The following is a 53486-nucleotide window of genomic DNA, read 5'->3' on the forward strand; positions in this document are numbered from 1 at the left end:
TCAGATATCAGGGGGTCCAAAAGCAGGCGCGTTGCCTGTGAAGGATTATAACGCATGCACCATAGAAAACAACACCCGGCCGCCATAAGAACAGGCCGCCGTGAATGACAATCAGATTTCTGTTCACTGGTCAGATCTACCGAAAGATGAGCTAGCCCGTTTCTGGCAGAATGTCGATGCCGGCACTCAGGGTAATTTCCTCATTGCACCGGTCAAAAAACTGACCCGCCGCAAACGCGGTGAGCATTCCACAAAAGCCAAATGTGAGAACCCGGCCTGGTATCGCCCGGAGCATTATAAAAAGCTCTCCGGACAGCTCGGACATGCCTACAATCGCCTGGTGAAAAAAGACAAAGAAACCGGGCAGGTCAGCCTGCGCATGCATGTTTCTCGTCACCCTCTCTATGTCGCCGGCCGCCGTAAGGCGGGACGTAAATATGGCTTCCGTCCGGAACGTCAGCGCCTGCTCGATGCGCTCTGGCCAGTGCTCATCAGCTTCTGTGATGCCGGCAAGCATACCGTCGGCATGTGTATCTCCCGTCTTGCAAAAGAACTCAGTGCAAAGGACGCAAAAGGCAATGTCATTCCTGAAACGGAGGTGACAGTGTCACGCCTTTCACGGCTTATTGAGGAACAGGTACGGTTTGGCGTTCTGGGTCTCGCGGAGGAACGCGCCTGGGATCGTGAATCCCGCACCTGGCTGCCAACGTATGTCTATATCACCCCTGTGGGATTCCAGATGCTGGGCGTCGATATGGACAAGCTGTTTAAAGAACAGGAGAAGAAGCTCCGTCAGAGCGCCGAGCGTGAGCAGCTGATCCGGGAAGGGGTGATGAGCGAACATGATGATGTTCAGGCCCACTCTGCGCGGAAATGCTGGTCTGGCCGTAAGCGTCAGGAGGCACTCGTTTACCGCCGCAAAAAAGGCGCGGAGCGTAAACGTGCCAACAACCTGATTAAGCTGCCGGCAGATGAACGACTTCATGCAATGTCTGAATGGATTTATCGCACCATGCCGCCTGATGAAGCGTACTGGTGCACATCTGAGCGCCTGAAGGCGCTGGCCATCCAGCATCTTTACCAGCTGGATCTGGCGCTTTCTCCACCGGACTAGTCACAGACGACACAACAGTCTTCTTGTTTACAGGCCCCTCACCGGGGCTTTTCGTGCTTGTTTTTTTCGGCCATTCTGCTCATTTTTCATCCTTCACTCCTTTCTTCTTCCGGTCACCATGACGCTCTGCCGGTCGTTATGGCCCGCAATGGCCACAGTCTCTTTTTTTTACACAGAAATCCGCAAACGAATAAGTGAAGTAACCCGGAAATGAATAAAAGACATTCCGCAAAACAGTCTTACTTCACCTTTTTTATCTCTCTGTTCATTACATTCCAGAGTAGATCTTTGTCTTCGGCCACTCTGTGGATAACGTAAAATGCCTTCGCATGCAGCGGCCTCACGGCCGCGCGCTCAGAAGGAAATCAAAAGTACCTCCCGTCGCAAGCGCCGGGCCCCGTTCTCGCCAGAACCAGGCGCCGCATACATACCTGACCCCTGCTAAACCGACGCCGCCCCGGCCCGAAGGGCCGGAACACCCTCGCTTTAAGAGGGATGTTGTAACTAGTATCAAGAGTAGCTGTAGTTAAGTCGCGGTAATCCCTTCATACACGCTCGTAAGCGCCTAACGGCGCTAACGCGGAGATACAGCCCGTCAGCGGCCAGAGGCCTTGACGGACTCACTCCGACCGCGCACATTAGCAATCGGAAAGCTTTTAGCGGGTATAGCTTTGCAGGGAAAGGGATGGGATTGGCAGAACCTATCAATCCGTAACGGCTGATGCCGGTTACGACGCCCCTCACCAGAATCACCCAGTTCAGCTCTGGCTGGCGTCTCCATGCCGCTTCGCGGCATACATTTACCCTTTAAAGCAGGGTTGCCTAAATCCGGGAGCGCGATAAGCTTTAACGGGTGATTTTCAATCAGGATGAGAAAAATGGATATAATTCTTCCGGGAAACAAAAGCCAGGCACGAGTCTGGGCAGAAACCATGATTAATCTGGAGGCCCGCAAACTCGTCAATACCGCTAATATTGTTGGCGCCCGACATCTGGGGGATGGATTGACGCGTCTCAAATTCATCGATGAAATTAAATCTGTCATTAATGGCGAATTTGAGCGTGCCCGGCGGGCAAAGTCTGACGAAGAGTGCATGACCTGCCTGCGTAACCTGCAGGCCGAAAACACCAGTCTGCTTGAGCAGAGCCGTCAGCTCCAGACCGGTTATGCGAAGCTATATGCCCAGATCAAATACGTCAGGGATGAAGACCGGATGGTCGGTTATGTCATCTCAGGAATTAAAGTGGTGCTGGCAGGTATGCAGGGCGTATTTGGCTTCGTGCTGACTTCCTCAATGACCCCCGTTGGCGTTCTTGCCGGGGCTATTCTGATTGTCGACTCGGCCAACACGATAACCCGTGAAGTTGGTCGTCAGTTCCTGAATGAACCTGACACGCAGGGTATGTTTGGTGATGGTGCCATGAACATCGCTAAATTCATGGGATTTGAACCGTCAAAAGGGTTGGGGATATACAACGGGATCGCGCTTGCAGGCAATATCTACAGTGTCTATGGATTAATGGCCAGACCTGGAACATGGCGTCTGTTTAACTATATCAGCACCGATTTTTACCGGAAAATCGACACCATGTCCCGGGGCAAACTGACAATGAAAATTGTGGGATGGGGGGTAAAGGCTAAGGTTGTTTTCGATCTGATCACTTCTGATGACGCTGGGAAATGAGATTCCGGCGGTAATGCCATGATTTATAGGCAAGCTTCAAAGGCATGGTAATCGTAAACAGAGTGCCAAGAACAAGAATAGCCACGCCAAAGGAAATGGCATGCATCCTCGAGCCAGCCAAAAGTGTGGCCACAAAAATCAGTAACATGACTGACAGCACCCATATCAGGGCCTTAAAACGGTTTGCCAGATCGCTCAGCAGGGTATCCATCTCCGTACCCGTTTTAGCTGAACTGGCCCGCAGCCGGACAATGTCCTCTTCACTGAAGCCGTGGTTCGTCAGATCACTTTCATGGTTCATGCTTCTCTCCTTTTCCCTGCGGGAAGTTTAACATGCCCTGCGCTAATAACCAGTTAAGCCCGACCGATAACCTCTCAGGTGGTTACGGGCTATCAGCTCTTTCTCACTGATAGCCATCACGTCATCCTAAGTCAGCCAAAAGCAGACTGTACCAGACCAATAATCCCCAGGTGGCCGGCGTAACCATAATAAAAGAAATTACGCGGCATGAAACGCTTGCGGCCCTCCGGACAGATTTTCCTGCAGAAGGAAACCACTGCCAGGGGGAATGCCAGAGTAGGCAGCGTGGCCAGTAATAATGTTTCTGCGGGCATATCCAGGAGATGCGATAACCCGTTTAAACAAATCATTGACAGCACGGCAGTGATGGCCGCCAGACGCTGCACTTCGGGTTTTTCGTTGCCAGAAACGGTTGCCATACTGATGGCCAGCGTTATTCCTGCCAGCCCGTAGCTTGCCGGCTGCAGTGGCCAAATCATGAGGGCCAGGAGCAGATATCCCACAAACATTCCTTTCAGGCCGTGCTGGTACTGCAGGGCAATCAGCTGCGTGACGCCGGCAAACACGAACAGAATGTTCAGGGCCCACCAGGGCTGGTGATGCCAGAAGGCCAGGCTGAACACCGGCTGCGTGATGACTGCCCAGATCCACAGACGATTGGCTCTCTTCTGAAGTCGTTCCGGGGTGCGCTGTACGTTCATCGCCCATATAAGCGTGAACAGGGGGAAGGCCATCCGGCCAAGCGCATACATCACCGGCAAGGCTGGCGACAGAAACACCGTATTGATGTGGTCGATAATCATGGCCAGAAGTGCGAGAAGTTTGACCATATCGAGAGCTGCGGGACTGAGCTGGCTGGCGTCCCGGATACTGGGAAGAACGTCGGGTACTGAATGATTCATGCTGTAGATTCCCCTTGCGACACGCGGTTAACAGCCAGCCCTGAACATAATGCCAGAATGCCCTGCCGGTTTGCGTTGTGACCCTGATCTTTAGTTTCTCCAGAATTTTGCGCACTGCAAATTCTGATTTATCACGCAGCACGCGCATTGCGCCTGCCACATCCTTATTCTGAATACAAATACTTAAATTATGAAAATCGTTCACACCGCCCCCTTTCTTACTCTCTTATTATCGGCCGAGTGAATATTATATTTAGTGCAGTAGGATAATTCCTAATAAAAATTTTATATTACCACCCCCCAACTTTAGTCATATTATTGACCATACTTAATGGTTGACAATGGTTTATTAATTATTTGCATTGCTTGCTGATGCCTTTGCCCTGACCAGAGCGAAATCTTCACGAATAGATTTCGCGGCAGGCTTCCACCCTTTAGCCCATTCATCGTTCATACGGCCTTCACTGACAATTTTCAGGGTGATGGCATAAGGGGTGCGCTGCAGTTTCTGCGACAGCCAGAGTATATGATCATCGATTCTGTCATACGGAATATCAGCAATAATCGAATGAATAAGGTCCAGGTCCTCCGGTGCCCACGGTTTTCCTGAACGCGGAAACACTTCATCCGGAAGGCGTGGTTTTTTTTCCTTTTCTTCTTTTACCTGTTTCTTAGCTTCTTTTTCCGCAGTGATGAGGCGTTGCCGTTCCGTTAAGCCTCCCAGGGTTGCAACCGTCCTGACCATATTTTCGCGCTGCTCACGCGTAATATTTACTTCACTGCATATAATGGCATTTAACGTATCGATAAGAATTTCCAGTTTGCTTTCGGTTAATTTGAAAGTCATACAATAATCACCTTAATTTTTATTCGTTTTTTGCTCATCCTGATGCAGACTACGCCAGCGCCACGGCTCTGTCTGACCCGGTTCTGACCAGAGTCCGACTGACTGACGGCGGGCTTCGGCCTCCAGAACAGCGTAGTCTGGCCGGACGGGATTTCCGTGGTACCGGTATGCCCAGGCCAGGCCTTTGCGTACCTGTTCGGCATTTACATCCGTCATACCAAGCCATATGGTACCCAGCAGGCGTCCATAGCGATCCGCTTCACTTCCCGTGACGGTTACGGGCCGCTGAGCCACCATCGATGAGAGTTCCTGACGTGAACGCTGGCCAAAGGGCTGGCTCTTTTCCGGCGCATCGATGCCAGCCAGGCGAACGCGCGTCAGTCGGTTTCCTGGATCAAGTATCTCAACGGTATCCCCGTCCAGCACGCGCACAATCCGGCCGCTGATATCTGCACTGGCCGAAAACGCCACAACGAACAGGACCAGTGAGCAGAACTTCCGTTTCATTATTTATTATCCCCGGTTGCATACCCTGCGGGTATTAAGCTCGTAAATTTCAACTCGGCTTATCCTCCTACGAGGCTTTTTAAAGGAATGCCAAACATTGAATGTAATTTCCTGATCATGGGCAGCGTAAGATTACGTTTGCGGTTAAGCACTTCATAGACCCGGTTAGATTTTCCAATTGCCGGCTCAAGATCTTTTACTGTCAGCCCCTGCTGTTCCATCCTGAATTTAATAGCTTCAATCGGGTCTGGGGCTTCGACAGGAAAGTGTTTGTTTTCGTATTCATTAATCAGCACACACATGATTTCGAAAAAGTCTCCCTCCGGGGTATCGGCAGGAGGTTCGTTATCAAACATAGGTTCTACAGCGCGCAACGCGGCTTCATAGTCCTGTTCAGTTTTAATTGGTTTAATCTGCATAGGGTTTACTCCAGGCTGACAGTTTCAGGATCTATCTTGTCATCTTCTTTATGCGTACCAATAATTTTCGAGACGGTTTACGAAGCTTCTGAAGGAGCAAACTTTCCTTGTCATTCAGCTCCTCTCCATTCTTCAGCTTTTTAAATATTATCTTGTATCTCTTCTCTCTTCTCCATGTATGAATACTGATCAGCACTGCGGTTGATGCAATTATCATGGCAATAATTGATACATAAATAGATATATTTTCTGGCAATTTTTTATTCCTCATGCAGGTGAGGGAATGAAGACGTACCGGCCACTGCTCCGGCGTCGTTCCACACAATCACCCTGACCAGATGTTCCACCACCTCCGGCCCCGTGTAGGCGGCCAGGATCGACAGCACCCGGGCGCCCGCGTCACGGGACAGCGGACTCCGGAACCCGAATCCGTCCGTCATCAGGAGCCACTGCAGACGTTCCGTCCAGCGTTCGCCGGGTTTGCGGACCGGTGAAAACACAATCTCCGTCAGCTGCTCACGGTTGCAGTACAGCTGGCGCTGCTCCAGTTCGTCCAGCAGGCTGTTCAGTTCGCGCCGGTCAGCGTCTTCCTGGTTCATCAGCGGCCAGCGGATAAGCCGGATGAGCCGGGAAGCCTGGTCCGGCGTAAACCCGAATCTGTCCAGCACCGCAGTCAGCTGCGGGCCGGTCTCCTCTTCATGGCGATCCGAGCGCAGGGCGCCAGGCGTCCCCTCCACGGCTTCAGCCAGCGCAAGGAAACGTTCCTGTAACGGTTGTTCCTTATTATGCGTGCCGGGTTTCACAGTTTTAAGCTGTTTCGGGTTTGTGGCGGAGAGTCCTGCCACATCGTACTGTTGCAGTGTCCGGAGTAACTGCTGGTACCAGGATACCGCTGTGGATGAGGCCTGTCCGCCGGGAAACTCTGCGTGCTTCAGGTCAGGTGTACCCTGTTCAGGCGCGGTGCTTTCGTTGATCTGCATACGGACATCAATGCCGGCATCGTGACAGGCCTGTAACCACTCCGCCACGTGCAGGGGGTCACCTTCCAGGCGTGTCACCTGCCCGGCCGCGTTCCACAGCTGCAGGCAGGTGGTGCCGTCGAGACGGATAACGTAGTCGCCCCGGCTTGCCATGTGCCAGCGACCGTCCAGCGCCACCGGCCGGTCGTCACCGAACCTGTCAGACTCGTATACCGGCTTCATCCGGACCAGGGGAAGAACCCGGACAGCCGTCGCGCGCTGCTCTGCCTGGACGCGCGCCTGTTCGTCAGCGAGAAGCGGGGCGGCCAGCGCCCGGCCGGCGTCCGTCAGCTCAACAGCCAGCTGCAGGTTCGGCGCACGCAGGGTTCGCAGCCAGCCCGCAGCTTCCATGCGCCGGCAGGAGGCACGCAGGTTTGTCCCGTACACCGGGGCGTCCCCGCCCTGCTCCAGCACCCGCTCGATATCCCGCGTGGCCACCGGCCCCGGACGTTTCGCATCGAGAGCGGCCAGCACAATCAGCACCCGCCGCTGCAGTGGCGACGGACGTCGGGATTTTTCCCGCATCATTGTCCCTCATTCCTCTGAGAAATGAGCGTTTTTAGCCGTTTATAGTCTGCTTCGACCCGTGTTGTGGACAGGCCAGTGTGTCCACGCAGCGCCAGGAGATACCAGAAACGGAGGATGTCATGAGCCTTGTTCACTTCCCAGACATAATGGGTTCCATCCCTGCGAAAATCGCATTGCTTTATTTCCTCTTCTGCCATCTGCGTCATCTGCTCATAGCTGAGTGAAAACGTCATTTTCTGATCCATCCTGCACGCTCCGTCTGATAATGTCCGGCAAGGTTAAAAATCATACTTCATATGATTAATGTATTAAATTGCATACATCATATCAGATATGATTTCGTGATTAATGATAAATATCATATGTAGTATGATTTTATGCTCATGGTTTAATTATCATATCCTTTGACGGATTCCCGCCGTGCAGATCCGAAAATTGTCTGTTCCGGATCTTCTCTCCGGCCCCCGGCGCGCTGCGGGGAAAAAACACAAGATGTGCCACCCAATCAGCTGCGGTCTATTCTATATGTTGTGTTTTCCCCCTGCCCCGTGACCGGGTGCGCAGCAGCAGATATTGCCGCTTTGCTTCTTCCGTGTGCGTGGTACACTTCCGGAAAGTTGTGATACGCCATAAAACCGGATCTGCCGGAAACGGCTCTCCGGTAATTTAACGGCGTGGTTATATGTCTGCTTATTATCAGCCTGAAAATGATGACGGCAGGGAAAAATCATCCGGGTGACAGACTCAGGGTTGTGCGCAGTGGGTTGTGCTGCGCGTCATAATTACTCTGAGTGACTATTTGCCAGCAAACCAGAAAGGAGATCAGGATGGGACGTTCAGTACCGGTGAAGATTGGTCAGAAGGAATATGAATCCAAAACTGCAGCTATCAGCCACTACATGAATCAACGTACAGATGTGAAGGCTGCAGGTATCATTTCAGAAGGTGACTATTTTGAGGAGCTGAAAGAACTGTTCACCCTCTATTGCGACAGTTGTCCGGGATGGGAACTGAACGGCCGCCTGATTAAACATTTCACGGTTCAGAATGAACCTCGTTTTACCAATGGCCGCTGGGTATCGCATCCCTGCTACAAGGTCCAGCTGAGCAACGGTGAGCTGAGACCGTTTTCGATAGAAAAGGCGATAAACGCCATCGTAAAAGCTGCTGCAGCTAATCAAAAGAAATAGAAGGCGGTATTTCTCAGTAAAGGAAGGGTTATGTGTGATTTATGCAGGGCGGACGGGAATTACTTCCATACGCCGGAATGTGTGTACGACCAGCTGGCCAGTGAGTATCCCGTGATGTGGCTGCGGGACTCGACCCGGATTGGCGCCTGCTACACCCTCCGTGAACTGCTGTCGCCGGAAGGGATGGTGCTGGCCATACAGAACGCGCCTCCCGTGACGGGATGGCGGCTGCGTATGCGGTATAACGAGGCCACAGACGAAGAGATAGACCCGCAGCGCGGGGACTGTATTGAGCTGCTCTCCAGGGCTGACGCCCTGCAGGCCTTCAGGTCGTTGCGGGAAGGCACCGCATCAGCTTAACCGAGCGGTCCACACAACAACCCTTTAGCCAGTAAACAGGAAACGAGATGAACAGAACCGATGGCGAACCAGAGACAGAAACAGACGTGATGGCCACCGCTTTCAGCACCATGCGCAAGTACGGCATGAATATCCTCACCGCCACCCAGCATATGGATATTAATGCTTACGTGAAATCCGATCCGCGGATGCCGAGAACGCGGCTGCGCCGCTACCTGGGCCAGTACGGTCTGCGCGGTGAGGCGCTGAACAGGGAGGTCAGGCGTATCGTTGCCGGACCAGAACGTCGCGACAGCAAGCTGCAGGAAGGGATTTACCATACGTGGCCCTATGGCTGGGAGCCAGCGGATTTCACGCCGATGATGCGACGTATCTTTCGCGGAAAGCGTACCCGTCACCTGATGATGTTTGATGAACTGCCTCAGTTGTTTGGCAAATTAGGATAAGCCGGAGTGAACCGGGAAATAATGGCTGCGCAGGCAGCCGGTGAGCTCGTAGAGCAGCTGCATGACAATGGAGGCATAAAATGATGCCAGCACTGCAAGGCCATACCGGGGCTTTTTCCTCTGCTCAGTTGCCGGTGGCCATCGATTACCCGGCAGCGCTGGCACTGCGCCAGATGGCGCTCGTTCAGGACGAACTGCCGAAATATCTGCTGGCGCCGGAAGTGAGTGCCCTGCTCCACTATGTACCCGATCTCCACCGCAAGATGTTGCTGGCCACTCTCTGGAATACCGGCGCGCGCATTAACGAAGCGCTGGCCCTGACACGGAGTGATTTTTCGCTGGCACCGCCCTACCCGTTTGTGCAGCTGGCCACGCTCAAACAGCGGGCGGAGAAAGCGGCCCGAACGGCCGGCCGTGCTCCGGCCGGTAGCCTGCCTCATCGTATCGTTCCGCTTTCCGATCCGCAGTATGCCCGCCAGCTGGAGATGATGGTGGCCACCCTGAAAATTCCGCTGGAGCGCCGTAATAAACGCACCGGCAGAACCGAGAAGGCACGCATCTGGGAAATCACCGACAGGACGGTCCGGACCTGGATAAGTGAAGCCGTTGATGCGGCTGCCGCCGACGGGGTGACGTTTTCGGTGCCGGTCACCCCGCACACGTTCCGGCACAGCTACGGGATGCACATGCTGTATGCCGGCATCCCGCTGAAGGTGCTGCAGAGCCTGATGGGTCACAAGTCGCTGAGTTCGACCGAGGTTTACACGAAGGTCTTCGCGCTGGATGTCGCGGCACGGCACCGGGTTCAGTTTCAGATGCCCGAGGCAGATGCAGTCAGTATGCTGAAGGCTCTGAGCCCGGGACAATAATCGCTTACTGTCATACATAGCATACATGAAGCAAGTACTGAACAGACTCACGGTTACTGTTTCAGGTCAATGAGAATAAATACGATCACCAGAAATATTTTCTGGACACTTTTTCCGATAGTGCCGAAATGTCCAGGATGGATAGCATTTTTTGTACATTACTGGGACGTTCTGCTCCCGATGGGGGCATCAAAAACGCCGCTGTGATGTCCTGGACAGAATCACCTGAATGTCTAACCGCGCGGGATTAATCCGAGTGGGAATGCAGAACCGACCGGGCTACGCTCCGGCCGGAACAGCAGTTCTAGATCTTGCTCTTACAGTAAGCGATAAGTACCGAGACGGATAAGGGTACTGTTCCGTCTTCCATTGGCCTTGAAGGAATGAATTTTGTTTTTCGAGCAGCATTCGCTTTAGCTACGTTTCGTTGCTTACTGACCGGGTTAGTAGTTTTTTGGTGGGCTAATTTTTTGAAACTATCAAGCCAATGTGCATATTCATTACCTACAGCTCCAATCAGTTTTTTTAGATCGGGGTCTGTTGCTCTATTATAAAAATCTTCCATTTTATTCATATGCTGACGAGTTGTTTTCTCTTCATTCAGCGCATCAAGTACTTCCTGATACATATCAATCTCCGCTAATTTAAAAAGGTGATTAGAGCATGTTTTTAATATCTGGGCAAAATCACCTGAATGTCTAGCCTGGCGCAGGGATTACGTATCAGAGAGTATTTGCCAGCAGCTCTGCGACCGCACCGGCGCATCGATGCCGGGTTATGCCAGCAACATTGCCGCTGGCCGCGCAGCTGCTGCGGACGAAATGCTAGCACGGTAAAGGCTGAACACAGTATAATCCCGGCCTGAACATTGTTATTGAGCAGAGCGGATACTCAGCATGAAACTATACCATTATACTGATCTCAATGGACTGAAAGGCATTATCGAAAATGGCTCACTGTGGGCGACTAATCTTTATTTTCTTAATGACAGTCAGGAATTGCTTCACGGCATGGAATGTATCCGAAAGGCAATCCCATTTATCACAGACAGCCTTCCGAGGGATTACGTAAATTACATTGTCGAGTCAATGAATAAGTATGATCTGAGACAGTCAAAGAATGCTTATAACATTTCCTTTTGCCTTGAGCCTGAATTGCTGAGCCAGTGGAGAGGTTATGCCAGTTCGCAGGGAGTGTGCCTCCAGTTTGAGAGCGACGATCTGCTACAGTCTCTTAATTTCGATGATTGCGAGTATGTTTCGAACAAGGTGATATATTGTGAGAAGGGAGAAACCATACAGGCTAAAGAACAAATAATTAACTTCTTTAATAGTCTGAAACAGGTGGAGAATGAAGAACACCGGATGCTTTTGGAACCTCTTCATGCTGCAAAATTTGCCAGTACGGTAACACCCTTCTTTAAAAATGACCGGTTCATGGAAGAAAAAGAGTTCAGGTTTGTTCTGTATCCCATAAAGGGTGTCCATGAAATTAATTTCCGCGTCGGGAAAAATGGCCTGATACCCTATATTGAAATTAAAGCCCATCAGGGAGATAAGTACCGGGGGAGAATGCCGATAGAAAAAGTAATCATCGGTCCTAGTTCTAATTCCGAGTTAATGCAGAACGGAATCAGAATGCTACTGGATCAGTACAGATACAGGAATACTGAAGTGGAATTATCACAGACTCCATATCGTGGGTAGTTGCGCAGAAACACCTGAATGTCCAGGCTGACGCGGGGATTACGTATCAGAGAGTATTTGCCAGCAGTTCTGCGACCGCACCGGCGCATCGATGCCGGGTTATGCCAGCAACATTGCCGCTGGCCGCACAGCTGGAGCACACCATTTGCCAGCACAATATGGGCGTAAAAAAACCGACTGGTGAGGTCGGTTTTTTTACTTCGGCCTGAGCAGGAACCCTGACCGGTTGAGAACATCATCATCTAACGCTTCAATAATATTACCTTTGGGGTAATTTCTCAAGTATGGGGTAGAAGTCAAAGATACACGCTGTATAATCATCGGGTTAGCGCTGTGATATTTTTGCTCCGGAATCGCACATGAACGATTTTAAAGCCCTGATCAGTAGTACAGGTGGTGCTGTTAACTGGTGCTCTGGCCGGAGTGAGAACATCATCATCTAACAATGAGATATGCTTCGCGACAGGCAATGTAAGAGTAAGCGGAGTCTCTCTCGCTCCATTTTATGGAGAAACGGATGATTAACCTGTTAATCATCGTTCTGCGGGCTGTAGTCGCGTGTGCGAATGCGCTGATTGCAGTTCTGGAACTGATCCGCGAACTTATCGACTGATAAGACCGGAAACGTAACTAAGGGCGAAGGGGTAACCACTCTTCGCCCTTTAATATTTATGGACAGAATTACCTGAACGTCCAGTGTGGTGAGAGGATTACGTAACAGACAGGGTTTGCCAGCAGTTCAGCGCATCCGGAGAGGAAGGTACGCCAGCATTTTTGAGCATGGCCGCGCAGCTAAAGCTGACGAAACGCCAGCAATTCTATAGGGATTAAATACGGGAAAGAAGATCATTCAGAAGATGTGGTGGAGGGAGTTGCCCAAAGACAGTATCATGCAGTAATAATTCTTCCTTTGTTGGATTTAATATGTCCATAAATAAACCAGGGCAAACATTCCATTTTTTTTCAATTACACCAATCCGGTAGCATTCAGTAATTTCATAATGACCGGTACTTACTTCGGTATAAAAGTGCATGGCTATTTTCATTAATATTTACTTATTTTGCAGGGTGAAGAGTTATGCAACGTGATGGTTACAGGAGTACCTTTAACGTTCCAGCGAACTCCCCTGTGCCACATGGGTTTCCAGATGTGCCCTGTCACTTTCACATCCGGTGCGCTGGCTACAGCCGCAAATAGTGCGGGGGCGCTATCGACATCATCAGGGATGAAATTGTGCGACAGCGGAAAATGTTTGTTCATCGTCCGGATGATGGCTGTGAGTGCGTCCTTTGTTCGGGCGCGATGCGACCATTTACGAGGGCCGTTCGATTCAGTAATAGTAACGGTTATCATTAATACCTCACGTCATTCCTTACACTGATTTTATCCGTGATGATCAGCTTCTGCCAGCAGAGCTGGACAAAATTACCTGAGTGTCCAGATCGACGCGAAGAACCCACAAGAGGAAGGCAAAGAGACTTAAGTTGCACAATAGAACAAACACTCACAAGGAGTTTTAAATGGTTCTATTACTCGATGCGTTTCTGTCTGCCCCGCTTATGTCTCAATGTGCTGCCACAGTTTTTCTCTTGCTGCTTATATGGCTAAAAAAGATGGAATGAGTGACAAACGTCCAATGTATTTTATCTACGCCCCGCCATCACATACTTCGTGGGCGTGAAGTTTTGCTAGGCAGCAGAACAGGACGCTATCACCTTCCCGCTGAAGTACTGCTGCGGGAAGGTAAACCCCTTAGACGCGGCGGCGCATTAATCATCATTTAATGATATCATGATACAATGATTTCATTTTCTTGGGTAAAAGCGATTCGATACTGTCTACAGATGTTCGAGTTGCATCCCATGATAACCAACCAGTTTCGCCATAATTTGCGTTGTACCATCTTTCCTTTACCATCCGATGCTCCTGATAATCAGGAGTATTCATCCCCCATATTTCCACAGGGATAGGTAAATGGTTATCTGTAGAAACATCAGTGAGGCAAAAGTCCGCGAGATATTCATGAGTGGATGAATCATAACGTAGGGGTTTGTAAAACGATCGCTCCAGCTCGAATAGCTTTTGTTCAAACGCCCCTTCATTCAATGAATCAAGCGGTATGTAGCGATCACTTACCATCATCAGGGCCAGCTGTCTCACCTGGGCTGATTTTGCGCCAGGAACATCCGTAACAGCTATTACAAATACCTTCATACCTTTTATCCAGCCATTCACCGCAATTGGAAATCTGTCTAACGCAGACTTCCATCTGGCATCATCAAGTCCCAGAAAAGGCATGCCGGAAAAGTCACGTACAGGAAGTCGATTTAATCCATCCATGTAACTTTCAGAGAACTTTGCAAGCTCAGCAATAACTACAAGACGTTGTTTATTAACTTTCGCACGTTCGACAGTCATGCTGTTTCTTCTGCTATCGCTGGAGTTCGTGTAGGCCGGAGTGAGCAGAACGTCAGATAACTTTGTTTTGCCTGCTTCTATCTTTTCTGCCTGCTTAAACAAGTGATAACCCAGTTTGGTGGATGAACGCATACCGTCCATTTTAGGTACCCATGTGTTATAGCTGGTTGTCTCCCAGAGAAAATGTAGAAGACCAAGAATAGAAACAGTGTCGCGTTTATTGTTCCGTGAAGCATCACCAGAACGCAGAGAACTATCTATGGGTGTTGACGGACCGGTTACCTGCAACGGGTAATCAAGCTTAATATTGATTGTTCCATCCGGCTTCTCTTTCAATGCGTCCTGTGTATAACACCCCTGCGGCCCTTCAGGACTGAGGCTACTATAGAATCTGCAGTCCTCTCTGTGTTTTATACCCGTGAGTGGGAATCGAGCTAAATGATGTTTCTCCACTCTGAGCCTCACAGAGAGTGGCAATTCTTTACCCGTACATAAGCAAGCGGCATATGAATTACAGTCTCGCGACTTTTTAAGAGCCACCTGGAACGGTGTCGTATTCGATGAATCATCCTGCCTGTCGCCACCAAAATAAGCAGGCGCAGAGTTATCTCCAAAGTAGATTTTCAATGTGTACTGTTTCATAAACTATCCTCGCGCACTTAATCATGAAATCATTACATCATGCTTTCATTGTTTGGTAATGTATTACTATCAGTTAGTTACGTAAATCATGCTATAATTATATCATTAAATCATGATTTCATCTTGTTAAGTTGTTCGATTTTGGGCAATATGAGAAGTGGGATGTATGTGTTTAATGAAATCATGATTTAATGAAGGTGGTATATATGGGAAAGGTTATATCGATCGTTGGTCAGAAAGGCGGAGGTTCAAAAAGTACCAAAGCCAGAACACTTGCTGTTGGGTTTACTGAAGCTGGATGGAAGACTCATCTGGCGGACATAGACACGAAGCAACAAACCTCTCTGAAGTGGACAGAACGACGCGAGAACAATGGTCTAAGCCAAATTGACTGCGCTCTTTACCGCCGGGTAGATACAGCTGTCAAAATGAAAGATAGCTGCCATTTGCTTATCATCGATGGTCGTCCTGCAGCAGAGACAACATCACTGGATGTGGCTGATGAATCTGATCTCGTTATCATAACCACTGGGACCACAATTGATGATCTGGAACCCTCTCTGGAACTTGCCCGCGAATTGATTAAAAAGGGCATTGAGAAAAGCAAAATCGTATTCATTGTCGCAAAGTCACCATCTCAGTCACAGGGCGAAAAAGCTCAGGAGACTATCAAGGCGTGGGGCTTCAAAGTTCTCAATACAATCATTCCATTCAAAACCAGTTACGGTGAGGCTCTGGATGCGGGGCGTGCCCTCCATGAAACTCCTTTCAAATCCTTAAACGAAACAGCAAAACAAATGATCGAAGAAATTCATGATATCATTAATTCATGATAGCATGATTTAAAGATTTCATTATTTTGGATATGAGGAGTTCTATGAAAGCCCCAGGAAAATCAATAAAACTTGCGCCTCCTAAGGAGGATGAGCCAACTCTGGATGTTACCGGAAAGGGAGCTGCGCCGGATTCGTCGGTTAAACCTATCCAAATCAAAGTGCCGGTATCTAAGCATAAAGAGATGAAAGCTTACGCGGCAGAACAGGGAATATCGATGACAGATATGCTCCTTGCAGGATATGAAATGTATCGCAATAAAATGAAATGATGAAATCATGATTTCATTTCCAGGTTAACCACTCAGACCCCCGCCTTCATGAAAGGATGAAATCATTATTTCATCCTTTCATCTAAGTATATGCACTCTAATCGCCTGTCACCTCGCTTACTAAAAAGTACAAAGCAACTTAAAGATTGCATGAAAGCATGAAAGCATGAAAGCATGACTTCATGCTTTTTTTTATGGCTGCTACAGATTTTCTTATCTAGTCATATCTCTTTGCCGCACAGCTGGGACTCAAGATTAATCTTTGCAGACTCCGGCCGCAGATCATTCAGCCATAGAATCGGTGTTCTATGGGAAACAGGTCAACTTTGTAGCCCCCCGGAATATGGGAAACAGGTCAACTACACAGACATCCCGGAATATGGGAAACAGGTCAACTACACAGACACCCCGGAATATGGGAAACAGGTCAACTTCACAGACATCCCGGACTATGGGAAACAGGTCAACTTTGCGGACGGCCCGTAATGTGGGAAACAGGTCAACTTCGCAGACGGCCCGGACTGTGGGAAGCAGGTCAACTTCGCAGACGGCCCGGACTGTGGGAAACACATCAACTTCGCAGGCGGCACGAACTGTGGGAAACAGGTCAACTTCGCAGATGGCCCGTATTGTGGGAAACAGGTCAACTTCGCAGACGGCCCGGACTGTGGGAAACACATCAACTTCGCAAACGGCACGAACCGTGGGAAACAGGTCAACTTTATGGCCAGCAGGGAGTGTGGGAAACACGTCAACTTCGCGGACAGTCATGACTGTGGGAAACAGGTCAACTTAATAACTGGCCGGGACTGTGGGAAAGAAGTCAACTTAGAGGGCAGCCCGAACAGTGGGAAACAGGTCAAGTTCGGCATGTAATGTGGGAAATACAGCAAGTTTAGTATCCCCCCAAAAGTAAGAAACAGTCCAAGGGGGGATATAGGATAAATTTCAGATTATTGTTTTTTATCAAGAAAATTAAACAGTAAGCGACCATCTTCTTCGGTTGTATAACTTACCTTTAAGGGCGTCTTCTCATTAATTTTCTTCAGCGCAGGTTCCAGGAAGGTACGTTTCATTTCCGCAATATTGTTCTTCTGCGAGGTTGGAAGCATAAACCTTTCACATAACCAGTCATGTGTGGTGATCCAGACACCAGTGCTCCGGAACTGACACAGGCTTTCATAAAGCCGGATGACACGAACACTATTGAGCTGGCCGCAGTCATAGAGAGAATAGGTTGTGAACTGGGAGGTTAAGCCAACAAGGAATGGCATGACCTTGTAGTTAAACTCAATCTGCCAGGAACCCCGGCCTCTCTTCATTCCTGCTTCAGCAAGCCAAGGACGTTTAACTTCTTCAAACTCACCTTCTTTTGGATAGAAGGTAACCGTTGATTCGCCCAAAGCATTTACCCCAGCCTTTACATCACGACTGGCGACAGACGTAGCGACATTGAAGTATTTGACGTAATCGGAAACGCTAATTTTGAAGAGAGGTAATACGTCAGAATCATCATCCTGACTGTCGTTGAAATAGGCCTGCATAAGGCATAACCACAGCACACGTTTTGCCTGAAGAGGCAAGTAATATGCGGCTTCGGTCAATTCGTTAGATTGCTTTATACTGGCGCGTTTTTTAAACGTTTTAGTAGCTGGCAAGAGTGCTTGAGTATCCATTCCAAGGCCTATGGGTAAATTATTATTCACCCATAATGACAGTGAAAACAGAAATTGCAAGCTATCACGTTACTTATCCACTGGGAAAATATGCAATTTATCCACAAGTGGATAATTGAGATCTAAACTTGACCTGTTTCCCATAGCTTGTTGATGCATATCCCATAGCTTGTTGCTATGGAACCCACAGATACGTGATTAATTACCCATAATATGTTAACCAGTTGCCCATAATGAACTCCTCTCAGGGCGCGCTGCATGCGGCTTTCAGGCTCCCTAAAAGGAGTAAAATAAAGAAAAAAGAATTAAAAAAGACTTTATAAAAATATACCCGTGGATAAGTGGATAAAGCTGAGTGGGGTATCCATTTAACACCGAGCGTAAGCAGAATTTATCCGTGCAGTTCCCTGGTGCTTCCTCGCTCACTCGCGGGCTTCGCCCTGTCGTTCGGCTGCGGCGAGCACTACTGGCTCTCTCTGAAAAGCGAAATTTAACCGATCCTCGCTATGGGGATATCTTTCCAGCGTGTGGTGTACGCAGGGGAGAGCATATCGCGTTTCATCTGCCATGCAGGCGCAATCCCTCGTCCTGCAAACCAGACCTGTCCCAGCCCGGAATGATTAATGCCATCGAGAACCTTCATCAGCTCAGCGCTGTGAGGACGTGGTGGACGTTCGTCGAACAGCTGCAGCTGCGAAACGCCGGAGCCGGTGAAGTCATTCAGCATCACACCGGCTTTAGCATACCGGTGCCCGTCCTTCCAGATACGCTCCAGAGCCGTTGTGGCGGCCGCAATGATGTCCCGGGTGTCCTGAGTGGGGGTAAGCAGTTTCTCCGTGGCCACGTTGCCGTAGTAAGGCTCTTTAACGGCGAACGGAGACGTTTTGATGAATACGGAAATATGCCGGCAGTACTGGCGCTCTTTACGCAGCTTTTCTGAGGCCCGTTCTGCGTACTGACAGACAGCCTGGCGCAGCGAATCGTATTCAGTGATCTTCTCGCCAAAACTGCGGCTGCAGACAATCTGTTGTTTAGTAGGCGGTGCTTCTTCAAGCGACATGCAGCTTTCCCCGTTCAGTTCGCGCACTGTTCGCTCGAGAACGACGGAGAAATTTTTCCGGATGAAGGCCGGGTTCGTCAGGGCCAGATCGAGCGCGGTCCTGATGCCAAGAACATTGAGCTTGCGTGCAATACGGTTTCCCACGCCCCAGATCTCTTCGACCGGCTGCAGTGAAAGCAGTTTCCGCGTTCGCTGAGGATTCCCCCGGGTCAGGGCGAGCACGCCACGAAACTGTTTCCACTCCTTTGAGGCCCACTGGGCTGATTTTGCCAGGGTTTTCGTCGGCCCGGCACCCACGCCGATGGTCAGACGGGTACAGTCATACACGTGCTGGCGCAGCTGCCGGCCGAAGTCCTCCAGGTCCATGCAGCGCTCAACGCCGGTCAGGTCGAGGAACATCTCGTCAATCGAATACTGTTCCACCCTGGGAGCCAGCTCCTCCAGACAGCTCATCACGCGCGCCGACATCGAAGCGTAAAGCTCATAATTGCTTGAAAAACAGTATATTTTTTCCGGGTAAAGCTCGTTCTTTATCTGGAACCACGGGGTGCCCATTTTTATCCAGGGCTTCGCCTCGGCGCTGCGTGCGATCACATTTCCGTCGTTGTTGCTCAAGACGACGATCGGCTTTCCTTTCAAATCCGGGCGGAAAACGCGTTCACAGCTGGCATAAAAGCTGTTCACATCGGCCAGGGCAAACATCAGTACATCTCCCTCGGGCGGTGGATGATGTGGGTGACGACGCCAAAGATATCCAGATCGTCCGGGTCGGGATAAATCGGCGACCAGGCGGCGTTCATGGGCTGCAGCGTCAGTCGTGGCGTCAGCAGCAGCCGTTTAACCGTAAATTCCCCCTGCACGCTGGCCACAACAATATCGCCGTGCCGGGGCTTCTCTGCACTGTCCACAACCAGCAGATCGCCATTGTAAAGGCTGCCGTCGGACATGCTGTCACCGCTGGCACGGAGATAGTAAGTCGCGCTCGGGTGCCGTATGCAGTAATCATGGAGATCCAGGTCGGACTCGACATAGTCAGCGGCAGGGCTGGGAAAACCGCAGCTGGCCAGGTCTGCAAACAACGGATGGGCCTGTGGCGGGAGTGCTTTCCCGGTGCTGAAAAGCTGCAGTTTCATCTTTCCTCCTGACGTCTAAATATACTGGTTATGCATACAGTATATTTAACAGCGCGAGGATAATCCAGATCACCAGCTTCATGAACAGGGTGAGTAACCTAAGTTACTCAAAATGCTATTTATTCTCATTGTGAGATATTTAAATTACTCACAATGAGAAAATAAGGCTTTTGTTTTGCCATTTTGCTCTTATAATATGTATCAAATTGAGTTTAATTAACGGAGCATAATGATGAATATTTACTGCGATGATGGTTCAACTAATGTTAAGCTGGCATGGTTTGAAGGAAACGAGCTGCAGACCCGGGTTTCAGCTAACTCCTTCCGGCATGGCTGGAAAGTGGCGGAATTCAGTGCCGCAACGTTCAACTATCAGGTGGGCACGCTGAAATACACCTGGGACAGCGTCAGCCGGGATGCCATCCCAACGACAAACGTGGAATACCAGTACGGTGATCTCAACCTGCTGGCCGTGCATCATGCCCTGCTGAACAGCGGACTTGAGCCGCAGCCGGTGAGCCTGACCGTGACGCTGCCCCTGAGCGAGTATTATGACGGGGACTGCCAGCGGAACGAGGAGAACATCCGACGCAAACGGGAAAACCTGATGCGTGAGCTGGTTCTGAATAAGGGCAGGGCATTTACCGTAACGGACGTGAAGGTGATGCCGGAATCACTGCCGGCGGCGTTCTCCCGTCTCGCCGAGCTGAAGCCCGGACCCGCTGAGACCACACTGATTATCGATCTCGGCGGAACCACGCTCGATGCCGGCGTGATTGTCGGACAGTTTGATGATATCAGTGCGGTACACGGCAATCCGTCTGTCGGCGTGTCACAGGTCACCCGCGCAGCTGCAGGCGCGCTGCGGGCTGCAGACAGCGAAACCAGCGCGCTTATTGCTGACACGGTCATCCGCAACCGCAATGATCGTCAGTATCTGCAGCGAGTGATCAACGATGCCGGAAAAATTGACGATGTTCTGAACAAAATTACAGAGGCAATCACTTCCCTGGGCGCGCGTGTCACCAGTGAGCTGACGGCCTTCAGGAACGTTAACCGGGTATTCCTGGTCGGGGGAGGGGCATCCCTCATTGAAGAGACTATCCGTCAGGCCTGGCCTCTGGCTCCTGACCGTATCGAGGTTATAGGCGATCCGCAGCTGGCGCTGGCCAGAGAGATTGCCCTTTACAATAAAGAGGACTAAACGTGCCGGACGGCCAGTATTCTTTCTATCTTCACAGCGACGATCGCACCGACATCGCGGCGATGGCGACCATCAGCACCATCTCACAGCCCCTGCGCGGTGACTTCATCCGGACCGCCGCCACCGCCGGGGCGGTGATGTACCAGACGGATGCCCGTTTACCGGCGCTGATCCCGGTGTTCTTTGACGGGCATCTGAGCGCCATCCGGCTTTGTGCCGTGATGGCCCTGGTCTCCGGCACCTGGTCTTCACTCTCAGGACTTCCTGATGAGCCTGATGGTGGCGTGGCGGCTCTGGCCATGTCACCGGAGACGGAATACCAGCGCCGGCGTTACACCCTGACGCTTCAGGATGACCGGAGCAGTGAACGGGTTGAGCGTGTGCTGACGGGCGTGTCATCCCGCCTGCGCGGAGAGCTGCTGAGAAACCTGATTATCACCGGTCTGGCCCTGCATACGACCGCACCGGAGCTGCCGCGTCTGCTGGCCAGCATGCCGGTACCGCCCGGCACGGTCAGCGAGCTGCAGGTTCTTGTTCAGCAGATGGCCGGTACGGCTGGCGTGAGTAAAGCTGCAGTACCGGAGAAACCAGCAGAGCCTGCCGCACCGGTATCCGGTGAAGCGACCCGGATAAAGAAAAATATGCGCCGGGCATTCGGAGACTAGAACATGTCAGTGATTAAACAAAAAGCAGAGCAGTGCATTCATAACTTTCTGCGCGCCCGGAACGTGCCTGAATCTCAGTGGCCGGAACGGGTCAAAAAGACCGGCAGGGGAATGATACTGGCAGGCGTTGCCGTCGTGGTTCCCGGTGTTCTGGTTGATAATATCTCCCTGCCGGTGACAATTGCGATGCAGGTATGCTACGCCTCGCTGATCGGCCTCGGTGTTCTCCTGGCGTTTGACGATAAAAAGCCGAAGAACCGATCCTGAGCAGGAACATCATTCAGAATGGTAATCAGACAGCCAGGGAGGGACTGATGCAAAAGGTTAAGAGCGCAGGGCTGACGCTGGCGCGGCCAGCGAGCTGTTGAACTGTCAGGACATAAGGGAGATGAACACAATGAGGAAGACAAATGAAGTGTAATACTGCAATTTTGTTTGTGGCGCTCACACTGGCAATGCCTGGTGCGGTGAATGCCGCAGCCACAGTGGCGGTTCTTGACCAGATGGCCACGAAAAAGCAAAAGGAACGTGAAGACCAGCTCGAAGCTGTGGAACGTGATGCTTTGGCACAGCCGGATGCATGGAAAGCGTATCTACAGGTGTCTGACGCAGTGCCTGCTGATGCCCCCATCATGCTGCAAAACCGCTACCGCAGCCTCGCCATTTCACTGGCACTGAAAGCTGCAATGGCCTGTTCCCCAGACGCTCTCAAGCTCCTCGGGCGTAACGACGTGATAGAGTTTCGCGTACTCCGATCATCGTTAGTCTCAGCCTGCAAAACAGCTAAATAAGTTTCGTGCCAGCTGCCCACTTCCAGATTCCAATCTTCGGCTGGCATTCTCTCAATCCTGTAAGGGGCGCTGAAAAAAAGGACACCATCCGGGGAGGGGTGTCCTGAAGCCATGCAATTCGTTACAGGTGAAAACCCTTAAGATGTTTTCAGCGCTGATAATCACACAATCACTTCACACTTTCACCTGCCATATATCCGACTCAAAAAAAAGACGTCTCCGGTCGGGGACGTCCTGAAATCAAAGGCACACATGTAAGATAACGGCGCGAATCCATTATCAGTGTGCATTCTGCCATACCCTGTCTGACTCATCAGCTACCAGAACCGGTAACAAAGGATGTCGGTTCCCTCCGCCTTATTGCCGCCAGCCGGCGGCGTGTTCAACGCCGTGCCTTCACGCTAACCCGGCCGCTGCGGTCACAAGGGTTCACGTTGTCTCCGTCCTCACCCGTTCGCACCTTTCACGGTGCATTCAGCCCGTGAAAGGCTTGCGCTGCGGCTTGCGGCGTCGCCCCTGCGCCCTCCGCTTTCCGCCGGGTTTTTGTGGCGGCACGGCGCAAGAGGGTGCCGCATATCAGAGAGGAGTGTGTCTATGTCCCGTTTTATCCTGGGTGACTGCGTGCAGGTGATGTCCCGTTTTCCGGCGCGTGCCGTCGATTTTATTCTTACCGATCCACCGTATCTGGTTGGCTATAAGGACCGTACCGGTCGTACCCTGGCCGGGGACAACTCAGCAGAATGGCTCCAGCCCGCCTGTCATGAAATGTACCGCGTACTGAAAAATGACAGCCTGATGGTGAGTTTCTATGCCTGGAACCGCGCGGATCTGTTTCTGAATGCGTGGAAAACGGCCGGTTTCCGGGTGGTTGGCCATATCGTCTTTGCCAAGAGCTACGCCTCAAAATCGACGTTCGTGGGTTACACCCATGAGAGCGCCTACCTGCTGGCGAAGGGAAGGCCGCAAACCCCGGACCGTCCCATCCCGGACGTGATCCCCTGGAAATACACGGGCAACCGACATCACCCGACGGAGAAGCCGGTGCAGAGTCTGCGGCCGCTGATTGAATCGCTCACGCGTCCGGGGGCTATTGTCCTTGACCCGTTCGCCGGCAGCGGCTCCACCTGCGTGGCCGCCGCCGAAGCCAGCCGCCGCTATATCGGGATCGAGATGCTTGAGCAGTACCACGCCGCCGGCGTTCGACGTCTGGCACAGGTTGAACGGGCAAGAAGGATGCCGGCGGCCAATGACGGCGCGTTTTACCCCGACTATCCGGAGGCGGCATGAACTACCCGGGCCTTGAAAACCTGCGCGCGGACGTGGCCGCGCTCAGCAATGCCATGTGTGACGTGCGGATGCTGCTGAACCGCCTCGAATCGCAACACCGGCACGACGCGGCAACGCTTACCGAACGTATGGCTGCGCAGACTCTGCGCCGGATCAACACCCTGCTTCTTGAAGCCTACCGCGAAGCCCTGGTGCTGGACGAAACCTTTCAGGACTGACTGACCCTGCCGGGCTGATGCCCGGCCTGTAACCCCTTACAAGAGAGAAAAAACGATGTATGGAACCCGCGAAGAACTTTGTGTACAGCTTGAAAACATGTTCACGTTTGACGAACCCCTGGTCCTGCTGATCTGGACGGAAGAGGGGATTAGCGTGGCCTGCCGTGAAGCCCAGCCAGAACCGGACGGGGCTGAAATCCGGGAGGTGATGAAGGCGCTAGGCGAAATGAAAATGACGCAATACCGCCAGGAGGGGGTAAATAATCTGACTGTCAGCGAGCTTCTGACCCGCCGGCGCGAAGCGGCAAATCGTCAGGTGAGTGTTCCGGCGGTACTCCTGTCCCGCGTCCTGCGTAACTATGAATGCGAGCTGGAAAACCGGATCGGTATGGCCTGGGAAGCCGGGCGGCAGGAGCCGGAATCCGTCAGGAATGAGCTGAATAACGTTCGCGCCCTACAGGAGGCGCTGGCCGCCTGAGAGAACGCCGGGGTAACGCCCCGGCAACCGGTGGCCATCCACTGCGAAAAGGATGTCAGTGCCTTCCGCTTCTATCCGCCGCTGCCCTCCGGGCCACGTCGGGACAATGAAACTCCCCTGAAGCTCCGTGCGGTGACGGCATGCGCCGTGACTTCACTGTAGCCCGGCCGCATCGGCCACAAGGGTTCGCTGACGCCTCCGTCCTCACCCGTTCGCACCCTTCACGGTGCATTCAGCCCGTGAAGGCTTTGCGCTGCGGCTTGCGGCGTCGCCCCTGTGTCCTCCGCTTTTCGCCGGTCTGTCGTGTCGTCACGGCGATGCCGGAACCGAGAATATGTTAACCGTGGAGGATCTATGAACCAGACCGTGACCTGTGATGCTGTTCGTCTTGAGGGTGCGCAGCGCCTGACTTTCCTGCCTGATTTGTTTGGCGGCGATTTTATGACGTCCGAGGCATCCGTGTACGCCTACGCCCAGCGTTACTGCCCTGAGTATCAGGGGGGATTCTGGCAGTTTTACCGGCTGCCGGAAGGCGGCGGATATATGGCGCCTGACGTGGAGAGCCTGACCCTGTGCAATCCGGAAAACTGGTTTGAGCAGACTGTCAGCGGAGAAGTGGCGGGGATCATCCTCACGGCGCTGGTACTGAATCACCGGAGCTGGCACCACAGTAACCATGACCATGAGGAGCTGTGCCGCCACTTCTGCCGCCGTTATGAGCAGCTTATGGCATTTGCTGATACCCATCCTGAAAGCGCCACCATCTGGCGTGCCCTTGACTGACTGACCACGGGCGGCGATGCCGCCCGACTAAAGGAGAAAAAAATGATTGGTACAGCAAAAGAGATAGCCATCGAAATGCTGCGTGATGACGATAATGACGGCGAGAAATTTGTATTCGCCAGCTGGAGCCGGAACGATATTCGCGGTCTCTGCATTGACTGGGATCTCAGTGATGAAGAGATCGACGTGGTGATGGAAAGACTGGAGGCAGAACTGTATCCCTCCGGATGTGTCCCTCTCATCTACAACATTGTTGAGGTGATGGTGGAAGAAAAACGGAAACACCGTAATGTCACCATTCCGGCAGCGGCGCTTGCGGTGGTGATGCAGCTTGCAGGGAAGGAAATGGAGCGTATCGCCGTATGCGCTGAGGATGGCGGCGGATCGGCAGAAGAAACCCTGAAAGAAGAAAACGACGTCATGTTGAACCTGCGCGCAGCGCTCGATGCCTGACAGAGAAACCGGAGGCGTTGCCTCCGGAAACTGAAAAAAGGAGAACACCATGCAACTGTCACCGGAAACCCGCAGCATCCTGCGCCAGTATAAAACGCTCATCAACGAGCGACGTCGCGAATCCGGACTCAACCCCGTAACCACGGCGAAAGTGCTGGATGAGATCTGCGAATCGGCTACCCGCCAGTGTGCCGTTTATCTTTGCGGCCACTTCATTCTCCAGGGCGGTCAGGGGGATGCACAGTAAATAATCCGGGCGGGGCATATGCGCCGCCTGTTCGCGCGCGAAAACCCTGTCATCCCTTCGGGCTGACGGACGGCAAGGCCAGCGCCTGCGGCGCTGCCCCCTCCCGCCCTGATGTAAGCCCGGGGAGATGCACATGAAAGGCATTGTGAGGGCGAATTGTCACTGATACGGTCCTGCGTGGCGTGGCGTGGCGTGGCGTGGCGTGGCGTGGCGTGGCGTGGCGTGGCGTGGCGTGGCGTGGCGTGGCGTGGCGTGGCGTGGCGTGGCGTGGCGTGGCGTGGCGGCTCTGAAACCCGATCAGCAAATTCCCTCAAAACACCCGAATCCCACTTCTGGCCCCCTTCGGCTCCCGGCCAGCGCTGCTGTCCGGTCGTCGAGCCCCACTCCGCCAGGGCGGCTGCTGACGCACCCGCCGGGCTCCGCCGAACCCCTCCGGGGTTCGTGCCATACGGCTAGGGTCTGATGGCTAAGGTCAAGGGCTGCGGCTTCTCCGGCCGTGCCGTCCGGAACGCCTTCACCGCGCCGGCTGACGCCGTCGCTTTAATGGCGCCACGCCGTTCCGACGTGTCGGGTGTGTGCATCCTGTTCCCCCGGTGAGGCCATCCCCCGTGCGTCCTCACGCGGAGGGCTTGTCGTAGCACCGTCGGGTCGTCATCCAAGGGGTGAAATGCACTCCGCCAAAACTTTTTGCGTGCCGCAAAAACTTTAGTCTCCGCCCCTTTCCTTCCGCCCTTCGCCGTTGCTCCTTTGCCCTTTGCCGCGAGAGAACTCACCAGGGAGATGGACAACCATCACCACAGGAGAAAACCAGGATGCACACACGAAACGTCAACGTCAAAACCGCCGCTCAAGAATCTTCCAGGAAGATGGGGGAAGAACAACACCCTGTTTCTGTCGCACGGGAGTGGGTGGCTCAGGCCACCTCGCTGAAAGCGGGGGTCACCGTCACTCTGTCCGATGTGTCCCGATACGGCGACGTTCAGGTGGAGATCCGCACCAACGGAACGCTTAACTGGCACGCCTGGTCGTTTGAACCGGATTTTCTTTTTGAACTGAAACGCAACCTGCAATACGTGCAGCTTTAACCGGAGGCCGGATGTCCGGCCTTAACCCAGAGAAGGAGGAAACATGCAGAACCTTAACACCCGTCCGGCGACCCGTAAGGTCGGGCAGAGCACTGAAATCGTGAAGCTGCTCCGCATTCAGGCCAGCGACACCCACGTGGTTGAGTTTGACAACGTGGACACCCGATTTAATGACTGCAACAACTGGCAGGTGATGGCAGGAGGTAAACGCGTCCTGTTCAGCAACCGCATGTATGAGCGTTTTTCAGATGTGAAATCGGGGATCGTGGCAACGATCAACGTGTGTGAAAACAGCGGCAGCGTAACGGATAAAGCGATGCTGGAAGGGGCAAAAGTCATGATGCAGGTTCTTGATGGCTATCCGTCCTTTGCAGCACTGGCAGCACACCCGAAACGCATTACTGATTAACCGAGTGCCGTGACCGGAGGGCAATCCGGCCACGGCTAACCACAACTATCACTGAGAGGTAAAAATCATGGTCGCCACCAATACTACGGCAAAAAAACCAGCTAAGCCCGCCCGTCAGGCAAAATCTGCGGAAAAAATCGCGCAGTCTACCGAGCAGAAGCTCGTCCAGCTGCTCGCTGATACGCCCGTGCAAATCTTCCCGTACTCCCGCCTGTCACACACGGGCTTAAACACGCGCATCATTCCGCATACCGATCAGGAGGTGGAAGAGATGGCTGACAGCATTCAGGCAATGGGCATCCTGCAAAACCTGATCGGTGCAGAACTGCCGGACGGTACGATCGGCATTGTCGGCGGGGAAGGTCGTCGCAGAGGCACAGGCATTCTGGTGATGCGCGGTGTGCTCGATGCAGACACGCCATTTGTTCCGGTGAAAGTCCTGCCCGTTGAGATGGCTGTGGCGGCCTCGATGATCGAGAACGGTCGACGTAAAAACATGCATCCCGCCGAGCAGATTATCGGTTTTCGTACCCTTCAGCAGGAAGGTAAAACGGCCTCTCAGATCGGCGCACTGATGGGCTACCACCCGCGCCACGTTCAGCGCTGCCTGAAGCTGGCGAATCTTGCCCCCTCCCTGCTGGATGCGCTGGCGCGGGATGAAATCTCCCTTGAACAGTGTGAAGTCCTGACACTTGCTGATACCCATGAGCGTCAGGAGCAGGTCTGGAAAGAGGCTGTTGTACAGTGGCGCGATCCTGCTGTACAGACTCTGCGCAAAATGGTGACCGACGACAAGATGGCCATCAGTCACCCGATGTTTGAGTATGTAGGCGAGGAAGCCTATACCGCCGCTGGCGGTACGCTGACCGCCGACCTGTTCAGCGACAAGGACAGCACCTTTGCCGATGCGGCGCTGGTGAAATCTCTGCTGGCTGGCAAGCTCACCGTGCTCGCCGCCCGCGTTAAGCAGGAGCAGGGCTGGGGCTGGGCTGAGTTCCGTATGACGGAACTGCGTGCCAGCGGTGAGGACGGTGAACAGTACCGTTTTGCGATGCCGAAAGCTGTCCTGACGGAAGAAGAACAGAAGCGCGTCAGTGAGCTGGAAGAACAAATGGAAGCCACTGAAACGTACGATGACGAATACGCGATTCAGGAGCAGATTGATGATATCTACTGCGAGGCGACTTACCGCGAAGCCACGCCGGAATTTCGCGCCGACCACGGTATCTGGGTGTCATGGGACGGTAGCAATTTTCAGGTTCAGCCTGGTATCCGCAAGCTGACCGACGAAGACCGGGCAGAAGAAGAACAGGCGCGTCAGGAACGTGAAAAGAACGTGATCAGATACACCACGCCTGACATTCCCGCTGACGCCTATCCGGCAACGCTGGTTAAGGCCATGTCTGCGGAGCGTACTCTCGCCGTTCAGGCAGAACTGGCGGGTCGCCCTGATGTATCGGTGGCACTCCTGACGTGGACGCTGTGTCTTGCGCTCTTTGACCGCACCCACGGCAAACGCAGTGAACCGCTGAAAGCCTCCGTGTCCTCGAATCAGTATCACCTTGCATCACTGGCTCCATCCGGTGAAGAAGGGAAGGCGCTGACGGCGCTCAATGCACAGAAAAAAGCGCTTCAGGCAACGCTGCCAGAAAACTGGCATCTCGATTTCACCTGGCTGCTGTCATGGTCAGCAGAGCAGGTGAACACCCTGCTGGGATTCTGTGCAGCGCACGGTATCAACGGTATTCAGGAGCGTATGTACAACCATACGCAGAAAAGCGAACTGGACGGGCTGGAAGCGGCGCTGGACTTTGACCTGCGCAAATGGTGGCAGCCGGATGCTGAGAGCTATTTCGGTAAGCTCACGATTTCCCAGATTGGCAAAGCCTATGAAGAAGCCGGACTCAGCGCCCGTGCGGGTGAAGTTGTGAAGCTCAAGCGCCGGGATGCAGCGAAGGCTGCCGAGCAGGATCTGAATGCTCAGGGCTGGCTGCCTGACTGGATGGTGCGCCCAGCGCCAGCCGCTGAGGCTGAAGAAGCCACCGAAACCGACGCTCACACCACTGACCACGCTGCTTAATACCGGAGGCCGCCGCCTTCGGGCGGCGGGAACAGACATGACCATGCAATATGACCTGAACCAAATCAACACACTGACCGCCTCCGACCTGGAGTTTATCCGTCAGCAGGGCGAAGACGCGCGCCGCGCCCTCAGCGATGCCGTGACCGGCCTCCTGTCCACACCCGAAGGATGGCGCGTCTGTGCCGAATACCGCAGCGAGTTCGGCGGCTTCTTCCCCGTCCAGTGCCGCTTCAGCGCGGACGGCAGCGATGACTGGCATCTGTGCGTGTGCAGCCCCGGCGAAGTCTCGCCTTACTGGCTTCTGGTGCTGCTCTCCTCTGGCGGGGAAGTGGTGCGTACCCTTTACCAGAGCGACACGCTCCAGCCTGACCGGATAAACCAGCTGATCGCGCAGCTGGCAGGTATGCGCCGCTTTAACTGCACAGCCAGCACCGTGGTGAACCTGATGAGCGTGGAGGTGACAGCATGATCCCGTCCTCACACGCGCTCGTTTCCCTGAAGCCAGCCCGTCAGGCTGCAATACAGGCTATCAGCCATGTTGAGTCTGCCCGCGAACGCGGCGCACGACTGCCCTCCATGCCGTATGTGCGTACCTTTCTGCGCCTTCTCACGGGCAGCGGGCGTCTCAACGCCACGGTGGCCAATAAAATACCTGGCCTGCACTGGGTGCCAAATAACCGTCATTCGAACCTGAAACAGGTCGAGGAGGCGCTTAACACCATGATAGCCACCAGTGGTGAAGCCTGCCCGCTGCCGCTCACGATTGACGTTCAGGCCGAGCTATTCCCTGAAGTCATGCACACCCGCACGGGTCGACGGCTGCACAGGTCCGGCATTAAGACCACGCGGCAGCTACGCCGCCAGTCCCGCGAGTACGAACAGCGCTGGAAACTGCGCCAGAACCTGCTGGAGCAGGCGAAAATCGATCTGAATTTTCAGTCACCGGAAACCGTCTGCACCTGGTACACCCGGTGGAGCGACGAGTTTGACGCGGCAGAGCTTGCCGGACCGTTCTGGCGCTGGCAGTCGCGGTTCACGTCGCTGAAAGAACTTGACTGGCTTCGCATCAGCGGTGAGCCGCTGTATGCAGTGATGTACGAAATCCCGTTCATCGTGCGGGAGACACCGGAACCTGTCCGTACTGCTGAGCGCTGGCAGGTACCGAACAAGCTGCGGTATCAGCAGGGGGCAGAATGAGAAATAACCCCTGCAAGACGGAGCTGAAAGTCGCGCGCAGCCAGCGTAACAAGCTCCGTACCATGTCGGCAAAGCTGAAAGAGATGTGCTGCGAGTGGGACGGACTCAGTGGCTGGCTGGAAACCGAAAGCGAGCAGCTGGCTGAGAGTATAGACAGGCATCTTGAGGCGCTCGAAGACCAGATCCGCGAGTGGTCAGAAGGTACGGATAACCGGGAGGGCTATTGAGCATTATCAGCCGCAGGTTCGACAAAAAAGAGACAGGAACAGTGTTCCGGCATGCTGAAAGCGGGAAGATCCTGTACCGCCTTGATGCCCGGCTGGAGCGGGATGACTGGGAAATGTTGCAGGCGTTGATCAGCCTTGTCTATAACGCCGGCGTAGCCGCCGGAAGCGAACAGCGAGCCGCTGATATTCGTGAGGCGCTTGGGATTTCAGGAGCTGAATGACGCGGAACAATGATGAGGATTTATACAGTTTTCAGACTGTTATTCCTGGGCAGATGATCGACAACGGGATATAATGGCGATGGCGCTTGAGGCTTTTTGCCTCATGACGTGAAGGTGGTTTGTTGCCGTGTTGTGTGGCAGAAAGCAGAAAGCCCCGTAGTTAATTTTCATTAACCCACGAGGCCCGCTGTATGTCTAGTCAACACCAGTATGGCCTCTTACCGTGCAATTTGCAAGGAGGAGTAAACCATGAAACTGCCGCGAAACGCCCTTATCTGGTGCGTATTAATCGTGTGTATAACGCTTTTGATATTCACGTGTCTGACCCGGAACCGCTTATGCGAACTCCGGCTAAAGGACGGGGACAGGGAGGTCGCGGCAAGCCTGGCTTACGAATCCAACGGTAAGTAGCAACCTGGAGGCGGGGGAAACCCCGCCTTTTCAGGAGCTGAGTTGGCCTGATATGCCTGAAGCGCCTTTATGAAGGGGTTGCCGGTTCGCCGGTAGCCCCTTTTTCCTTCCTGGCGCGACCGCACGCCTGAACTTCCGGGAAGGGCTGTTCCCCTGCGGGGAACGGGGGAAGGGGGACGCGCCTCCGGCGCTGCCCCTCTGCTCCCTCCGCCTTGTCCACACTCCAGCCTTTCCTGCCTGATTTTGCTGAAGTCAGCGCGCCATTAGTTACCTGCCTGTACCTGGCTTCAGCCTGGTTTTCTCTGTGTTCTTCATCCCGGGCGTCATATCCGGCGTCCTGCTGGTTAACTTTCTCAGCTGCAGCTCAGTGGCCATAACCCGAAAACAGGGCAGGGCGATGGCCCCCTTCGGCTCCCGGCCAGCGTTGCTGTCCGGTCGTCGAGCCCCACTCCGCCAGGGCGGCTGCTGACGCACCCGCCGGGCTCCGCCGAACCCCTCCGGGTTTCGGGCTGACGCTAGGGTCTGATGGCTAAGGTCAAAGGCTGCGGCTTCTCCGGCCGTGCCGTCCGGAACGCCTTCACCGCGCCGGCTGATGCCGTCGCTTTAATGGCGCCACGCCGTTCCGACGTGTCGGGTGTGTGCATCCCGTTCCCCCGGTGAAGCCATCCCCCGTGCGTCCTCACGCGGAGGGCTTGTCGTAGCACCGTCGGGTCGTCATCCAAGGGGTGAAATGCACTCCGCCAAAACTTTTTGCGTGCCGCAAAAACTTTAGTCTCCGCCCCTTTCCTTCCGCCCTTCGCCGTTGCTCCTTTGCCCTTTGCCGCGAGAGAACTCACCAGGGAGATGGACAACCATCACCACAGGAGAAAACCAGGATGCACACACGAAACGTCAACGTCAAAACCGCCGCTCAAGAATCTACCGGAAGATGGGGGACAGACCCGAAAACGCGTCTGACCTGTGTTATCGCGGAGCAAAAGTCATATCTGGACGAGCTTTGCGACGTATGCAATCTCCAGCTGAGCCAGCACGATGAGGCTGAGGAAATTCTGCGTCTTCTCAGCCTGATGAGCGACAACGTTCACAAGGAAGGCGTGCTGTGCTGGGAACGTTCATATCCTCTGGTGTCGTTTCATGTCGTGCAGCCGTGGTTGCAGGCTCAGGCTCATGCCATCCGCTTATACGGCTTTATCGGGCAAAAGGCGTGGGACATCGCGCGTAAAGACCTTTGCGACAACTTAAATTTCGCTCAGGCCATGTTGCGCCTGGAAGCGCGTTAATCAGCATCACCCACGGCGGCAGAAGGTGCCGCCATCGTTCACAGAAGGAGAAAACAGGATGCTCACACCAGACGTCAACGTCAAAACCGCCGCTTCCGAATCTTCCAGGAAGATGGGTGAAAACACCGTTAATACCGTTACACAGCCGACTCAGGTACAGAAAAAGCTGAATGACGGCTATCGCCGTCCCTGGGGGGAAATTACCGAAGCCCGTTATATCGACCAGCTGGAGACACTGGCGCTTACGGACTGGTGCAGAGGGTTCGGCGGGGAGTCGTTCAAATCGATGGAGTTTACGGGCGGGGATGTGACCGCAATTTTTGTCCGGTACGGCGCGCGCTTCTTTGAGTGCCATGACCTGCACACCCGCAATCACCGGGAGCTGATTGGCGACGTGATCAACCGTTTCTGTCTCGATGCGCCGCTGAATTCCGCGCATTAAAAAAGCAGGGTTGCCCCTGCTTTCTCAACGCCGGGTAGCCGCAGCAACGGTGAACCGGCAATCACAACCAAAGTAAGGAGATTGATCGTGAAATTTGACCCGCAAACTGTCGCACAGGCGAAGGCATTTGTAAATGCCCTCCGCGCCGGAAAACGCGCACGCGTCCCCGCGCTGCGCTTCTCACAGTGGCAGCAGTTTCTGTCCGTGATAAATGCCGAAACGGGCTACGCCGCCGAGGCTGACTGTGGTCTGGCTGTCAGCGTCTATCCGGCGCTTGGACTGGCTTAACAGGAGGCGGCCGCCTGCGGGCGGCCGGTAAGGTGAAACCATGTCACAACTGAGTTTTGAATCCCTGTTCCTGGCAGACCAGGCTGATCCGAAGCCGCGGGCTTCCGCTCCTGTCCGGGTGCAGTCCCCAGCTGAGGCGCGTAAGCAGTTCGCCAGTGTGTTCCGTCAAACCGCTAAATATATGCGCCGTTCCGAAGTGTTCCGCGACTTTATCACCCTGGCCGCCAGTGGGCTTGATATAGCGAGCATACGCTCGCCAGAAAGCATCGAAAACAGCCGACGAATCTGCGGGCGGTATCAGCCGGACGATTTAGACGCCATGAGACAGCTGTTCTGCCTGTTGGTGGAGGGGCTGGCGGGTGAAATGCATGATTTTCTGGGCGCACTGTATATGGAGCATGAGCTGGGCGCGGACGAAATGGGGCAGTATTTCTCTCCGTCCTCCATCTCCCGCCTGATGGCCGGACTACTCATGCCCGGCGCTCAGGAGACGATAAAGCGTGAGGGTTGGATGACGCTAGATGAGCCTACCTGTGGTAGCGGCGGGATGGTTATTGCCTTTGCATACTGGATGGCTGAGGCGGGATATAACCCCTCAGAACAGCTGTATGCCACCTGCACAGATATCGATCCGATGGTGGCTGATATGGCCTTTATCCAGCTGTCACTGCTGGGTATCCCTGCGAAAGTCGTGACCGGTAATACGCTGACTCTGAAAGCAAATCGCGTGCGTTATACCCCCGTTTATTACTTCAATGACTGGCAGGGACGTCTGGAGTTTCGCAGTCGTTTCGAAGCTATGAAAAACTTTCTGGCCACCGTGGCCGCCTGACTGACAGAGCGGCAGGGCAGACCTGCCGCAGGGAGAGAGAAAATGATGAGCAACACACTGAACGCTGTTCCGGCCACCGTGCTGGAGACGATGGCAGAACGCCTGCAAGGCCAGGCTGAACCGATAAAAATCCGCAGCAACGATGATCACGCCGCGCTGGCTGCAGATGTGCTCTGGAAATTTGCCCGTAAAACCGGGCTGAACAGGGAAAGCGAAAGCGTGCAAACTGTCATCACGGATTTTCTGGCAAATCTGCTGCACCTCTGCGAACAGTGCGAGCCGGACGGGGCTGGCATTGAGGGATTTAATGTCCTGCTGAATATGGCCATGATGCACTATGAGCAGGAAAACGGAGGTGACAGCGAAGAACCGATCTGATCGGAAATCCTGGCCCCGGTGCATATCATCGGGGCAACCGCAAAAAACACTACCCCTCCGGGGTAACGGGGAGGGCGAAAGCGCCTCCGGCGCTCCTGCCGTTCCCCGTTGCTGTGCTTCACTCCTTCCCTGCGATCATAACCGGCGTCCTGCTGGTTAACTTTCTCAGCTGCAGCTCCGTGGCCATAACCCGAAAACAGGGCAGGGCGATGGCCCCCTTCGGCTCCCGGCCAGCGCTGCTGTCCGGTCGTCGAGCCCCACTCCGCCAGGGCGGCTGCTGCGCACCCGCCGGGCTCCGCCGAACCCCTCCGGGTTTCGGGCTGACGCTAGGGTCTGATGGCTAAGGTCAAAGGCTGCGGCTTCTCCGGCCGTGCCGTCCGGAACGCCTTCACCGCGCCGGCTGATGCCGTCGCTTTAATGGCGCCACGCCGTTCCGACGTGTCGGGTGTGTGCATCCTGTTCCCCCGGTGAAGCCATCCCCCGTGCGTCCTCACGCGGAGGGCTTGTCGTAGCACCGTCGGGTCGTCATCCAAGGGGTGAAATGCACTCCGCCAAAACTTTTTGCGTGCCGCAAAAACTTTTGTCTCCGCCCCTTTCCTTCCTCCCTTCGCCGTCGCTCCTTTGCCCTTTGCCGCGAGAGAACTCACCAGGGAGATGGACAACCATCACCACAGGAGAAAACCAGGATGCACACACGAAACGTCAACGTCAAAACCGCCGCTCCCGAATCTTCCAGAAAGATAGACGGGAAAATTGCACGGATCATAGGCCGGGGATATTACAACATGTTCTGTATGAAGCAGGTCCATGAGCATTACGGCGATAAGTTCACCCGTACAGATGCCTGTCTGTATTTCATCCGTGGCGCACTGTCTGAAATTGCTAAGAAATCCTGAGTCGGAGAGAAACGAAAATGACACATAAAACAACGCTCCTGCGCACTGATGGCTTTGTACGCAATATTCACTCACGTAATCCGTTCGACGTCATTCGTGCTGATGTGGTTCTGGCTCGTATGGAAAAGCGGGCTGGTAAAACATGCGGCGCGTACTACGAAATCTATGATGTCACTTTGCTGGGAATGGCGCTGGACTACCTGGCTAAATTACCTCTTAAAGACCGCCCGGTATTCATGGGAGCAGCGTCGATGCGCGGCTTAATGCTGACGTGGGCTGAGGAAGAACGTGCGAAGGAGAGGTATGACGACCTTATGATCGAGATGGCATTTGAGTCGGGAATTGAGTCAGGTGATTACTAGCTCCTGATCCCGGTTTCGGTCCAGCCCTGGTGCGTTCCATCAGGGCAACCGCACAAACCCTCTTTCCCCGTCGGGGAAACGGGGAGGGCGAAAGCGCCTCCGGCGCTCCTGCCGTTCCCCGTTGCAGTGCTTCTCTCCTTCCCTGCGATCATAACCGGCGTCCTGCTGGTTAACTTTCTCAGCTGCAGCTCCGTGGCCATAACCCGAAAACAGGGCAGGGCGATGGCCCCCTTCGGCTCCCGGCCAGCGCTGCTGTCCGGTCGTCGAGCCCCACTCCGCCAGGGCGGCCGCTGCGCATCCGCCGGGCTCCGCCGAACCCCTCCGGGTTTCGGGCCATACGGCTAGGGTCTGATGGCTAAGGTCAAAGGCTGCGGCTTCTCCGGCCGTGCCGTCCGGAACGCCTTCACCGCGCCGGCTGATGCCGTCGCTTTAATGGCGCCACGCCGTTCCGACGTGTCGGGTGTGTGCATCCTGTTCCCCCGGTGAAGCCATCCCCCGTGCGTCCTCACGCGGAGGGCTTGTCGTAGCACCGTCGGGTCGTCATCCAAGGGGTGAAATGCACTCCGCCAAAACTTTTTGCGTGCCGCAAAAACTTTTGTCTCCGCCCCTTTCCTTCCTCCCTTCGCCGTCGCTCCTTTGCCCTTTGCCGCGAGAGAACTCACCAGGGAGATGGACAACCATCACCACAGGAGAAAACCAGGATGCACACACAAAACGTCAACGTCAAAACCGCCGCTCAAGAATCTACCGGAAGATGTGATTCAAACCTCACCACGTCCCAGTTCACGGATCTGTTTTGCTGGGTCCTGGCAGCATCGGAAGGGGAACCACAACCGGCAATTTTTACGCCGCCTGAGAATGCCACTGAGCTGACGTTAATTAATGACGAATGCCCGGATTATATCTCTGTCTGGCTTGTAGATGGTCGCCCGGTGGCAATTGCAATGCCGCTGGATAATTTTCACCGCGTAATTCCTTCATCACTAACTAAATAATCAGGAGTAAATAAAAATGGTCAGTTTCGCAAGCCGCTATCGTATGCCTACCTCGATCCGTAAAGACCGTCCGCTGACGAATGAGGAATTACAGCTCATCGTTCCGAGCGCGTTCTCATCGGATAAACACGATTCACGCTCTGAACGTTATACATATATCCCGACCATTAACATTCTTGATCGCTTACGTGATGAAGGTTTTCAGCCTTATTATGCAACTCAGTCACGTACACGTGACCAGGATAAACGCGACTTTACAAAGCATATGCTTCGCCTGCGCCGTCATGACCAGATTAACGGAAAAGAAGTACCGGAAATTATTCTTCTGAATAGCCATGATGGTTCTAGCAGCTATAAAATGATCCCCGGTATGTTCCGTCAGGTTTGCAGTAATGGTCTGGTTGCATGGAAGGATTTTGGTGAAATCCGTGTGCCCCACAAAGGGGATATTGTCGGGCAGGTTATTGAAGGCGCTTACACGGTGCTGAAAACATTTGACGCGGTTGATGAAAATATTGACCTCATGAAAAGCATTCAGCTCACTTTGCCTGAGCAGCGCCTTTTTGGTGCGACCGCCCTGGAACTTAAATACGATGGAAAACCAGCGCCGATTACACCGGAGCAAATTATTAACCCTCGCCGTGTGCTCGACAGAGGCCAGGATTTATGGACCACGTTTAACGTGGTGCAGGAAAATGTGATCCGTGGGGGAATTCGTGGCAGAACGGAAAAAGGGAAGATGACCAGAACGCGGGAAGTCACCGGAATAGATGGTGACATCAAATTAAATCAGGTGCTCTGGAAAATGGCTGAGGAGTTTGCAAAGCTGAAGGCCTGAAAATGAAGCCGCTCAACAGAGCGGCTTTTTACTGTCCGCTGTTAAGCGATGCTGTTTCTGTAGTTTTTATCTCATGCTCCTTACCCGCAGCTGGCGCGAGACGTTCAGAAAGTAATTTTTTTCTGGCCAGTAATACGCGATATATATTTTTGATATCCTTTGCATAGGCCTTGCGCTGCGCAATGAGCTTTTTGCTCGGCCCCGTATTATACATCCCCACGCTGTCCCAGTTTTTTCCGTATGACCTGAAGTTGTGCGCCAGAACCCATGCACCCGTATAAACGCAGATACATGGATCATTCAACAGGCGCTCACGGGTAATATTGAAGTTTTTAAGTTTACCGTAATGTGAGCTGTTCACCTGCATCCCACAGACATCTTCTGTCCCATTCCTGTTTGATCCATTTATCGCATCTGGTACCAGATGGCTCTCTTTAATCGAAATTGACATAAGCAGAAGCGGATCAATTTGGTAATCTTTCCCGGCCTGATCAAAGCACATTTGCGGAGCTGCACCAGCAGATAGTGAAAGAGTCAGCAAAGCAGCAGGCAGTAACGATATTTTCATGGTTTGGCCTTTTAGCGAAATAAACGGGCTCTGGAGAGGCGCTTTAAAAAATACCCCGGCGGATCGTCGTAATCAAGTAAATTCACTACAAACGCGCGTGAGCGCTCTCCTGATGGGATTTTACGCCTGTCCGAAATAAACATGTCAGAGCAGTAGGCGGTATTAACATGCCGCTCTTTACTAACCCTTTAAAACATCACACCCCACGCAAGACTTCGTCTTGCAGATTTTTCTTTTAATTTCAGTTGGATGCCCGTAAGAATTTTGCGCGTTGTTGGATTAAGACCGTTAAATGTCGCACATACCGACACTACACTATCGTATAATCCTGATACCTGTTAGTGTCGGTATGTCACACATGTATCGTACAATTGTAGATATGCTTTAATTCCATTGAATTATATATCGCACAGTGTCACACTGTCGTACATCCAGGTGCTGGATTGTACTACTGTATAGAGCGTAAATTCACAGTAGTATCAATCCATTGCACCTTTGCACAGCAATCTGATAATCCACCAACAGGCTATATGTAGTGTCGATTCCGACACTAACTTAAAACAGGTAAGAAATATGGGAAGAGTCGGCATCTACCTTAAAGATAAAATTGAACGTGAAGTTCGTGATATTGTTCAACAAGACCTGCAAAACGGCGCCAATGCTGGAGAAGCAAACATATCAGCCACCTGCAACGAATTAATCAGGCTTGGACTTCTTGTTTATAAGCGCGATGGCGAGGATGGTAACCAGTTTGATATTGAAGGATATCGCAGAGACCTCATAAGAAAAGCAGCCGGCTCACGTGAAGGCACAGTTCTCATTGCAACACTACTCGCTGAAATGTATTTAAAAATGACAGGAAAAGACGGCGAGGGCAGCCTGGAAGATACGCTCGATATGATTATTAGCGGCATAAATACAGCCGAGAACGAAGCGGAAGCAAGGCACTTCATCAACGAAAAAGAATAAATCTGCGAGCCGGACACTCCGGCTCGCATCGATCACTGAGACGATTTTTCATCCCAGGGGAGGTCACTTTTTTCTACCTCTCTTATTTTTTCCTTCAGGAAAACTTCAAACTCCATACAGAGAACTTTAAGTGCCTGAGCATCCTCGTTCTGGTCAAGCAACCTTTCCGTAAAATAACCCAGCGTATTCATCAGGCGGGTGAGCATTTCGTCATTCAGACTACGGTTATGCACCTTCGCCATTGCCCTGATTTCATCAGCAAGATTCTCGGGAATACGCATGCTATATCCGGTTGTTTTCCCCGGAAGCAAAATCCGCTCACCCTCACGCCACATCCACAATTGTTCCTGCTTGAGTGGGGTTTTAACTTCAGCCACAACCTCAGCGGATTCACTATCAAGTAATTTTCCAAGCCACTCCTCGAATCTTACCGCTAGCGCTATGAGCCGCTCACCCTCCGCAGTTTTAATGACTGGCTTACCCGGCTGATAATTTAGCGACAATAAAAGCCTGGCAATAATTTCCTCATTCACACTCCTGTTGCCAGCTCTGGCACATATTCTCAGCTCCATAAGCAAATTATCCGGAGCACGCAATCGCCACTCCACCGCTTCACCTGGCTGGAACTTACGCGGACGGCCGCGACCATCCCACATTTTCTCTTTAACTTTCATAGCTATAGATCCCGGAGGCCATTTCCGAACTTTCTGGTCAACAAAGCCTACTCACTTACATATTCGGATAAATCTGAATGATTCCAAAAAGTGTGACATGCGTCACAGTTTTTTTTTTTTAGGGTCATGGGACAATTGCGCCCGCGTAAACAAGCACTTACGCGATTCACTTTTGTTTACTTCGGAGAAAACAAACATGTTAACCAAAGGCAGTGCCCTTAACGTCGGTAAGGGATGGGCGGTAGCGTCTTTATTCCGCAAAGCACGCGAAAATCGCAAAGCTAAATTTTACTTAAAGTCAGCAGGCGCTTTTTTAATTGCACTTATGGTCACTCACCCGGCATTCGCATCTGGTACTGACCTTCTTTCCTCACAAAACACCACGGTTAATTCAACCTTCGGTTCTGGTTCTTCACTGGTTAAATGGTTCTACATCGCCGAAATCATCATGGGCCTGTTTATTTACATTAAGGCCCGCTCACCACTGGTGTTCGTCGGTATCGTTATGGCAATCATCTTTACCCGTGTCGCCTTCGGCATCGCGAGCTAAATGATGAATGGGGAAGGAGATAAATATAACTTCCCGGAAACAATGAACCAGCAGGACCGTTATTTAGGCTTACCGATTGACGAGTTAATTGTTACCGCACCCCTATTAATTTTGGGGGTGCTTAACAACTTGTCACTTGAACTTGGTGTAATCGCGGGAATCCTCTGGTTTATCGTCAGATATCTGAAAAAAGGGCAGGGGTCATACTGGTTGCTTAATTTCTGTTACTGGCACCTGCCATCACTTTTATTCAAAGTAACCTTTCGCCAGATACCTGATTCAAGTTTCCGGCACTGGAGGGCATAGTTTTTCATGAAACTGAATATTAAAGGAGAGCGCGATAAACAACTCCGCTATGCGTTTATTGGTCTTTCAGCTTTAACTTTACTCATGGGCGCAGGGAATGTACTGACAGGGTCACTGGCATGGTATTTCGCCACAACCCAGAAAACCATCACCACGCCGTTAACGTTTAACCGCCCATTTGCATCAGATTCTAAAAGTGTCGATGCGACCGGTCTGACACAGTTCGCCGCTTCCTTTATTTACTGGCGACTCAACGTTACCCCGGAAAACATCGAACATAACCAGAAAATGATTCTTGGATTTGTCCCATCCGCCGAACGGGACGTACTCAAGAAAGCCCTGGACATAGAAACTGAGCGCATCCAGAAAGCGGGCATCACCACCCAGTTCGACACGAAAGAAATTCGCGTCATGGATGATGGCTCCGTGCAGTACAGCGGGGTACTGAAATCCTCCACCACAAACGGCGCAATCATCACGCCACTGAAAGACCAGGAAAAAACCTACCGACTGAAACTGAGTTATGACAACGGTGTGATTAACCTCCACAGCTTTGAAGAACTCAAGCCGGTATCTTCCACTAACTGACAGGACTGCCCATGAAATTTCGCATTTCACCGGCAGCTGCTGCTGTGTTTCTGGCAGCGGGATTATTTACCAGCGGCCTCCGGGCCGCTTCCGCACCCGCAGCCATTCCGTTTGAGAACGACGCCGCCTTTAACGTCACCCTCAGCAACACCAACCCGAGCAAGGTTGTTGTAGACGGAGAACTCATTACCAGCATCAGCGGACCAACCGGTGCGTATGACCAGAGCCAGACCGAGGACGGAGCGCTTATCCTGTCTCCGCTTGTCGGCCAGAACTTCACCCTGTTTATCCAGACTGACCACGGTTCATCGCTGAGCCTGAACGTCAGGCCGCAGCCGGGTAACGGCAAAACACTGCGCTTCACCCCGATGTCACCACCACTTCGCAAGAACGATGATGCGAAGGCATGGGAAGAAGGGCAGACCTATGAAAAAACGCTGGTTGCGCTATCCCGCGCCGTAGTCAATGGTCAGGTGCCGGACGACTACCGGGAATACCCGGTCAGCCGCATGCCGGCTTACACACCCGCCAGTGATGTACGCCTGACGCCTGAACGCCAGTTTGTGGGCAACCACCTGCGGGTTGTTCGCTTCCGGATGAGCAACCCGGGCAGCATCACCCGCAGCCTCCGCGAGCGCGATTTCTGGCGCAAGGGCGTCCGGGCCGTAATGCTGTCGCAGAATCAGCTCTACGCTGGCGGCGAAGGCTATGCCTGGATTGTGTTTTCAGATGACGGAGACGCCCGCCCATGACCATAAGCCTGAATGAAAACCTGAAAACCCGCCGCAAGCAGCTGGCCATCCTGGCCGCCGTCATCATTGGCGGCGCAGCTGCAGCAGGCGGCGTAATGTGGTACGGGCAATACCAGCAAAAACAAAAGCAACCCGCACCGGTTGCAACACCAAACCTGACCGGCGTTGTGACCGCGACGTTTAACGAGCAGGTCAACGATGCCGCGCTGACACAGCAGCAGGCAAAGACCTCCGCTCTTGAGCAAAACCTTGCCACGCTTGCTCAGCAGTTCGCGCAGAACAAGCTCACCACCGAGCAAAAGCTGGCTGAAAAGGATGCTGAAATTCAGCGCCTGAATGACCAGCTTACGAAAGCCCCCGGCAGCAACCAGACCACTGGCCAACAGACACCACCTGCTGGCCAGAACGGAACACCACTCCCCGGTCCTGTTGCTGCCGGCCAGGCCCGACCACCCGAATACAATGTGACCCCCGCAGGTGCACCGGCCGCCACTGGTGTGAATATGGGGCAGGGCGCAGCGTTCTATCCGGGCGGCTCTGGCCAGCGCATGACAGGTGGCCTGTCGACAACAAAGTTCAGCTACGACAGCCTGAAGAAAAAGCCAACTAAATTACCCTGGATTCCTTCCGGCTCATTCTCTGATGCCGTCCTGATTGAGGGGGCCGACGCGAACGCTAGCGTCACCGGTCAGCAGAATACCAGTCCTGTAACCATTCGCCTGCAGGGCAACATTCAGATGCCCAACAACAAGGAGTTCAACGCTGACGGCTGCTTTATTGTGGGTGAGATGTGGGGCGATATCTCCAGCGAGCGCGGAAACGTCCGCACCCAGTCCATCAGCTGCATCCTGAAAAACGGCAAGCACGTTGACATGGAGTTTCAGGGACATGTCAGCTTCCAGGGTAAAGGCGGCATTCGCGGCAAGCCCGTTATGCGAAACGGCATGATTGTCGGCTACGCCGGTGCAGCAGGCCTCCTGTCAGGCTTTGGCGAAGGTATCAAATCTGCCGCTACACCATCCGTCGGCCTCGGTGCCACAGCGGATGTCGGAGCCGGTGACGTGTTTAAGCAGGGCATAGGCGGCGGGGCCAGCAAGGCGGCCGACACGCTGAGCCAGTACTGGATTAAACGCGCTGAGCAGTACCACCCGGTAATTGATATCGGCGCTGGCAATCAGGTGACCGTTGTATTCCAGAAGGGTTTCCGCCTTGAAACCATCGAGGACGCCGAGGACGCGAAAGCGAAAGAGGAACTGCAGAAAGCCGGCAACGCCGCGCAGAATGCCGTAACTCCGCAACCGGCGAGCCAAACCACCGCATCCAGTACCACCTCAGTCGGCAATATCAACCCGGATGACGTTCTCCGTCAGGCCAGTCAGCTGCGCCTCGGTGACACCATCAACTAAGGGAGCTGCATATGTCGTTTAAAACTGAGCTGGATGCTATCGAAGAAGACCTGAAGAAATGGCGTGCCGGGAAAAGGCTACATAAGTACCGGATATTTTGGTGCGCAGCAGCCATCCCGGGCAGCATGTTTCTCTACAGTGTTTTTTATCAACAGCCTGGATTTATCTTTATGGGCATGGTCCTCGGTTTCCTCTTGTTCGTGGCAGCGTCAGGCAAAATGGACGCTCCCGATAGCTGGGAAGGCCGAATCAATCAGGCATTACAGTCGGTTAGCCCGAGAGATAAAGACGCGTTCGAAAAACTGTGCCGCACAGTGAAAGAGAAGAGGGCAATAGAGCCTGATGACATTGCTGCATGGCTCAAAGACGAAAAAGAAGCGCGTGCGCTTTTCGAGCGTCAACGAGATGAGCAGCAACGCTACAGCTTCACTGAATGGCTGGATAAACGGGAGTCTGGCCAGAAGGCCGAATGTAATGGAGAGGGCAAATGAAAACGCAAGCGCAGGGGGGCGGGCCAGACTGCAAAGCAAAGGATGTGAACCGTCGAATAAGGATAACAGTTAACTGGCTCTATTCGTTTTGTTGGGTCCTCTGTTGGGTGGCGGTGATTGCAATCATTATCAAAGGAGTACGGGAGGAATACGCATTTCGCATCTTTGGTGCAATCTTCATGGCCATCGTCCTGACTCGTATACGCCCCCCCATCTGGCCAGATAACTAAGGAAGCCGAAATGCGTGACGACGAGCGTAATAACAGCCTGCTCAGGAGCATGCGGATACACATTGCTGAATGGGAGGCAGGACGCGCCACTCCGGAAGGAAGCCGGTTCATGTTTATCTGGCTTGTCATGTACCTTGGGACCGCGTGGCCGGTTCTCGCGTACTGCCAACTACTATGGGCGCTGGGTTTCCTGGTTATCTGGTTCTTTTCGAGTCAATGGATATGCAGGCGAATTGTCCCTCACTACAACGAAAGCTGGGCGGAGGTATTCGACAGGAAGCTTTCTGCTTATGAACCCCTGAACCTTTCTGCCTGGGAACACCTGAAGCACCAGGCTGAAACAGAGGGGCTGACGGCCAGCAACGTCAGAAACTGGTATCAGTTGGAAGCAATGAGCGTCTGGCCAGAAAAGAAACCAGACCTGAAGTTTCTCCATAAAACTACTGACCGTCGCGGGAAAACGGGAGAGGAGTGAAACGTAATACGCCAATCCCCGTAATTACCCCGCCTCCTGCATCAAAACTGAAATCAATATCAATGGTGGCTATATGAGATACACAACCGATTCAGAAACAGGTCTTAACCCCCGCGGTCTTTTCCTCATTATGGGGGGAGCTATCGTCATCGCCAGCCTGCTTATTGCCTGGCTCTCATTTTACAGTATTAACGAAGGCGAAAGGGGAGTGCTGCTGCGAAACGGGCGTATTGTTAAAGTCGCTCAGCCCGGCCTGGGACTGAAATGGCCGATCATCGAAAGCGTGGAGAAAATAACCGTAAGGAATGAGGCCATGCTTTATGAAGGTATGAGCGCCTACAGCTTCGATCAGCAACCCGCAAAAATGACCGTATCCGTGAACTTCCATGTTCTGCCGACTGAAGTGGAACGCGTCTACAGTGGCTATCAGACGGTTGATAACATGAAAACGCGGCTGATTGCCCGGCAGATACCTACACAGCTGGAAAACGTTTTTGGACGATATACCGCAATAAGCGCGGTTCAGGACAGAGCGAAGCTGGTACAGGATATGCAGGCCGCGCTGCGGAAAAGTGTTGATGGACCGGTGGTGATTGATACCGTTCAGATTGAAAACATCGACTTCTCGCCGGCATATGAGAAATCCATTGAGGACAGAATGAAAGCTGAGGTGGCCATTGCCACACGGACGCAGAACCTCCAGACAGAGAAAATTCAGGCTCAGATAGCGGTCACTCAGGCTCAGGCCCAGGCAGACAGTAAACTGGCGGCAGCAAAGGCAGACGCTGAATCAATACGCCTTCGCGGAGCCGCAGAAGCTGAATCCATCCGCCAGCGCGGTGATGCACTTCGGGATAATCCCGGTCTGGTCAGTCTGACGACGGCTGAACGCTGGGATGGAAAGCTTCCGGCATCAATGATCCCCGGAGGTACCGTACCTTTCCTTTCGGTGAAGTAACCTCTGACATGCTGTGCAGCTAGTTTTCACTGTGCTTCAGTGCAACTGCAAATAATCGAAACTGAGTATTACCCCTCCCTGAATACCCCTTAAATTAAAACCGGAGTTACCCCATGAAAAATCTACTGGGTGCTGCACTGCTGTGCAGCGCACTGACCGGCTGCGCCGGTCTCAATTCTGATTTCGACTGCAACAAGACCGCGACCGACCAGTGCCTGACTACCGGTGAGGCCAACAAGCTGGCCGCTCAGGGTAAAAGTCTGGATGACCTGACGGCAGAGAAAACCGCAAAAAAGCCTGCGGGTGAAACCCTGCCGGCACTGCGCAATTCAGCACCGGTCGTGAATCCCTTCCGTCCTGTCTCCGCCGCAGCAACCGGAACCACTGCCGCTAAGCCTGCTGCACCGCGCCCCCTGACCACTGCGCCGGCGAAATCGTCAGGTTCGCTGGTCACGCCGCTGGACACGTCCAGTCATGCAGCCCCTGTGCCGGTTAACACGGCGGGCCGCGTTCCGGTTCAGCGTATTCCAGACGCCACGCAGCGCCTGTGGATTGCACCCTGGGTGGACACGGACGACAACTTTCATCAGCCGGCTGTGGTCGAGTTCGTGAAAAACAAATCCCACTGGGATGAAAGCTACCGCGTCATCGGGGAGGGAGGGGAATGAGCAGCCACTACATTTCCGGCAGGAACGGCGTCGAATATCTGGCGAAATCGTTAGCCCATTCACGGAAAGGAACGACGCAAATCACCGCCACACAGTCAGTCGATTCCGACGATGAAACGCTGGCCGTTTTGAGCGTGAGCCGTGACTGGCAGATTAAGACCGCCGGTGATACACCGTACACCGGCCAGATGAACGAAGAGAAGCTGCGTCGCCTGGAGTTGATCCGGGCCGCTGCGGAGGGCCGAAAATGAGTTTTGTCGACAGCCTGATGGATATGCTGAAAAACGGGAAAGAGGAAGACGGTGCAGCAACGGCCCGCAACAACCTTTCCCAGACCTGGGACTATCCGTCTCTGGTCGCTGCGCTGCCGTACCGGTATTACGACGACAAGAATGAAATTTTCGTCAATGCCGGCTCTGCGGGCTTCATTATGGAGGCCGCCCCGCTTCCTGGCGCGAACGAGCAGGTGATGGCCGCGCTCGATGACATGCTACGTAAGAAGCTTCCCCGCCAGACCCCTGTGACCGTCATTATGCTTGCCAGCAAGTGTGTCGGGGAACGCATCGATCGCGGCGTGAGTAACGACATGTGGAAAGGGGGGATGGCCGATCATCTCAATAAAATCACCCGCGCGTTCTGGCAGCGTTCCGCGCTGCACGGCCTGGCCAACGAACGGGAATACCCGCTCTACCTGCGTAACTACCGTATCTTTATTGTCTACGGTCAGCCCATTAAGCGCGCTTCCCAGGTGCAGCGGGTGATGGATGACCTGATTCAGATACGTAACACCATCCGCGTCTCACTGGGAGCCGCGCGCATCGACAGCATGAACACCGATGTGCACGCATTCCTGTCTGCGGTACGCGAGCAGATGAACTACCGTCAGGAACAGGTGCTGACGTCCTCCGGGGACTACAACGAGGATGAGAAGCTCAACCGCCAGGTGGTTGATCCCGGGATTGACCTGAAGGTGCATCCATCGCATATCCGGATGGAGCTGCCTGAAACCATTGACGCGCGCGGGACACGCCTGCCGGCATCGGCATGTCGCATCATCAACATGCAGCTTGCTAAAAATCCGCGTCGATTCGCGCTCTGGCAGGGGGCTGACAATCTGCAGAACCTGCGTTTTCCCGACCTCGGGATACCCTGTCCCTTTATGCTGACCTGGACGACGGCGCTGGAAGAACAGACCAAAAGTCAGAGCGAGGCTTTCCGTAAAGACCAGGACCTGTCTAAAAAGGCCAACTCAGCCTACGCTGCACTGTTCCCCAACACCAAAAAGGCTGCAGAGGAATGGCGGCGTACCCGAGAGCAGCTTCACAGTAATGAAATCGCGCTCTGCAATACCTACTTCAACCTGACCCTGTTCGCCCCGGATAACAATACCGAGGCACAGAAGTGTGAACTGGCCGCCGTCAACGTGTTCCGTAAGAACGAGCTGGAAATGGTGACGATACAGTACCAGCAGATGCGCAACTGGCTGGCCAGTTTCCCGTTCGTCATGCAGGAAGGGATGTGGGAAGACCTGAAGATGACGGGGGCAACGCTACGCTCCAAGTCATGGAACGCAGTGAGCCTGATGCCGGTCGTCGCCGAACGCCAGCTGTCCAACGTGGGTATGCCATTGCCGACCTACCGGAACCAGGTTGCATTCTACGACATGTTTGGTGAAGAGAACGGCAGTACCAACTTTAACATCGCCGTCACTGGCACGTCCGGGGCCGGTAAATCATTCCTGACGCAGGGCATTCTTCGTGACGTACTGAATGCCGGGGGATACGCCTGGGTTATCGACATGGGGGACAGCTACAAGAACTACTGTCACCAGGCCGGCGGGGTTTATCTCGATGGCTCTAAACTGCGCTTTAACCCGTTCGCCAACGTTAAGGACATTAATCATTCTGCGGAAGGGATTGTGCGCCTGCTGACGGTACTCGCCAGTCCGACGCAGCCGCTGGATGGCGTCTGTGAAGCGATCCTGCAGAAAGCGGTAATGGATGCGTGGGAGAAGAAGGCAAACAAAGCCCGTATCGACGACGTTCATAATTACCTGACCAATGAGGATGTGAACCAGGCGTTCGCAGACAAGCCGACCATCATCGCGCGCCTTGCTGAGCTGGCCATGTTGCTCGATACCTACTGCACCTGGGGGCCTGACGGAGAATACTTCAACGCCGACGCACCGACGCTCGATGGTGAAACCCGCTTCGCGGTGCTGGAGCTACTGAGCCTGGAAGACAAGCCGAAGCTGCTCTCGTCCATCCTGTTCTCGCTCATTCTGGCGATACAGGAAAAGATGTACCACAGCCCGCGCGACCTCAAAAAAGTCTGCATCATCGACGAGGCCTGGCGTTTGCTGGGTGGCTCCAACCCACACGCGGCAAGGTTTATCGAAACCGGCTACCGCACCGTGCGTCGTCACCGTGGGGCGTTTATCACCATCACCCAGGGCATCAAGGACTTCAGCGCCGGTAAGGAAGCAGAAGCCGCCTGGAACAACAGCTCCACCAAAATCACCCTCTTGCAGGATGCGAAGGCGTTTAAACAGTACCTTGCCGATAACCCGGATCAGTTCTCGGACATGGAAAAAGAAGTTATCCGTGGCTTCCAGCCAGCCCTGCAGACCGGCTACAGCTCCCTGCTGATAAACGCCGGTGAATACAGCTCCTTCCATCGCCTGTTCGTCGACCCCGTGACTCGTGCCATGTTCAGCTCGCGCGGCGAGGACTTTGCTTTCATGCAGAAAGCGCAGAAAGAAGCGGGGGCGACAGCGGAAGAGGCGGCGTATCTGCTGGCGGAGAAAAAATACGGTAGTGAACTTCGCGAACTTGAAGAGTGGGTGAAAGCAGCATGAGTGAACAACAGGACAAGCCGTATAACGGCGACACCGTCCGCGACGGTGTAACGATAGCCAGCAAGACATCCCGCTGGGTTAAAGCCAGCATGCTGGGGCTGGCGGGACTTCTGGTTATGACAGGCGTGGCATATGTGACGGCGAAAGCCGTCACCCCGGAGGTGGTGGTCTTCGACATGAAGGGGACTGTGGACCTCTTCATGCAGCAGTCCGCTCAGTTACAGCTCGATGAAAACAGGGCTAAATCGATGACCCAGCAGTTCAACGCGGCACTGACCGGCAGCCTGGATGCATGGCAGTCCTCACACAACGCCATCGTTCTGGTGAAGCCGGCGGTGATGAGCCCGCAGCGCGATATCACGAATGAAATTCGTGCTGATATTGCCCGACGCATCCAGGGGGGCCAGTGAAAAAACGACTGCAGCTGACGGCCATGATGCTGCTGATGCTTTCCGCCGGCAGCGGGGCGAAAGATCTCGGTACCTGGGGCAACGTCTTCGAGCCTGCAGAGCAGGACATGCTGGCGTTTATCCAGAATCGCCTGAAGGGAATGGAGCAGACGGGCGAGCTGGACCGCCTTCGCAAAGAGGCAACGGAAAGAGTGAAGGAGCATGCGGTGCGTCCGACACCGGTGGAAGGGCTCACGAAAGCGAAGGAATACCGCAGCTTTGCCTGGGACCCGACATTTACCGTGAAGGAAACGATCACAGACATGCAGGGCAACGTGATCGCCCGCAAGGGCGACACGGTCAATCCTCTGGATAAGGTGCCCTTCAGCCAGGTGCTCTTTTTTATCGACGGCGATGACAAGGAGCAGGTGAACTGGACCCGACAGCAGCTCGCCGGCCAGACCAGCGTGAAGGTCATCCTGGTGAACGGCAACATCAAAGAAACCAGTGATGCGCTGAATGAACGTATCTACTTCGACCAGTCTGGCGTACTGACCCGTAAATTCGGTTTTGAACACATCCCCGCGCGGATATCGCGCGACGGCCGCGTGATGAAAGTGGAAGAGATTCCGGTATCAGGAGCGAAAAAATGAGTGCAACAACGTTAGGTGACCTGTTTCCCGAAATGCGTCAGGCGGTCACATCCCATCGACGTTACGGCAGAAAACCACGCAAACCCGCTGAGATAACGCCGCGCATGGGAACAGCAGAACGACTGAAGACGCTTTACCCCGAAATTGACTCCTGGCATCCGGTACTGGTGACCAAAGCCTGGCTCCACTGGTGTGAGCAGAACCAGCAGGACAGCCGGGAGCCGTCTAGGCGTGATGAACGTTTCCCGGACTACATCATTCACCTCTTACTGGAGAACATGCGGGCCGAGGACAGCGCGAAACGTAAAAAGGGCCCGACGCTGTCACTTTCCGAGCGTCTCGACAGGTTGTTTGCAGGCGAAGGGCAGGAGAACGCCGAATGTCACTGATACACAATACCGCTGTGCCACCTGCGTCTCAGCTCATGACAGGCCACAATGCTGATACCAGGGGCTGCGACGAAACCGTGAAACAAATCAGTCAGCTGTACCCTGAAATCGCATCATGGCAACCGGCGTTGATCGCCGGTGCCTGGCATCAGTGGTGCGCGGAGAACCAGCGTCAGCCGATAGCGCCAGACGAACGTGATGAGGCGTTTCCCATGTACCTCGTCAGGCTTATCCGCAACAGAATGGAGGAGATGAACGCATGGCGTTAATCAGCTGCTTCACCGCCACTCAGGGGTTGCAGGGAGTGCTCACCTGTTTGCGCGATACCGAGGGCATGACCGGTATTCTGGTCGTCGTTGCACTACTCGCTGGCTGGATTGTTGTTCAGTACGTGGCATGTGCCCGACGTGAACGCCGGGCGTGGGAGAGCAGATCGGGAATCCCCGTCCCTCTCGTACAATTTGGCGGTGCCCGACATGCCGATGCGGTTCACGCCTTTGCTAACCGGGAATACTATCAGGTATTGCTCGCAGAGCTGGAAAAAGGCCTGACTGAGGCGGGCTATGCACTCACTCGCGATGAATCACTGCGCGTGACGATCCCAGAGGCCGACTGGCTACAAATTAGCCGCCGGATTATTCGGGCACGCCTGTGTTATACGGCACCGAGAGTCACTGAGGAGGCGATGCAGGACAGCGAAGATGCAGCAGTGAACGATGGTTACGCCGGCTCGTGGCTCAGATTACTCATACGTGGCAGTGAGCGCATTGGCTGGTACATCACCAGACCGGAAAACAGCCAGTGATTAACCGCGCTGCCCTTCAGGATGTTCGGTGCTCACTGCGTTGCGCTCCGCCTCAGCCTGAATGTCATCCCGGTTTCCGATTAACCCCGACCAGGTAACGCCATGAAAAAAGACCCTGATACTGAAAAGGGCCAGAATGTTACAGCCGTTCGTCATGATGAAAAATCGGCTTTACGGCTTAAGGCCATTCTTGCAGAAAATCCCCTTTATTATCCCTCAATAGTGTTAAGAGCTGGCTTGCTGGCTCTTGAGGATATGTCCAAAGACCAGCGGCTGGCATTCATCATGAAAGCGGCCGACAAAACCAAAAACTATTAATCCTGTTTTAAGCCCTCCCGCCGTCCGGTGGCTGCGGCACTCCCGGAGATCCCCCATGACTCACCCTGAATCTGTCAGGCCGGTGACGGTTACCCGTGACCGCAATGGCTTCTGGACGCACCCTCATTATTTTGCACCCGCCAGTGATGAGGCCACGCAGACTGAATTTGGCGACTGGATGCGCCGGCACAATCTGACCTGCGCCACCCGCTGGATGGAAAACGACGCGCCTCCCCAGGTGATTGCCGACTGGGAAAAGGGGAAACAAAACATCAGTGACTGGCTCCCTTCCGCGCCTCAGGGCGAAGGCTGGTTCATCGGCTCCATTCATGACACTGAGGACGGCCCGGTCTGTGTGTGGCTGCGGGAGGTGAAATGAAGCGTTTCTCATGGCTTGCCGGTGTGATGCTGATCCTGCTGTCCTGGATGCCAGCTCAGGCAACGGCCGCAGCCAGCAACGCGGGTGATGGCCGCTGGGTTAACCCGATAAGCGATGTCTGCTGGAAGTGTCTGTTTCCGATGACGCTCGGTAATATTCAGCTGGCCGCCGGTCCACAAAAGGATACCAACAACCCGGCTTCGCCGATCCAGATTTGTCCATATGGTGTGTTTTATCGTATCGGTCTGGCCATCGGGTTCTGGGAGCCAATGGCGATGGTGGACGTAACCCGTGAGCCTGGCGTCATGGTCAACATGGGCGGCTTTAAAATCGATCTTGGACGAACGGGAACGGGAACCGCAGGGCAGAGTGACCGGCCCGCTGCCGGCACGTTCTACCATGTTCACTGGTACAAATACCCGCTGATTTTCTGGCTGAACATCATCACCAGCCTGGGGTGTCTGCAGACCGGCGACATGGATATTGCCTATCTCTCCGAAGTTGATCCTCTCTGGAATGACAGCACCCTCTCGATGCTGATTAACCCCGAGGCAGCGCTGTTCGGCAACCTGATCGCTCAAGGGGCCTGTGCTGCTGACGCAGCTGCATCATCAGCTGGCCTTCCGCTGTCGCCGCTGTTCTGGTGCGCAGGTAGTCAGGGTTCTATCTACCCGCTAACAGGCTTTACCAGCGGTGAGTTTTCTCCGCTCGAGGCCTCTCTGCTGGTCGGAGAACGAATGGCCTTCAAGATGCATCGTGAGGGACTGGTATGGAACTCCGTGGGCGCGGACGTCGCCGTATGTAACCAGTATCCATCCCCGATCATCCCGAAAGAGCGATGGCGATACCAGATGGTAAACATGTACCCCGAACCGGGTAACTGCCATCCCTTCGGGGCCAGCACGCAGCTCTGGGGCACAACGCATAACTCTCCATCCTCCAAAAAGAACTTCGGCTACCTCTTCTGGCGCAAACGTAACTGCGTATTCCTTTAAGGACATGACAATGAAAAACGCTTATCTCCGGGCGCTGACGATCAGCGTCATGATTGCTTTCGCGCCGC

General features: G+C 53.6%; 73 protein-coding genes and 1 pseudogene (1 of these 74 running past the window's edge). 59 read left to right on the forward strand and 15 right to left on the reverse strand.

Annotation, left to right across the window (positions count from 1 at the left end; all coding sequences use genetic code 11):
- The first annotated feature begins 100 nt into the window (after positions 1-100).
- Both repA and FOY96_RS22230 read left to right on the forward strand, forming a co-directional pair.
- Positions 101-1114, forward strand: coding sequence for a plasmid replication initiator RepA (repA, locus tag FOY96_RS22220; RefSeq protein ID WP_143347791.1), 1014 nt, complete (start codon positions 101-103; stop codon positions 1112-1114).
- An 878-nt stretch (positions 1115-1992) separates the two neighbouring features.
- Complete coding sequence (locus FOY96_RS22230; protein ID WP_143347792.1) at positions 1993-2799, forward strand: DUF4225 domain-containing protein; 807 nt, start codon at positions 1993-1995, stop codon at positions 2797-2799.
- Here FOY96_RS22230 and FOY96_RS22235 read toward each other — a convergent pair.
- From FOY96_RS22235 to FOY96_RS22270, 7 genes are all read right to left on the reverse strand, one after another.
- Positions 2774-3100 carry a hypothetical protein gene (locus tag FOY96_RS22235; protein ID WP_143347793.1) on the reverse strand — a complete coding sequence of 109 codons (327 nt, stop codon included), beginning with the start codon at positions 3098-3100 and terminating at the stop codon, positions 2774-2776. The genes FOY96_RS22230 and FOY96_RS22235 overlap by 26 nt on opposite strands.
- A 131-nt stretch (positions 3101-3231) precedes the next feature.
- Positions 3232-4002 carry a TraX family protein gene (locus FOY96_RS22240; RefSeq protein WP_143347794.1) on the reverse strand — a complete coding sequence of 257 codons (771 nt, stop codon included), beginning with the start codon at positions 4000-4002 and terminating at the stop codon, positions 3232-3234.
- 349 nt (positions 4003-4351) lie between these two features.
- Positions 4352-4849 carry a hypothetical protein gene (locus FOY96_RS22250; protein WP_143347795.1) on the reverse strand — a complete coding sequence of 166 codons (498 nt, stop codon included), beginning with the start codon at positions 4847-4849 and terminating at the stop codon, positions 4352-4354.
- A gap of 12 nt (positions 4850-4861) precedes the next feature.
- On the reverse strand, positions 4862-5356 hold the full coding sequence (locus FOY96_RS22255) for a thermonuclease family protein (protein WP_143347796.1): 495 nt from the start codon (positions 5354-5356) through the stop codon (positions 4862-4864).
- A gap of 59 nt (positions 5357-5415) precedes the next feature.
- Positions 5416-5775: a helix-turn-helix domain-containing protein gene (locus tag FOY96_RS22260; RefSeq protein WP_032663667.1), complete on the reverse strand. Its 360-nt coding sequence runs from the start codon at positions 5773-5775 to the stop codon at positions 5416-5418.
- Between the two features lie 260 nt (positions 5776-6035).
- Positions 6036-7322, reverse strand: a complete 1287-nt coding sequence (locus tag FOY96_RS22265) for a hypothetical protein (protein ID WP_143347797.1) — start codon at positions 7320-7322, stop codon at positions 6036-6038.
- Entirely contained in the window at positions 7319-7567 is a 249-nt protein-coding gene (locus FOY96_RS22270; RefSeq protein WP_019725036.1) for a hypothetical protein, read from the reverse strand. Before FOY96_RS22270 ends, FOY96_RS22265 begins: the two co-directional genes overlap by 4 nt.
- A 582-nt stretch (positions 7568-8149) precedes the next feature.
- On the opposite strand from FOY96_RS22270, the gene FOY96_RS22280 reads away from it, so the two are divergent.
- The 4 genes from FOY96_RS22280 to FOY96_RS22295 all read left to right on the forward strand — a co-directional run bounded on the left by FOY96_RS22280 (position 8150) and on the right by FOY96_RS22295 (position 10187).
- Positions 8150-8512 (forward strand): hypothetical protein, encoded by a 363-nt coding sequence (locus tag FOY96_RS22280; protein WP_143347798.1) that lies wholly within the window; start codon positions 8150-8152, stop codon positions 8510-8512.
- Between the two features lie 30 nt (positions 8513-8542).
- Positions 8543-8872, forward strand: a complete 330-nt coding sequence (locus FOY96_RS22285; protein ID WP_017694188.1) for a hypothetical protein — start codon at positions 8543-8545, stop codon at positions 8870-8872.
- A 47-nt stretch (positions 8873-8919) separates the two neighbouring features.
- Positions 8920-9318: a hypothetical protein gene (locus FOY96_RS22290; protein ID WP_172620542.1), complete on the forward strand. Its 399-nt coding sequence runs from the start codon at positions 8920-8922 to the stop codon at positions 9316-9318.
- An 80-nt stretch (positions 9319-9398) separates the two neighbouring features.
- Entirely contained in the window at positions 9399-10187 is a 789-nt protein-coding gene (locus FOY96_RS22295) for a site-specific integrase (protein ID WP_143347799.1), read from the forward strand.
- 304 nt (positions 10188-10491) lie between these two features.
- On the opposite strand, the gene FOY96_RS22300 is transcribed toward FOY96_RS22295, so the two are convergent.
- Positions 10492-10815 (reverse strand): hypothetical protein, encoded by a 324-nt coding sequence (locus FOY96_RS22300; RefSeq protein WP_261783797.1) that lies wholly within the window; start codon positions 10813-10815, stop codon positions 10492-10494.
- Positions 10816-11083: 268 nt separating this feature from the next.
- Between FOY96_RS22300 and FOY96_RS22305 the strand changes: the two genes are divergently transcribed.
- Both FOY96_RS22305 and dqlB read left to right on the forward strand, forming a co-directional pair.
- Positions 11084-11893 carry a DUF2971 domain-containing protein gene (locus tag FOY96_RS22305; protein ID WP_143347801.1) on the forward strand — a complete coding sequence of 270 codons (810 nt, stop codon included), beginning with the start codon at positions 11084-11086 and terminating at the stop codon, positions 11891-11893.
- A gap of 517 nt (positions 11894-12410) precedes the next feature.
- Positions 12411-12506, forward strand: a complete 96-nt coding sequence (gene dqlB / locus FOY96_RS23225) for a DinQ-like type I toxin DqlB (RefSeq protein ID WP_282440866.1) — start codon at positions 12411-12413, stop codon at positions 12504-12506.
- A gap of 214 nt (positions 12507-12720) precedes the next feature.
- On the opposite strand, the gene FOY96_RS22310 is transcribed toward dqlB, so the two are convergent.
- On the reverse strand, positions 12721-12939 hold the full coding sequence (locus FOY96_RS22310) for a hypothetical protein (RefSeq protein WP_143347802.1): 219 nt from the start codon (positions 12937-12939) through the stop codon (positions 12721-12723).
- Positions 12940-13670: 731 nt separating this feature from the next.
- Complete coding sequence (locus tag FOY96_RS22320) at positions 13671-14954, reverse strand: DUF1173 family protein (protein WP_127850004.1); 1284 nt, start codon at positions 14952-14954, stop codon at positions 13671-13673.
- A 206-nt stretch (positions 14955-15160) separates the two neighbouring features.
- Between FOY96_RS22320 and FOY96_RS22325 the strand changes: the two genes are divergently transcribed.
- On the forward strand, positions 15161-15787 hold the full coding sequence (locus FOY96_RS22325) for a ParA family protein (RefSeq protein WP_032300957.1): 627 nt from the start codon (positions 15161-15163) through the stop codon (positions 15785-15787).
- 44 nt (positions 15788-15831) lie between these two features.
- Entirely contained in the window at positions 15832-16059 is a 228-nt protein-coding gene (locus tag FOY96_RS22330; protein ID WP_032663682.1) for a hypothetical protein, read from the forward strand.
- 953 nt (positions 16060-17012) lie between these two features.
- Here the strand turns inward: FOY96_RS22330 and FOY96_RS22340 are convergent.
- From FOY96_RS22340 to umuD, 3 genes are all read right to left on the reverse strand, one after another.
- The gene (locus FOY96_RS22340) at positions 17013-17735 is read right to left on the reverse strand and encodes a replication initiation protein (RefSeq protein WP_029403849.1); all 723 of its coding nucleotides are present in this window, start codon (positions 17733-17735) and stop codon (positions 17013-17015) included.
- Between the two features lie 490 nt (positions 17736-18225).
- Complete coding sequence (locus FOY96_RS22345; RefSeq protein ID WP_143347803.1) at positions 18226-19497, reverse strand: Y-family DNA polymerase; 1272 nt, start codon at positions 19495-19497, stop codon at positions 18226-18228.
- Entirely contained in the window at positions 19497-19928 is a 432-nt protein-coding gene (umuD, locus tag FOY96_RS22350) for a translesion error-prone DNA polymerase V autoproteolytic subunit (protein WP_045337362.1), read from the reverse strand. The genes FOY96_RS22345 and umuD overlap by 1 nt, the downstream gene beginning before the upstream one ends.
- Before the next feature lie 232 nt (positions 19929-20160).
- Here umuD and parM point away from each other — a divergent pair, with 232 nt between their 5' ends.
- From parM to FOY96_RS22495, 28 genes and pseudogenes are all read left to right on the forward strand, one after another.
- Entirely contained in the window at positions 20161-21132 is a 972-nt protein-coding gene (gene parM, locus FOY96_RS22355; protein ID WP_127849944.1) for a plasmid segregation protein ParM domain-containing protein, read from the forward strand.
- Positions 21133-21134: 2 nt separating this feature from the next.
- Positions 21135-21797, forward strand: a complete 663-nt coding sequence (locus tag FOY96_RS22360; protein ID WP_143347804.1) for a plasmid partitioning/stability family protein — start codon at positions 21135-21137, stop codon at positions 21795-21797.
- A gap of 3 nt (positions 21798-21800) precedes the next feature.
- Positions 21801-22064 (forward strand): hypothetical protein, encoded by a 264-nt coding sequence (locus tag FOY96_RS22365; RefSeq protein WP_045295152.1) that lies wholly within the window; start codon positions 21801-21803, stop codon positions 22062-22064.
- Between the two features lie 143 nt (positions 22065-22207).
- The gene (locus FOY96_RS22370; RefSeq protein WP_058691308.1) at positions 22208-22588 is read left to right on the forward strand and encodes a hypothetical protein; all 381 of its coding nucleotides are present in this window, start codon (positions 22208-22210) and stop codon (positions 22586-22588) included.
- A 594-nt stretch (positions 22589-23182) separates the two neighbouring features.
- Positions 23183-23875, forward strand: a complete 693-nt coding sequence (locus FOY96_RS22375) for a DNA methylase (RefSeq protein WP_023327695.1) — start codon at positions 23183-23185, stop codon at positions 23873-23875.
- Positions 23872-24093: a hypothetical protein gene (locus tag FOY96_RS22380; RefSeq protein WP_008502213.1), complete on the forward strand. Its 222-nt coding sequence runs from the start codon at positions 23872-23874 to the stop codon at positions 24091-24093. The genes FOY96_RS22375 and FOY96_RS22380 overlap by 4 nt, the downstream gene beginning before the upstream one ends.
- A gap of 55 nt (positions 24094-24148) precedes the next feature.
- Entirely contained in the window at positions 24149-24571 is a 423-nt protein-coding gene (locus tag FOY96_RS22385; RefSeq protein WP_069733703.1) for a DUF1380 family protein, read from the forward strand.
- Positions 24572-24925: 354 nt separating this feature from the next.
- Positions 24926-25354, forward strand: coding sequence for an antirestriction protein (locus FOY96_RS22390; RefSeq protein ID WP_069733704.1), 429 nt, complete (start codon positions 24926-24928; stop codon positions 25352-25354).
- Positions 25355-25396: 42 nt separating this feature from the next.
- On the forward strand, positions 25397-25807 hold the full coding sequence (locus FOY96_RS22395) for a DUF1380 family protein (protein WP_032664463.1): 411 nt from the start codon (positions 25397-25399) through the stop codon (positions 25805-25807).
- Positions 25808-25856: 49 nt separating this feature from the next.
- Positions 25857-26054, forward strand: a complete 198-nt coding sequence (locus tag FOY96_RS22400; RefSeq protein ID WP_032664460.1) for a hypothetical protein — start codon at positions 25857-25859, stop codon at positions 26052-26054.
- Positions 26055-26866: 812 nt separating this feature from the next.
- Complete coding sequence (locus tag FOY96_RS22405; protein WP_143347805.1) at positions 26867-27139, forward strand: hypothetical protein; 273 nt, start codon at positions 26867-26869, stop codon at positions 27137-27139.
- A 43-nt stretch (positions 27140-27182) separates the two neighbouring features.
- Entirely contained in the window at positions 27183-27548 is a 366-nt protein-coding gene (locus FOY96_RS22410; protein ID WP_032663708.1) for a hypothetical protein, read from the forward strand.
- A gap of 67 nt (positions 27549-27615) precedes the next feature.
- Positions 27616-29628, forward strand: coding sequence for a ParB N-terminal domain-containing protein (locus tag FOY96_RS22415; RefSeq protein WP_069733706.1), 2013 nt, complete (start codon positions 27616-27618; stop codon positions 29626-29628).
- Positions 29629-29665: 37 nt separating this feature from the next.
- A complete protein-coding gene (gene psiB / locus FOY96_RS22420) occupies positions 29666-30100 on the forward strand; it encodes a conjugation system SOS inhibitor PsiB (RefSeq protein ID WP_143347806.1) in 435 nt (144 codons plus the stop codon).
- Positions 30097-30828 carry a plasmid SOS inhibition protein A gene (locus FOY96_RS22425; protein ID WP_032641237.1) on the forward strand — a complete coding sequence of 244 codons (732 nt, stop codon included), beginning with the start codon at positions 30097-30099 and terminating at the stop codon, positions 30826-30828. The genes psiB and FOY96_RS22425 overlap by 4 nt, the downstream gene beginning before the upstream one ends.
- Positions 30825-31055 carry a hypothetical protein gene (locus tag FOY96_RS22430; protein ID WP_032641239.1) on the forward strand — a complete coding sequence of 77 codons (231 nt, stop codon included), beginning with the start codon at positions 30825-30827 and terminating at the stop codon, positions 31053-31055. The genes FOY96_RS22425 and FOY96_RS22430 overlap by 4 nt, the downstream gene beginning before the upstream one ends.
- Positions 31052-31276, forward strand: coding sequence for a hypothetical protein (locus FOY96_RS22435; RefSeq protein WP_072163952.1), 225 nt, complete (start codon positions 31052-31054; stop codon positions 31274-31276). Before FOY96_RS22430 ends, FOY96_RS22435 begins: the two co-directional genes overlap by 4 nt.
- A gap of 191 nt (positions 31277-31467) precedes the next feature.
- Positions 31468-31620: pseudogene (locus tag FOY96_RS23195) on the forward strand (DUF5431 family protein); the annotation flags it as partial.
- Positions 31565-31687 (forward strand): type I toxin-antitoxin system Hok family toxin, encoded by a 123-nt coding sequence (locus tag FOY96_RS22440; protein ID WP_223256846.1) that lies wholly within the window; start codon positions 31565-31567, stop codon positions 31685-31687. The pseudogene FOY96_RS23195 and the gene FOY96_RS22440, both read left to right, overlap by 56 nt.
- 875 nt (positions 31688-32562) lie before the next feature.
- A complete protein-coding gene (locus tag FOY96_RS22450; RefSeq protein ID WP_143347807.1) occupies positions 32563-32967 on the forward strand; it encodes an ammonia monooxygenase in 405 nt (134 codons plus the stop codon).
- Between the two features lie 58 nt (positions 32968-33025).
- Positions 33026-33409, forward strand: coding sequence for a hypothetical protein (locus tag FOY96_RS22455; RefSeq protein WP_234651791.1), 384 nt, complete (start codon positions 33026-33028; stop codon positions 33407-33409).
- A gap of 87 nt (positions 33410-33496) precedes the next feature.
- The gene (locus FOY96_RS22460) at positions 33497-33697 is read left to right on the forward strand and encodes a hypothetical protein (protein ID WP_063136927.1); all 201 of its coding nucleotides are present in this window, start codon (positions 33497-33499) and stop codon (positions 33695-33697) included.
- Between the two features lie 40 nt (positions 33698-33737).
- Positions 33738-34529: an N-6 DNA methylase gene (locus FOY96_RS22465; RefSeq protein ID WP_063408156.1), complete on the forward strand. Its 792-nt coding sequence runs from the start codon at positions 33738-33740 to the stop codon at positions 34527-34529.
- 42 nt (positions 34530-34571) lie between these two features.
- Complete coding sequence (locus FOY96_RS22470) at positions 34572-34907, forward strand: hypothetical protein (protein WP_059312598.1); 336 nt, start codon at positions 34572-34574, stop codon at positions 34905-34907.
- A 686-nt stretch (positions 34908-35593) separates the two neighbouring features.
- On the forward strand, positions 35594-35803 hold the full coding sequence (locus FOY96_RS22475) for a hypothetical protein (RefSeq protein ID WP_143347808.1): 210 nt from the start codon (positions 35594-35596) through the stop codon (positions 35801-35803).
- Between the two features lie 17 nt (positions 35804-35820).
- Complete coding sequence (locus tag FOY96_RS22480; protein ID WP_143347809.1) at positions 35821-36165, forward strand: hypothetical protein; 345 nt, start codon at positions 35821-35823, stop codon at positions 36163-36165.
- A 701-nt stretch (positions 36166-36866) separates the two neighbouring features.
- The gene (locus FOY96_RS22490; protein ID WP_143347810.1) at positions 36867-37160 is read left to right on the forward strand and encodes a hypothetical protein; all 294 of its coding nucleotides are present in this window, start codon (positions 36867-36869) and stop codon (positions 37158-37160) included.
- 16 nt (positions 37161-37176) lie between these two features.
- Positions 37177-37998, forward strand: a complete 822-nt coding sequence (locus tag FOY96_RS22495) for a DUF932 domain-containing protein (protein ID WP_048245164.1) — start codon at positions 37177-37179, stop codon at positions 37996-37998.
- A gap of 28 nt (positions 37999-38026) precedes the next feature.
- Here FOY96_RS22495 and FOY96_RS22500 read toward each other — a convergent pair whose 3' ends face one another.
- A complete protein-coding gene (locus FOY96_RS22500) occupies positions 38027-38566 on the reverse strand; it encodes a lytic transglycosylase domain-containing protein (RefSeq protein ID WP_143347811.1) in 540 nt (179 codons plus the stop codon).
- A 573-nt stretch (positions 38567-39139) separates the two neighbouring features.
- Between FOY96_RS22500 and FOY96_RS22505 the strand changes: the two genes are divergently transcribed.
- The gene (locus FOY96_RS22505) at positions 39140-39535 is read left to right on the forward strand and encodes a relaxosome protein TraM (RefSeq protein WP_029403780.1); all 396 of its coding nucleotides are present in this window, start codon (positions 39140-39142) and stop codon (positions 39533-39535) included.
- 32 nt (positions 39536-39567) lie between these two features.
- Here the strand turns inward: FOY96_RS22505 and FOY96_RS22510 are convergent, their stop codons facing one another.
- On the reverse strand, positions 39568-40209 hold the full coding sequence (locus FOY96_RS22510; protein WP_126349213.1) for an Arc family DNA-binding protein: 642 nt from the start codon (positions 40207-40209) through the stop codon (positions 39568-39570).
- Positions 40210-40405: 196 nt separating this feature from the next.
- Here FOY96_RS22510 and FOY96_RS22515 point away from each other — a divergent pair, with 196 nt between their 5' ends.
- From FOY96_RS22515 to trbC, 20 genes are all read left to right on the forward strand, one after another.
- On the forward strand, positions 40406-40759 hold the full coding sequence (locus FOY96_RS22515) for a type IV conjugative transfer system pilin TraA (protein WP_032645467.1): 354 nt from the start codon (positions 40406-40408) through the stop codon (positions 40757-40759).
- A gap of 3 nt (positions 40760-40762) precedes the next feature.
- Positions 40763-41065, forward strand: coding sequence for a type IV conjugative transfer system protein TraL (traL, locus tag FOY96_RS22520; RefSeq protein ID WP_032641335.1), 303 nt, complete (start codon positions 40763-40765; stop codon positions 41063-41065).
- 6 nt (positions 41066-41071) lie between these two features.
- On the forward strand, positions 41072-41653 hold the full coding sequence (locus FOY96_RS22525; protein ID WP_032641264.1) for a TraE/TraK family type IV conjugative transfer system protein: 582 nt from the start codon (positions 41072-41074) through the stop codon (positions 41651-41653).
- An 11-nt stretch (positions 41654-41664) separates the two neighbouring features.
- Complete coding sequence (traK, locus tag FOY96_RS22530; RefSeq protein WP_023338038.1) at positions 41665-42405, forward strand: type-F conjugative transfer system secretin TraK; 741 nt, start codon at positions 41665-41667, stop codon at positions 42403-42405.
- Positions 42406-42407: 2 nt separating this feature from the next.
- Positions 42408-43811: an F-type conjugal transfer pilus assembly protein TraB gene (gene traB, locus FOY96_RS22535; RefSeq protein WP_143347862.1), complete on the forward strand. Its 1404-nt coding sequence runs from the start codon at positions 42408-42410 to the stop codon at positions 43809-43811.
- An 11-nt stretch (positions 43812-43822) separates the two neighbouring features.
- Positions 43823-44302 (forward strand): hypothetical protein, encoded by a 480-nt coding sequence (locus tag FOY96_RS22540; protein ID WP_143347812.1) that lies wholly within the window; start codon positions 43823-43825, stop codon positions 44300-44302.
- A 240-nt stretch (positions 44303-44542) separates the two neighbouring features.
- Positions 44543-45007, forward strand: a complete 465-nt coding sequence (locus tag FOY96_RS22550) for a hypothetical protein (protein ID WP_143347814.1) — start codon at positions 44543-44545, stop codon at positions 45005-45007.
- Positions 45008-45080: 73 nt separating this feature from the next.
- Positions 45081-45965: an SPFH domain-containing protein gene (locus tag FOY96_RS22555; RefSeq protein WP_143347815.1), complete on the forward strand. Its 885-nt coding sequence runs from the start codon at positions 45081-45083 to the stop codon at positions 45963-45965.
- Positions 45966-46078: 113 nt separating this feature from the next.
- A complete protein-coding gene (gene traV, locus FOY96_RS22560) occupies positions 46079-46633 on the forward strand; it encodes a type IV conjugative transfer system lipoprotein TraV (protein WP_143347816.1) in 555 nt (184 codons plus the stop codon).
- Positions 46630-46884 carry a hypothetical protein gene (locus FOY96_RS22565; protein ID WP_143347817.1) on the forward strand — a complete coding sequence of 85 codons (255 nt, stop codon included), beginning with the start codon at positions 46630-46632 and terminating at the stop codon, positions 46882-46884. The genes traV and FOY96_RS22565 overlap by 4 nt, the downstream gene beginning before the upstream one ends.
- Positions 46881-49490, forward strand: coding sequence for a type IV secretion system protein TraC (gene traC / locus FOY96_RS22570; RefSeq protein ID WP_143347818.1), 2610 nt, complete (start codon positions 46881-46883; stop codon positions 49488-49490). Before FOY96_RS22565 ends, traC begins: the two co-directional genes overlap by 4 nt.
- Positions 49487-49900, forward strand: coding sequence for a type-F conjugative transfer system protein TrbI (trbI, locus tag FOY96_RS22575; protein WP_143347819.1), 414 nt, complete (start codon positions 49487-49489; stop codon positions 49898-49900). The genes traC and trbI overlap by 4 nt, the downstream gene beginning before the upstream one ends.
- The gene (gene traW, locus FOY96_RS22580; RefSeq protein ID WP_032641283.1) at positions 49897-50532 is read left to right on the forward strand and encodes a type-F conjugative transfer system protein TraW; all 636 of its coding nucleotides are present in this window, start codon (positions 49897-49899) and stop codon (positions 50530-50532) included. The genes trbI and traW overlap by 4 nt, the downstream gene beginning before the upstream one ends.
- Positions 50529-50921, forward strand: a complete 393-nt coding sequence (locus tag FOY96_RS22585) for a hypothetical protein (protein WP_032638128.1) — start codon at positions 50529-50531, stop codon at positions 50919-50921. Before traW ends, FOY96_RS22585 begins: the two co-directional genes overlap by 4 nt.
- 77 nt (positions 50922-50998) lie before the next feature.
- The gene (locus tag FOY96_RS22590; protein WP_232939244.1) at positions 50999-51190 is read left to right on the forward strand and encodes a hypothetical protein; all 192 of its coding nucleotides are present in this window, start codon (positions 50999-51001) and stop codon (positions 51188-51190) included.
- Entirely contained in the window at positions 51181-51726 is a 546-nt protein-coding gene (locus FOY96_RS22595) for a hypothetical protein (protein ID WP_050483635.1), read from the forward strand. The genes FOY96_RS22590 and FOY96_RS22595 overlap by 10 nt, the downstream gene beginning before the upstream one ends.
- Positions 51727-51828: 102 nt before the next feature.
- Positions 51829-52044 (forward strand): hypothetical protein, encoded by a 216-nt coding sequence (locus FOY96_RS22600; protein WP_032641288.1) that lies wholly within the window; start codon positions 51829-51831, stop codon positions 52042-52044.
- 55 nt (positions 52045-52099) lie between these two features.
- Positions 52100-52423, forward strand: a complete 324-nt coding sequence (locus tag FOY96_RS22605; protein WP_032641290.1) for a hypothetical protein — start codon at positions 52100-52102, stop codon at positions 52421-52423.
- The gene (gene traU, locus FOY96_RS22610; RefSeq protein ID WP_032641291.1) at positions 52420-53418 is read left to right on the forward strand and encodes a conjugal transfer pilus assembly protein TraU; all 999 of its coding nucleotides are present in this window, start codon (positions 52420-52422) and stop codon (positions 53416-53418) included. Before FOY96_RS22605 ends, traU begins: the two co-directional genes overlap by 4 nt.
- A 10-nt stretch (positions 53419-53428) precedes the next feature.
- Positions 53429-53486: the 5' end (the start) of a type-F conjugative transfer system pilin assembly protein TrbC gene (trbC, locus tag FOY96_RS22615; protein WP_143347820.1), read on the forward strand. It continues 566 nt past the right edge of the window; only the first 58 of its 624 coding nucleotides appear in the window; the start codon lies at positions 53429-53431; its stop codon lies beyond the right edge, outside the window.

It is taken from the genome of Enterobacter asburiae, from assembly GCF_007035645.1.
GTDB classification, from domain to species: Bacteria; Pseudomonadota; Gammaproteobacteria; order Enterobacterales; family Enterobacteriaceae; genus Enterobacter; species Enterobacter asburiae_B.

Bases quoted from the DNA above. Each gene is read 5' to 3' on its own strand.
- FOY96_RS22300 (WP_261783797.1), bottom strand. From the start codon at position 10,815: ATGTATCAGGAAGTACTTGATGCGCTGAATGAAGAGAAAACAACTCGT.
- FOY96_RS22465 (WP_063408156.1), top strand. From the start codon at position 33,738: ATGTCACAACTGAGTTTTGAATCCCTGTTCCTGGCAGACCAGGCTGAT.
- traK (WP_023338038.1), top strand. From the start codon at position 41,665: ATGAAATTTCGCATTTCACCGGCAGCTGCTGCTGTGTTTCTGGCAGCG.
- umuD (WP_045337362.1), bottom strand. From the start codon at position 19,928: ATGAAACTGCAGCTTTTCAGCACCGGGAAAGCACTCCCGCCACAGGCC.
- FOY96_RS22250 (WP_143347795.1), bottom strand. From the start codon at position 4,849: ATGACTTTCAAATTAACCGAAAGCAAACTGGAAATTCTTATCGATACG.
- FOY96_RS22595 (WP_050483635.1), top strand. From the start codon at position 51,181: ATGGCGTTAATCAGCTGCTTCACCGCCACTCAGGGGTTGCAGGGAGTG.
- FOY96_RS22585 (WP_032638128.1), top strand. From the start codon at position 50,529: ATGAGTGCAACAACGTTAGGTGACCTGTTTCCCGAAATGCGTCAGGCG.
- FOY96_RS22310 (WP_143347802.1), bottom strand. From the start codon at position 12,939: ATGAAAATAGCCATGCACTTTTATACCGAAGTAAGTACCGGTCATTAT.
- FOY96_RS22470 (WP_059312598.1), top strand. From the start codon at position 34,572: ATGATGAGCAACACACTGAACGCTGTTCCGGCCACCGTGCTGGAGACG.
- FOY96_RS22280 (WP_143347798.1), top strand. From the start codon at position 8,150: ATGGGACGTTCAGTACCGGTGAAGATTGGTCAGAAGGAATATGAATCC.
- FOY96_RS22265 (WP_143347797.1), bottom strand. From the start codon at position 7,322: ATGATGCGGGAAAAATCCCGACGTCCGTCGCCACTGCAGCGGCGGGTG.
- FOY96_RS22285 (WP_017694188.1), top strand. From the start codon at position 8,543: ATGTGTGATTTATGCAGGGCGGACGGGAATTACTTCCATACGCCGGAA.
- FOY96_RS22415 (WP_069733706.1), top strand. From the start codon at position 27,616: ATGGTCGCCACCAATACTACGGCAAAAAAACCAGCTAAGCCCGCCCGT.
- FOY96_RS22490 (WP_143347810.1), top strand. From the start codon at position 36,867: ATGCACACACAAAACGTCAACGTCAAAACCGCCGCTCAAGAATCTACC.
- FOY96_RS22390 (WP_069733704.1), top strand. From the start codon at position 24,926: ATGAACCAGACCGTGACCTGTGATGCTGTTCGTCTTGAGGGTGCGCAG.
- psiB (WP_143347806.1), top strand. From the start codon at position 29,666: ATGACCATGCAATATGACCTGAACCAAATCAACACACTGACCGCCTCC.
- FOY96_RS22385 (WP_069733703.1), top strand. From the start codon at position 24,149: ATGTATGGAACCCGCGAAGAACTTTGTGTACAGCTTGAAAACATGTTC.
- FOY96_RS22240 (WP_143347794.1), bottom strand. From the start codon at position 4,002: ATGAATCATTCAGTACCCGACGTTCTTCCCAGTATCCGGGACGCCAGC.
- parM (WP_127849944.1), top strand. From the start codon at position 20,161: ATGAATATTTACTGCGATGATGGTTCAACTAATGTTAAGCTGGCATGG.
- FOY96_RS22605 (WP_032641290.1), top strand. From the start codon at position 52,100: ATGACTCACCCTGAATCTGTCAGGCCGGTGACGGTTACCCGTGACCGC.
- traC (WP_143347818.1), top strand. From the start codon at position 46,881: ATGAGTTTTGTCGACAGCCTGATGGATATGCTGAAAAACGGGAAAGAG.
- FOY96_RS22505 (WP_029403780.1), top strand. From the start codon at position 39,140: ATGGGAAGAGTCGGCATCTACCTTAAAGATAAAATTGAACGTGAAGTT.
- FOY96_RS22290 (WP_172620542.1), top strand. From the start codon at position 8,920: ATGAACAGAACCGATGGCGAACCAGAGACAGAAACAGACGTGATGGCC.
- FOY96_RS22405 (WP_143347805.1), top strand. From the start codon at position 26,867: ATGCACACACGAAACGTCAACGTCAAAACCGCCGCTCAAGAATCTTCC.
- FOY96_RS22480 (WP_143347809.1), top strand. From the start codon at position 35,821: ATGACACATAAAACAACGCTCCTGCGCACTGATGGCTTTGTACGCAAT.
- FOY96_RS22510 (WP_126349213.1), bottom strand. From the start codon at position 40,209: ATGAAAGTTAAAGAGAAAATGTGGGATGGTCGCGGCCGTCCGCGTAAG.
- FOY96_RS22410 (WP_032663708.1), top strand. From the start codon at position 27,183: ATGCAGAACCTTAACACCCGTCCGGCGACCCGTAAGGTCGGGCAGAGC.
- FOY96_RS22330 (WP_032663682.1), top strand. From the start codon at position 15,832: ATGAAAGCCCCAGGAAAATCAATAAAACTTGCGCCTCCTAAGGAGGAT.
- FOY96_RS22365 (WP_045295152.1), top strand. From the start codon at position 21,801: ATGTCAGTGATTAAACAAAAAGCAGAGCAGTGCATTCATAACTTTCTG.
- FOY96_RS22540 (WP_143347812.1), top strand. From the start codon at position 43,823: ATGTCGTTTAAAACTGAGCTGGATGCTATCGAAGAAGACCTGAAGAAA.
- FOY96_RS22345 (WP_143347803.1), bottom strand. From the start codon at position 19,497: ATGTTTGCCCTGGCCGATGTGAACAGCTTTTATGCCAGCTGTGAACGC.
- FOY96_RS22320 (WP_127850004.1), bottom strand. From the start codon at position 14,954: ATGAAACAGTACACATTGAAAATCTACTTTGGAGATAACTCTGCGCCT.
- FOY96_RS22515 (WP_032645467.1), top strand. From the start codon at position 40,406: ATGTTAACCAAAGGCAGTGCCCTTAACGTCGGTAAGGGATGGGCGGTA.
- traL (WP_032641335.1), top strand. From the start codon at position 40,763: ATGAATGGGGAAGGAGATAAATATAACTTCCCGGAAACAATGAACCAG.
- FOY96_RS22235 (WP_143347793.1), bottom strand. From the start codon at position 3,100: ATGAACCATGAAAGTGATCTGACGAACCACGGCTTCAGTGAAGAGGAC.
- FOY96_RS22555 (WP_143347815.1), top strand. From the start codon at position 45,081: ATGAGATACACAACCGATTCAGAAACAGGTCTTAACCCCCGCGGTCTT.
- FOY96_RS22375 (WP_023327695.1), top strand. From the start codon at position 23,183: ATGTCCCGTTTTATCCTGGGTGACTGCGTGCAGGTGATGTCCCGTTTT.
- FOY96_RS22325 (WP_032300957.1), top strand. From the start codon at position 15,161: ATGGGAAAGGTTATATCGATCGTTGGTCAGAAAGGCGGAGGTTCAAAA.
- FOY96_RS22395 (WP_032664463.1), top strand. From the start codon at position 25,397: ATGATTGGTACAGCAAAAGAGATAGCCATCGAAATGCTGCGTGATGAC.
- FOY96_RS22380 (WP_008502213.1), top strand. From the start codon at position 23,872: ATGAACTACCCGGGCCTTGAAAACCTGCGCGCGGACGTGGCCGCGCTC.
- FOY96_RS22600 (WP_032641288.1), top strand. From the start codon at position 51,829: ATGAAAAAAGACCCTGATACTGAAAAGGGCCAGAATGTTACAGCCGTT.
- FOY96_RS22305 (WP_143347801.1), top strand. From the start codon at position 11,084: ATGAAACTATACCATTATACTGATCTCAATGGACTGAAAGGCATTATC.
- traV (WP_143347816.1), top strand. From the start codon at position 46,079: ATGAAAAATCTACTGGGTGCTGCACTGCTGTGCAGCGCACTGACCGGC.
- FOY96_RS22455 (WP_234651791.1), top strand. From the start codon at position 33,026: ATGCTCACACCAGACGTCAACGTCAAAACCGCCGCTTCCGAATCTTCC.
- FOY96_RS22295 (WP_143347799.1), top strand. From the start codon at position 9,399: ATGATGCCAGCACTGCAAGGCCATACCGGGGCTTTTTCCTCTGCTCAG.
- FOY96_RS22400 (WP_032664460.1), top strand. From the start codon at position 25,857: ATGCAACTGTCACCGGAAACCCGCAGCATCCTGCGCCAGTATAAAACG.
- FOY96_RS22450 (WP_143347807.1), top strand. From the start codon at position 32,563: ATGCACACACGAAACGTCAACGTCAAAACCGCCGCTCAAGAATCTACC.
- FOY96_RS22495 (WP_048245164.1), top strand. From the start codon at position 37,177: ATGGTCAGTTTCGCAAGCCGCTATCGTATGCCTACCTCGATCCGTAAA.
- traU (WP_032641291.1), top strand. From the start codon at position 52,420: ATGAAGCGTTTCTCATGGCTTGCCGGTGTGATGCTGATCCTGCTGTCC.
- FOY96_RS22425 (WP_032641237.1), top strand. From the start codon at position 30,097: ATGATCCCGTCCTCACACGCGCTCGTTTCCCTGAAGCCAGCCCGTCAG.
- FOY96_RS22475 (WP_143347808.1), top strand. From the start codon at position 35,594: ATGCACACACGAAACGTCAACGTCAAAACCGCCGCTCCCGAATCTTCC.
- FOY96_RS22340 (WP_029403849.1), bottom strand. From the start codon at position 17,735: ATGGATACTCAAGCACTCTTGCCAGCTACTAAAACGTTTAAAAAACGC.
- FOY96_RS22370 (WP_058691308.1), top strand. From the start codon at position 22,208: ATGAAGTGTAATACTGCAATTTTGTTTGTGGCGCTCACACTGGCAATG.
- FOY96_RS22255 (WP_143347796.1), bottom strand. From the start codon at position 5,356: ATGAAACGGAAGTTCTGCTCACTGGTCCTGTTCGTTGTGGCGTTTTCG.
- FOY96_RS22230 (WP_143347792.1), top strand. From the start codon at position 1,993: ATGGATATAATTCTTCCGGGAAACAAAAGCCAGGCACGAGTCTGGGCA.
- FOY96_RS22500 (WP_143347811.1), bottom strand. From the start codon at position 38,566: ATGAAAATATCGTTACTGCCTGCTGCTTTGCTGACTCTTTCACTATCT.
- FOY96_RS22430 (WP_032641239.1), top strand. From the start codon at position 30,825: ATGAGAAATAACCCCTGCAAGACGGAGCTGAAAGTCGCGCGCAGCCAG.
- FOY96_RS22260 (WP_032663667.1), bottom strand. From the start codon at position 5,775: ATGCAGATTAAACCAATTAAAACTGAACAGGACTATGAAGCCGCGTTG.
- FOY96_RS22525 (WP_032641264.1), top strand. From the start codon at position 41,072: ATGAAACTGAATATTAAAGGAGAGCGCGATAAACAACTCCGCTATGCG.
- trbI (WP_143347819.1), top strand. From the start codon at position 49,487: ATGAGTGAACAACAGGACAAGCCGTATAACGGCGACACCGTCCGCGAC.
- FOY96_RS22550 (WP_143347814.1), top strand. From the start codon at position 44,543: ATGCGTGACGACGAGCGTAATAACAGCCTGCTCAGGAGCATGCGGATA.
- dqlB (WP_282440866.1), top strand. From the start codon at position 12,411: ATGATTAACCTGTTAATCATCGTTCTGCGGGCTGTAGTCGCGTGTGCG.
- FOY96_RS22270 (WP_019725036.1), bottom strand. From the start codon at position 7,567: ATGGATCAGAAAATGACGTTTTCACTCAGCTATGAGCAGATGACGCAG.
- FOY96_RS22565 (WP_143347817.1), top strand. From the start codon at position 46,630: ATGAGCAGCCACTACATTTCCGGCAGGAACGGCGTCGAATATCTGGCG.